This window comes from Actinoplanes sp. SE50/110, assembly GCF_900119315.1.
Classification (GTDB): Bacteria; Actinomycetota; Actinomycetes; order Mycobacteriales; family Micromonosporaceae; genus Actinoplanes.
In genome coordinates this window covers 4,183,059-4,239,338 of the sequence record NZ_LT827010.1, presented here as the reverse complement: position 1 = coordinate 4,239,338, position 56,280 = coordinate 4,183,059, and the positions used below count along the sequence as shown (strand labels likewise).

Here is a 56,280-nt window from a genome sequence, read left to right as displayed (position 1 = left end):
CAACCACCGCCCGAACACCACACAGGGCCAGACGATCGGCTATCTGAGCGGCATCTTCGGGGTGCTGATCGGCCTGATGATCGCCGGGCCGTGGCTGACCATGGCCGGCTCCCGGCTGCTGGCCCGCCGCGCCCGGCGGCCGGCCACGCTGATCGCCGGGCGGCGGCTCGCCGACGACCCGCGGGCCGGGTTCCGCGCGGTCAGCGGGCTGATGCTGGCCCTGTTCGTGACCACCACCGCCACCGGGGTGATCACCGCGATCGTCGCCGAGCGCGGCGGCGGCCCGGTCGGCGCGCGCGGCCACGACGTGGTCTGGATGGAGCTGGGGGCGGACCGGGAGGGCCTGCCGCCGACTCAGGTACACGTACGGGCTCAACGGGTCCGGGCCAACCCGGACGCGAGGCCGGACAACGATCATCTGCCCGGGCTGATCGCCTGCGCCGACCTGGCGAACATCCCGGGCAGCGGCACCTGCCCGGCCGGGGCCGAGGTGGCCGAGGTCTTCACCGACCTGAGCACCTCGACCTGGCTGCCGCACACCGCGGCCGGCTCGACCTGGCCGGCCGCCCGGCAGACCACGGCGCAGCTCGGCGCACTCAACGTGCTGTCCGCGCTCATCCCGACCGACGGCAGCCCGGCCGCCATCGAGCGCGCCCGGACGACGCTCGACAACGCGTTCCCGGACGGGCGGGGGGCCGGCACCGAGGCCGACTTCCGCGGCGACTTCACCCGCCAGCTCTCCCAGTTCGAGCGGCTGGCCGACGTCGTGATCATCGCGAGTCTGGTGATCGCCGGGTGCAGCCTCGCGGTCAGCGTCACCGGCGGCCTCACCGAACGGCAGCGTCCGTTCGCGATGCTGCGGCTGACCGGGGTGCGGCTCGCCGAACTGCGCCGCGTGATCGCGCTGGAGACGGCGGTGCCGCTGCTGGCCGTCTCGATCGTCGCGATCGGTGCCGGCTTCACGGCCGCACACCTGTTCCTGCGCTCGCAGATGCAGTACGACCTGCACGCGCCCGGCACGGCGTACTACGCCATCGTGTCTCTGGGGTTGCTCGCCTCGATCGCACTGATCTCGTCGACCATGCCGCTGCTGCGGCGGATGACCGGACCCGCCGCGGCCCGCAACGAGTGATCAGCGCCGATGAATGGCACGAAATTCGGCACCAACGGCTCTGGCGGACGGCAGCGCGGACGCCTGTGCTGAAGTCGACGAGAGGAGGTCACGACATGGCAGGCACGCTGCTCCCGTGGCCCGAGATCGAGAAGGGCGCCAAGGAACACCCGGTACCGACCCTGCAGTACCTGCTGCGGGCCCGCGGGCAGACGATCGCGGTCGACGGCATCTTCGGCCCGGAGACCGAGACCGCGGTGCTCACCTTCCAGCGGGCGAACGGACTGTCCGCCGACGGCATCGTCGGCCCGCACACCTGGAGCGCGCTGATCGTCGAGGTGCGGCGCGGCTCCGAGGGGGACGCGGTCCGCGGCGTCCAGGAGGAGTTCCAGTATCGGAACCTGTCCGGCATCCCGGGCAACGGCCTCGCGGTCGACGGCATCTTCGGCCCGCGGACAGAGGCCGCCGTCCGGGCGTTCCAGACCGCGGTCCACGCCGATGTACCGACCCTGACGGTGGACGGCATCGTCGGCCCGATGACCTGGCAGGCCCTGGTCAGCGGCATGTATTCGTTCTGAGCAGCACGGACCGGCCGGGGTCGTCGTCGCACCGCACAGCGCGCCGACCTCCCCGGCCGGCGCCCTTGTCGGACCGCCCGGTCTGACAGGCGGACCGGCCATTCTCAGATCCAGCCGTGCCCGCGGGCGATCCGGACCGCCTCGTGCCGGTTGGCGGCGCCGGTCTTGCCGACCGCGGCCGACAGGTAGTTGCGGACGGTGCCGGGTGACAGTGCCGCCCGCCGGGCGATCTCCTCGACCGCCGCCCCGTCGGCGGCCAGCTCCAGCACGTCGGCCTCGCGCGGGGTCAGCGGGTTGTCGCCCGCGCTGATCGCCTCGGCAGCCAGCTGCGGGTCGACGTAGCGGCCGCCGCCGTGCACGGTACGCACCACGCCCGCCAGGGTCTCCGCGGAGACGGTCTTGGGCAGGAACCCGCGCACCCCGGCGGCGAGGGCGCGCTTGAGATGCCCGGGCAGACCGTGGCTCGTGACGATCATCGTGTGGCACCCCGGCAGCTCGTCGTGCAGTGCCCGCGCGACCGCCACCCCGTCGAGGTCGGGCAGCTGCAGGTCGAGCACGGCCACGTCGGGGCGCAGGGCGCGGGCCATCGACAACGCCTCGGCACCGGTCGCGGCCTGGGCCACGACGGTAAGGTCGTCCTCCAGCCCGAGCAGCGCCGCGAGCGCGCCGCGGATGAGGTGCTCGTCGTCGGCGAGCAGGATCCGGATCGGCGTCACGCGGTGGCCTCCTCCGCCGCCATCGGCAGCTGCGCGGTGAGCCGGAAGCCCTCGGGTGGCTCGCGCTCGGCGGTGAGGGTACCGCCCATCCCGGCGATCCGTTCGGCGAGCCCGATCAGCCCGCTGCCGAAGCGGACCCGGGCGTCGCCCGCCGCGGCTCCGTCGTTGTCGACCGTGAGCGTCACCGTGCCGTCGGTCGACAGGCGCAGCGCGACGGTGCAGTGCCGCGCCTCGCTGTGCCGCAGCACGTTGGTCGCACCCTCGCGGACCGCCCAGCCGAGGGTGCCCTGCACCGCTGCGGACAGCCCACCACCGTCGCCGATCACCCGGCATGCGATGCCGGCCGAGGTGAGCAGCGACCGGGCGCCGGCCAGTTCGGCGTCGAGGTCCGCCGTCCGGTAGCCGCCCACCACCGCGCGCAACTCGGCGAGGGACTCCTGCGCGATGCGGCGTACCTCCAGCATCTCGTCGACCGCCTCGTCGCGTCCACGCTTGGCGAGCTGCGCGGCCAGCTCGGCCTTGACCGCGACGACCGAGAGGGTGCGCCCGACCACGTCGTGCAGGTCCCGGGCGAAGCGCAGCCGCTCCTCGGCCACGGCGAGTTTCGCCTGCACCTCGCGCGAGCGGTCGAGCTCCCAGAGCGCGCCCAGCATCCACACCGTGACGCGGAAGGAGGCGACCACGAACCCGGTGACGATCACCATGGCGAGGGCCGGGGCCCCCGGCCGGGCGGCGCCCTGGCCGGCCGCGAGGGCGTACAACGCCAGACTGCCCAGCCCGCCCACGGCGAGCGCCACGACCGGACGGACCGCCGTCGACAGCGCGGCCACGTACGACACGACGAGGATGAGCAGCACCGCGTTGGCCGGGCCGTCCGGCTGCCCCGGCGCCGCGTCCGGATACACCAGGACGGCCGCCGCCACCCCCGCCGCGGTCAGCGCGCCGCCGGCCGCGACCAGGCGGGCCGGGAAGGGCCGGTTACCGAGGTAGTGATCCACGCCGGCGCGGACCAGCAGGACGGACAGGACGGTGTGCACCGTCGCCACAGCCGCCGCCACCCACAAGGCGGCACGCCCGGGAACGCTGCCGGCCGCGAGCGGTACGGCCGCGGCGAAGGTGGCGTAGAGGGTGCCGCGCAGATACAGGTCGAGGCGGGCCGCCCTGCCGCGTGAACGCCACCATGCAGCCACCGTCATGCCCCGCCTCCCACCGTCACCGCCGGGGTTCCCAGCGGAACCGGCGCCGCACCGCGACCGCGCCCAGCGCCGCCCACGCCGCGAGGATAGCGACCGGCCCGGCGGCCGCGGCGAAGACGGCGACGAAGCCCACCGGCGCACCTGCGCCCGTCGTGCCCAGCCAGCCCAGGCGCATGAGCTCGACCGCCGGTGTCAGCGGCAGGAACCGCACGACCTCGCCGACCCAGCCGGGCAGGTCGTCCAGCGGCATCATCAGACCCGAGCCGAGCAGACAGGCGAGCACCAGCGGCATGGTGGTCACCTGGGCCAGCTCGACAGTCCGGGTGAACGCCGCCGACGCCGCCGCGAGCAGCACGAACACCCCGGCCCCGCCGAGTGCCCCGAGCACCAGCACGGGGGCGTTGACCGGCACGGGCAGTCCCAGGAACACCGCGCCCGCCACCGTGAACACGACGATCTGCGCGAGGGCCAGGACGATCGCGGGGCTCGCGGTACCGGTGAGGATCTCCACGTCGGTGATCTCGCCGACCCGCAGCCGCTTGAGCACGAGCCGCTCGCGCCGGGCCACGTACGTCCCGACCAGAGTGAAGTACACGGCGCCCACCAGGACGAGCCCGAGAAGGCCGGTGACCCGGAACGCGTTGCCCGGCAACCCGCCCGGGTCGGCCTTCGCCGCCGCGGCCAGGCCGACGATCGCCAGCGGCGGCACCACCGCGTTGCACAGGGCCATCCCGTCCCGCAGGAGCAGCGTCAGCTCGGCCCGGCCGATCGCGCGGATCCGTCTCATCGTGCCGGTCAGGTGGGTCATGGCTGCCTCCCGGCGGCGATCGACAGGAACGCCTCCTCCAGCGACGCCGATCTGGCGTCGAGCCCGGCGAGGACGACGCCGCGCTGGTCGGCCCAGCACAGCAACGCCGTCAGCGTCGCCTGGAGTGCGGCGGTGTGGACGGTGACCTGCCCGCCGGCGCCGGACTCCGGCCGGTGCGCGCCGGGCAGCTCCGGCAGCGCGTCGACGGGAATGCCGGCGGGCAGGCCGAAGCTGACCCGCGCCGGGTACGCGGCGACCACGTCCGCCACCGACCCGGTCGTCACCACCTGACCGCGGTGCATGATGGCGAGCCGGTCGGCCAGCCCCTGCGCCTCCCCCAGGTAGTGGGTGGTCAGCAGGATCGTGACGCCCTCGGCGAGGAGGCCGCGGATCAACTGCCAGGTGGCGTGGCGGCTCTCCGGGTCCAGGCCGGTGGTGGGTTCGTCGAGGACCAGCAGTTCGGGCCGGCCGAGGAGCGCCAGGGCCAGGTCGAGGCGGCGGCGTTCGCCGCCGGAGAGCTGCTTCGTGCGTACGGCCGTGCGGTGATCCAGGCCGACCAGCGCGAGCGCCTCACTCACCGGGCGTGGCACGGCGAGCGTGCCGGCCCACATCCGGGCCGTCTCGACGACCGTGAGGTCGGCCGGGAAGCCGCCCTCCTGCAGCATCACGCCCATGCGCGGGCGCACCGCGGCCCGCGCGGCGTGGGGGTCGTGGCCCAGCACGCGGACGGTGCCGGCGTTCGGCCGGGTCTGCCCCTCGACCACCTCCAGCGTCGACGTCTTGCCGGCGCCGTTCGTGCCGAGCAGGGCGAACAGCTCGCCCCGCTGGACCGAGAACGACACGTCCCGGACGGCCTCGAATCCGCCGGGCCCGCCGTAGCGGCGGCTCAACCCGCGTACCTCGATGGCGGCGGCCGTCATCGGACGAACCGCATCTCGGGGTAGGCCGGCGACGGCGCGTCGAGCAGCCCGCGGCGCTGGTGGCGCAGGTACCGGTCGAAGAAGGCCAGGAGGTAGGCGCGCTCGACGGTGACCGCTCGCTCGCCGTCGATGGTGCCGAACGCCGGTTCGAGGGTGCCGGGCGCGGCGCCCGCCTGGGGAAGCAGCACCTGCAGATCGGTGAACGACATGTGCCCCGAGTCGGCCAGCTCCAACTCGCGGCGCGGGCCGCGCAGATGCGCCCACAGCGCGTCCCACGTCTCGTCCGCGTCGCCGCCGTGGCCGTCCGAGCCGACCTGCAGGAACGGGCGGTCCAGACCGGCGGAGACGACCGGTCCGGAAACCGAGCCGTCCAGGTTGACGCCGGCCGTCACGCGCGGATCCTCGTACATGGTCTCGGCCGCGGACGCGCCGCCCAGCGAGTGGCCGAACATCCCGACCCGGGAAAGATCGAAGGCCCCGGCGAGCCCGCAGGGCAGCGTCCGGTGCTCGGCGTCCGGGTCGCCCCCGCGGGCGATCGTGGTCAGCTGGTCGAGGGTGAACCGCGTGTCGGCCACCCGGGCCGCCAGGGCCGTGGCGATGACGCGTTCATCGTCGCCGGCGGGGTCGTCGGTGGGCGCCGGAAGGGACTGGGTCTCGATCCGCCCGCCGGGGAATTCCACGAACTGGGCGTCGTGGGTGTGGTCGATCGTGACGACGACGTACCCGTGGCTCACCAGCTCCTCGACGAGGGCGGTGCTGAAGGTGCGTTCCAGGCCGAAGCCCGGCGAGTACAGCACGACGGGGTGGTGGCGGCCTTCGACCGGTGCGCCGGCGTACGCGTGGGTGACCGGCAGGAGTACCCCGGAGCCGGGCGGGTTGAGGCGCGCCCCGACGCCCGGCGAGACCCAGTCGGCGCGCGGGTACCCGTGGACGCCGGCCGCCGGGTACCAGATCTGGACCATGATTTCGCGGGCCGGCGTGGCGGGCACCCAGGGGTCGGGGCGCGACCGGTCGACCAGGTGCAGCGCGACGGTGCCGATCCGGTCGTGCCCGGTGGCGGCGGGCAGGACCAGTCGCCGGACCGGCGCGGCCTGGGCGGGTACGGCGGTGAGCATGGCGGCGGCGATGGCCAGGACCGCGGCGAGCGTTCTCCTCATGGCCATGAGTCTTTGCGCCCGGCAGGCGCCGAAGTAGTGCCGATCCTCACCGGTTCCGGTGCACGGATCACCGGCGACCGATGACAGATGTCATGGTGCGTGTCAGCTGCCGCGCCGCGCAGGGGCAGTGATGGGTGTCCAGCGCGCGTGCTCTGCGGCTATGAGCGGATGGCGTGGCGAGCGGCGTGGCGTCCGGTTCTCAGTGCTGGGTGTTTCCGATGAGCGCCTTGCTGAGTAGGCCATGGAGATTCTTGCTGAACAGGCTTTTCTCGTCGGGAGTAACGATCGTGACGAGCGACAGGCCAGCCGTGATCAAGGTTGCCGTGTGCGGTTGGAAGCCGTAGCCCCGATGCTCGTACGGGTGCTCGTTGACGCGGATTGCGATTGTAGGCTGCGGCGACGGCTGGTATAGGACTGCGAACGGGCCTTCGCCATCCGCCCTGAGTGAGTAGCCCGCCTCGTCCCAGTCTTGCTCCATCGCCGTATCGCGGGCGACGTACAGCTCTCCGGTATCGGTCGGAACTCCGGCCCCACGAGGTGCCAGGGTCAGAACGTTCCGGCTTTTCCTAGTCGGACCAGCATGTCGGGCCAGTGGGCGTGCACGTCATCGAGCATGGCGCGGACGCTGTCGCCCGCTGGTCTGCCGGCGATGATGACACTGTCGTATCCGGTGATTATCTGGTGCCTCGAACGCCGGGCTGAAGGGGCGCTGGCTCAGGTGGACGCATGACTAGGACATGATCGCAGTAACGCGACATCGAGTGCATCCGCAATTCGGCGAGAAGCGAGCGCGCCCCCACTGCAATTACTTCGCGTAACGACCGGATCGCGGCTACTTGAGTAAGTCGGTGACGGGCAACGCGATGCGTAGGGCGTCGAACGCGAAATAGCGGTGGCTCTCCCGGACGCGGTAGATCCGGACACTGACCAGAACGCACTCGAGTAAGGTGCGCGTCGTGAACTGGCAGGATCCTGAGATAGCCGCCGTTGAGAGTCGCGAGGATCTGGCTCGCTACTTGATGAGCTTGGCAGCCCGGCTTCGCGAAGGCGATCTTCCGACCGAGAATCCCACCACAGATGCCTTCATCGACGCCGCGGGCCGCTGGACGAAGTCCATGGACGGCTTCTTCTCGAACGTTCTGAAGGAGCCGGTTCCTGACAGCCCAGATTGGTCGACGGTAGCCGCTATGTTCCGGGCGGCACTGGTTTATGAGTAGGAGTCGAGTCAAGACCGGGGTGCCCGGTCGTCGGCACGACAGGACGTCGGTCCGTCGGCGTCGGCCACTGGCCGTGACGGCACGCTGGCCCGAGCGCGGACAGCGGCAAGGGGGGGACGGCCGGTGTTGGTAGCGTTCGCGCACATGGAGTCGCGGATGATTCAGGTAGGGACTACCGCGTTGCACGTTGGTGTAACGGGTCACGGGCCTGATGTTGTCGTCCTAACCGGCGGTCCAGGTTGTGTGCAGTACCTGGAGCGGGATGAAATCTCGCCGCTGGGCCATCGCGCCTGGTACCCCGAGCCGCGCGGCGTTGGCCGCTCGGGCGGCAGCCCGCACACCATGGAAGAAGCAATCGCTGATCTCGAAGGAATTCGTGAGGCGGTCGGTGTCAGCGCGTGGACTGTGGTAGGCCATTCGTGGGGTTCTGATCTGGGTATGCGCTACGCGGTCGAACATCCGGAGGCGGTTGCTGCATTGGTCGGCATCGCCGGGAGGGGTCCGCAGCGTGACCGCACATGGTCTGAGGCGTATGAGGCCAGCAAGGCCACGGAGCCCTTTGTCGACATCGACTGGGTGCCCGAAGTGCACGCAGCTCTCGGCGAGTCGTTCACCGAATGGATTCATCGACCGAGCCTATGGCGGGCACTGGCCGACTGCAGCGTGCCGATGCATTTCATCGCGGCCGGCAACGACATCCGCCCGGCGTGGTCCCTGGCGCAGCTTGCGGAGCTGGTTCCACGGGGGCAGTTCTCCACCGTGCCTGGGGTGCCGCATGACTTCTGGTTTACCCACCCTGAGGTGTGGACCCAGACAGTCACAAACGCATGCGCCGCTGTGTAACTTCCGCCCGCAGGCACACCCGCACATCGGCAAAGTCGGATGTCAGCGGCGGCGCGTGACCTGCGGTCGATGATCGGTACGCGCGGACTGCGGCAAATCAGTGCACTCGGCGAAGATACGTCACCAGGCCGGCTGTTGGGTGGTCATCGCTCGCGAGTGCCCGGCGCGTCGGTGCGGCTCCGTCCCACCCACCATGCGGTCGACATCCATACTGCGAGGCTCGCCACTCCCGCGAGCAGGTAAGTGGTTATTCCGTTCTGCAGCGTGACTACCACCGCGGCAGTCACCGCGATCGAGATCACGCTAGTCGTGAGAAGGTAAACCAAGTCGGCCTTGCCGAGCCGGTCGACCTTCGTTTTGAGATATCTCAGCGGGTAGAGCGCCATGAAAATCATCACGCCGTTGGCCATCGGGGAGATCCACCAGGGAGAAGAAGTCCAATCGCCCAGGATCATCCCTGAAGTGCCAGCCACGGTCACCGATAAGCCCATGGCGCCTATATCCCGACGACGCGCGGCACCGGCGGTGTTGTTTTGCACCATGGATCGATGCTCGTCCGTGAGGCGGACCGGCGTATCCGGCGAACGACCCTGAGTTGACCCTGAGAAATCCAACGTGGCCGTCGGCCCGTGCTTCACACCCGAGTAGGCGTAGAAACGGATCGGTCAAAGCCGGGGGCGACCGCACGCTCTGCGGCGGAAGTGCGCACGAACACCAGCTCGTGGACAAGGACAGTGACCGTCGCGCTGCCCGACGCGTGTGGTCGGCGCGTGTTGGCTCAGCTGGCCGACAAGCGCCATCTGTCGGTCATGGCGACGATGCCGGCGGCCACCGCGTCCGGATCGACGAGTTGGTGGAGATGGTGTCCCGCGACCTGGGCGACATCCCAGCCACGTTCGCGGGCGTCCTGCGCCATCTGGTCATACGGCGACCCGAAGAGCAGATACCCGCATGGCCGGCGATCCCAGCCGTCGGGTACGGGAATCTGCTGCTCGTAGTAGCTCAGTGGCAGCCGTGGCTGTTCGGCCGAGATCGTCAATCTGGTCTGCGGATCGGGAAACAGCGCCGCGACGTCCTCCTCGTCCCACCAGGCTGTCCACTGTGGCAGCCGACCCTCGGTCACCTGGGTACGCAGGTGGGTCAGCCGCTCGGGCGACGCGGTCGGCGTCGGCCCGGTTCGAGAGGGCAGTCTGGCCTCGACGAACAGGCAGCCGGCGACCGGGCGCGGAGCCGCGTGCACGATTGCCGGAACGAACAGACCGGCGTTGCTGTGTGCGACCACGAACACCGGTTGATTCGGCGGCAACCGGGCGACAGCATTGTGGACCCTGTCGACGACGCGTGGCCAGAACGGCGGATCGTCCGCATCGGTGACGTCGACCAACGACGGCACTACCGCCGATGCGCCCGAGGACGCCAGCTTGGCTGCCACCGGGGCCCATGTCAGAGGACCCAACAGCAGGCTGTGCACAAGTACGAACGCGGAACGCACCGATCCACCATTGCACCGCCCGGCTACTTCACGCCGTTCCGGCCGATCTCCGGCAACCGCGCTCCGGCTACAGCTCGTGACGGGCACAGTCCGTGCCCGGCGCGCGCGGACGGCAGCCTCCTGACGTGGCGCTCGATCTGCGCCGCGCAGGCGTGCGTGCGCGTGGGCCAGCAGGGGATCTGAAATGTACAGCTGTGCACGAACTCCTTTGCGACGGCTTCCGCAGGGGTGATCATCCCCACCGTCAGGAAGCTTCCGATCGCGTCGGGCGCTGACCCCGGCATGACGACGTCTCCTCTAGGACCTGACAGTGCGCTTCTGCAACCGGTGACAGCCGGTGCGTTGCAGGCGTCAAACCGCATTTGGATGGCCCCGCTGACCCGTAACCGGGCGAACCCGGACGGCACCCCGAACGAGCTGCAGGCCGAGTATTACGGTCAGCGTGCGGGCGCTGGCGTGATCATCACCGAGGGCACGCAGCCCGCGGCGGTTGGTCAGGGTTACCCGAACACCCCGGGCCTGCACAGCGACGCCCAGCAGGACGGCTGGCGGCGCATCGCCGAATCCGTGCACGCCGCCGGCGGCCGGGTCGTGGTGCAGCTCATGCACGTCGGTCGGATCTCGCACAGCAGCACCATCGGCGGGCAGACGCCGGTCGCGCCGTCGGCCGTCCGGGCCGCGGGCGAGATCTTCACGGCAGAGGGTCTGCAGCCGTTCTCCGAACCGCGCGCCCTGGCGACCGACGAGTTGCCCGCGGTGATCGCGGAGTTCGCCGACGCCGCTCGCCGCGCGGTGGCCGCCGGCCTGGACGGGGTGGAACTGCACGCCGCGAACGGATACCTGCTGCACCAGTTCCTCGCCGACGGCGTGAACCGGCGCTCGGACTCCTTCGGCGGCTCACCGCAGAACCGTGCCCGCTTCGTCGTCGAGGTCGCGAAGGCGGTCAGCGCCGCGATCGGCGCGGACCGGGTCGGGATACGGATCTCCCCTGCGCACCCGTTCAACGACATCCACGAGGATGACCTCACGGTCTACGAAGTGCTGACCAGCCAGCTCGCCGAGCTGGGTCTGGCCTACCTGCACGTGCTGGCCACCCCGGACGACCCGATCGTCGGCAAACTGCACGCGATCTGGCCGGCGACGTTCGTCCTGAACACAGGTTTCGGCGTGGAGTCAGACCGCGATGGCCTCGAGCGGCTGGTCGCCGACGGCGTCGCCGACGCGGTCACCGTGGGCCGGCCCTTCCTGGCCAACCCCGACCTGGTCCAGCGCTGGACGCTGGGAGCTGAGCTCAACGAGCCCGACCAGGCCACCTTCTACGCCGGCGGCGCGAAGGGCTACACGGACTACGCTCCGCTGTCCTGACGCCAGGTGCTCTCGACCCCGGTTCCCGATGGGGAGCCGGGGTCGAGCCCATGCCAGTGTTCAGCTCGAGCTTGCGGCGGTCCAAGCCCTACAGACCGCGGCAGCGCCGGGTCATGATCTACCTAGGCCGCGGCGGGTCAGCCCCGCGGGTGCAGCCGGTCCCAGGTCCTATGAACGAACAGTAGCCGGTAAGCGGATACCTCCCTCGGTTGCGCGCGACGGCCCCGCCGCCGGACTCGGAGCAACTACCGTTTTAGGGTCCATGGCATGCATTCCAACCTCACCGAACACGCTCGGTGCCGCTACGGTGATGAATACCGACCCGCCGTCATCGCGCAGTGCTCTGAGGATCGCGACGATCGATACTTCATCGAGAGGTTGACCTTCGCCGACGCGGAGGCGATCGCGGCGATGTTGCATGAGCTGTGTCCGAATATCGTTGACGGACTTCTCCCGGTATGGGTGCGCAACCTGGCCTATCGGCTCTTGCTTCTGCAACGCCCGGACGACCCCGCCTTGATGCGCGAGGCTGCACAGAGCCTCTGGGTGCATGGGCCGGACTGGGATGACATCGCCGCAGGCCTGGAATGCCGCGCCACGGCGCTGGAAGCGGGCTGAGCGGCAGCCGGCGGCCTTGACGGGTGTCCAGATCTGCCGCAGAGCACGCACGCTCGATCCGGGTCACCGCCCGCGGCCGGCACTCGCGGCAGTCATCCCGGGATGGCGCAGCAGGCTGGCTCTCGGCGACCGCGGGGGCGGGGCCGGAGGATGGACGACAAGCTCAGCGCCGAGGACCGGGCGTCGGCCGTACGCGGTGCGAAGGTCACCGTCGGCTGCACAGTGGACGGCGCGAATCATCGCCCGCAGCCGTCGATTGACCCTACGATGGGTCGAGAACGTACTTTCCAGGAGAGGCAGAGGGTCGTGGAGAGCGCCGGATCAGGCGACGCGATCGGGGATCTCCGCGCCGCGGTGGCGAAGGCGAACGCCGAGCTGGCGACGCTGGCGCCCGGCCCGGCGGCATATCGTCAGCGGCGGCGGCAGGTGGTGCGGGCCTCGGGGCGGCTGCGTGAGCGGGAGACGTTGGCTCAGCGGCGCGCCGGCCACCTCCGGGACATGCGACTGCTGGGCGTCCTCATCGGCGGCATCGTGGCGGTCGCCGGCGCCGGCTCGTGGGTGGCGATCCTGGCCGGCCTCGGCCTCGCGCTGCTCTTCGGCTGGATCGTGGGCCGGCTGCCGGACCGCATGTTCCGCTGACGGGTCAGCCCTCCGGCGGGATGTGTGCGGCGGAGACGTCCGTGGCGGCGCCCACCCATTCGACGATCTGTTCCCCGTCGAGCAGCGGGACGGCCCGGGACCGGGTCCACCCGAGGGTGCCGTCGGGACGCGAAGGTCACATTTTCGGACCCGCCAGCCGGACCAGCGCCGTGTCCAACGCCTCGCGCCGGCCCCGATCGGCCGCGATGGCGGCGAGTTCGGTCAGGGTGGCGAGCCGCCGCGAGGCCAGGGCCTGTTCGGTGCGGTCGGTGACCGCCGCGACGATGCCGATCACGACGCCGTGCCGTCGCGCAGCGGCATGAAGGTCTGCTGGAACCATCCCCGGGTCAGCGCCGCCGCCCGGCGGAAGTACCGATCACCGCGCGGCGTTGCGCATCCGGATGGCGCTGAACTCTCCCCCGGCCTGCACCACCGCGTCGACGTACGGCCACAGCGACGGGGTCAGCCGCAGCTCCACGTCGTGGGCGGCCAGCGCGGTGAAACAGTCGTCGACCCGGCGCACCGCGGTCACCCGGGCGGGCTCCGCGGACACCCAGTAGCCGGCGGTGGCGTCGAGCAGCGTGAACCCCGCCGGGTCGAGCAGGTGCACGTTCAGCCCGGCGGCGAGCAGGCGTGACGCCCACCCGTGCTCGACGGCGACCACCCGGGCGGCCGGCGAGCACAGCAGGTCCCGCCGCGGCCCGCCCACCGCCCAGCACACCCGCGGGCACTGCCGGGGCAGCAGGTAGTGCGGCAGGTGCTCCTCGTCGACCGCCCAGACCAGTTCCTGCCCCTCGTGCGGGGTGCCGGGCGGCGAGGGCCGCGGACGCATCGTGGTGAACGGGCCCCGGTCGCTGACGTGGTAGAGCTGCGGCACCCCCGCACCCTACTCAGAGTGGCACCCGGCGGCGGGCGGCCTGGCGGGCCGGGTCGGCGACCGGGACCGCCGCGAGCAGGCGTCGCGTGTACGGATCGGTGGGGTGGTGCAGGACGTCCGCGGTCGGTCCGACCTCGACCACCCGGCCGCGGTGCAGCACCGCGACCCGGCTCGCCACCGCCTCCACCACGGCCAGGTCGTGGCTGATGAACAACGCCGCGAAGCCGAGTTCCCGGTGCAGGCGCAGAATCAGCTCCAGGATGGTGGCCTGCACCGACACGTCCAGCGCGGAGGTCGGCTCGTCGGCGATCAGCAGTTTCGGCCGCAGCGCGAGGGCACGGGCGAGGCTGGCCCGCTGGCGCTGGCCGCCGCTGAGCTCGTGCGGGAAACGGCGGGCGTACGCGGCGGGCAGGGCCACCAGGTCGAGGAGCTCGGCGACCCGGGCGGCGGTCTGCTGCCGGCCCAGGTCCCGGCGGTGCACCCGCAACGGTTCGGCCAGCGAGTCGCCGATGGTGAGCAGCGGGTTGAAGCTGGTCGCCGGGTCCTGGAAGACGAAGCCGAGGTCCGGGGAGCGCCGGCGCCGGTGGACGGGGGCGCCGAGGACGGTGAGGCTGCCGCCGGTGATCGGGGTGAGGCCGGCGATGGCCCGGCCGATCGTGGTCTTGCCGGAGCCGCTCTCGCCGACCAGGCCTCCACCAGATGCCGGCGGTCACGTCGGAGACCGCCTTGTTGAGGTCGTAACCCCATTCGGCGGCCGAGTTCGGTTCGATGCCGAAGCCGAGGAAGCCGAGCGCGGCGAGGGTGAGGATGGCTTCGGCGGCGTTGATGGTGACGATCAGCGGCAGCGTGCGGGTCGCGTTGCGCAACAGGTGGACGAGCAGGATGCGGGTGTTGCCGGTGCCGATCACCCGGGCCGCCTCGACGAACGGCTCGGCTTTGAGCCGGACCACCTCGGCGCGCACGACGATCGAGTTCGGAACCGCATCATCTCCGGACAACTATCCGACCCCATCACTCCGCCGGAGGCACGCAAGGCGTCGTTACGTAGACCAACCCGGCGATCTGCACGAAGACCTCCCGACGCTCGATTGCCCTGCCGCTCGCGTCGATGGAGTACCCGATCAGCCAGACCCAGCCGGCGTACGTCTCCCGCGGATCAACGCGGATGATCCGGAAGACCATCGCGCAGGCGCCGGCGAACTGCACGCTCGCCTTCGTGGTCAGGCGGACCACGTCGCCGGCCCTCGGCTGGCGGAGCGGCGAAGGCCCATTCGAGGACTCAGGCCGGGCGTTCATGCACACCGTCCTCCGTTCGGAAGGCCTGCCCTGGTCACCGGTCGGCCTGATCGTGAAGGGCCGACGGCGGCACTGCCTGCGCGCTCTGCCAGTCACGCAATGCGGTCTTGATCCGGTAGTTCTCGGCGTACACCGCGGCCAGCTCCTCATACAGCGAAGCAATGTCCTTCGAGACCTGGTTGACGAACTGGCGGACATCGTCGGCCCGTACGCCCTGGAGCAACCCCGCAGTCCTCCGGAACCGCACCTCTCGAATGGCCTCGGGGGTAAGCCGGCCACTGCTCCGCACTCGGAACGCGGTGCCATGCTTGCCGCTCATCGAACCGCCCCGGTTCGGACACCCCGCACGACGCCAGGAGTCCACGGACGGCCAGATGCCGCGCCACGCAAGGGATGAACTCACTCGGTATGCAGGTAATGCAGAAGCCGTCCGCATCCGGCCGGTGATCGACGAGCAGTCGGAAGGACAGGTGCCACATCAGCTCGTCACCGCACTCCATCGGCGGACGCGCCGGCGGGTCGTCTATAGCAAAGGACAGGTCAGCCACTTTTCATCGCCTCCCACGAATGCGCCCGCTCGTCGACGCAGCGAGCGTGCCCGACACTGGTCACCACACCCGCGACGCGACACCCGTGGTCGCATAGTCAGGGCAGCCACGGCGCACAAGCCGAACCGTGTTCTCGTCGACCCGCACTGCCCGACGCGGCGAGGCCAACCGCCGACCACGGCCCTCGCAGCCACGACACGACCCGGCAAACTGATCGTTGATCTGATCGCTCGTCATGCGTAAAAGGGTCGGCCGCAATACCCTTTCAACCCATTCCGCGGCGGTATCCCTTGACGGGATAGGCGATCGGCAGGCCACGATGGATCACGAGACGTCGAAGCCCTGGCGGAGGGACGTGCCGTTGAAGTCCGAAATTCCCGGCTCCACCTGGAACCGGCCCGACATGCTCACCGCGTTGCAGTCGCGCGACATTGCTCACGTGTTCCGCTTGGTGCGCCAGCACGCCGGGATGTCGCAGACCGCGATCGGCAGCCTGATCGGGATGAGCCAGGGCAAGGTCAGCAGCATCATGGCGGGAAGCCAGCAGGTCACCACGCTGGAGGTCTACGAACGCATCGCCGACGGGCTCCGGCTACCGGACACCGCGCGCATGACGCTCGGCCTGGCGCCGCGCAGCATCTCGGCCCGGGATGGTTCCCACTCCGACGCAACGGGCACGGTCAACCCGACGCGTAGCGTGGAGAGAGATCCGCGACCGGAGGAGGACAACGCCGTGCGACGTCGCGAGTTCGTCGGCCTCACCGGGGCCGCCCTCTTCGGCGCCATCCTGGCGAAGACCGAGCCGACCGATCAACCCACAACCAGCGGCACCGACGACCTGGCCACAGCCCTCACCGAGTTGCCGACGCCGGCCGCCGGCCCGGTCAACCTCTCCCGCCTATCCGCGACGGTCGCCGCCGCCAAGCGCGTCTACCAGGCGTGCAAGTACGGCGAAGTGCTCACGATGCTGCCGCCGCTCCTGCGGTCCCTGCGCACCGCGTTGACCGCCACCGACGGCGCTCAGCAGCGCAAGGCTCAGGCGCTGTCGGCCGAGGCGTACCACGTCGCCGCCTCAATCCTGCTCAAGCAGGGTGATAAGGGACTTGCGTGGCTGGCGGCGGACCGCAGCGTCCAGACCGCGCAGCAAACCGCAGTCCCGCTGATGATCGGGTCCAGCGCCCGGATCATCACCCACGCTCTCATGGACGGCGGCCACCACCGCGCCGCAGCCACCAACGCCAGCAGCGCCGCCCAGCACATGGACGCGGTGCTCACCCAGCCGACCGACAATGACCTGTCCGTCTACGGATCCCTCTTGCTCCGCGGCGCGATCGCAGCAGCCCACAACGCCGACCGCCACACCACCATCGAACTCCTCGATGAGGCAGAGCAGGCCGGCGGCCGTCTCGGGCACGAGGGCAACCACATGTGGACCGCGTTCGGTCCCGACAACGTGCTCTGCCACCGGGTCAACGCAGCGCTGCGATTTGGCGACGCTGGCACTGCCATCGACTTCGCCCGGCGCATCGACTTGGACGCGTTGCCCATCAACGAACGCAAGGCCGTGCTCCTGCTCGATGTCACCCGCGCGTTTCTCATATGGGGCAAGCACGAACAGGCTCTCCACACCATGCGGGCCGCCGGCCAGATTGCCCCCGAGGAGATCACCGGCCGCCCGCGGATCCACAAACTCGTCGGCGACCTGGTCGCTACCGCGCCGATCACCGTCCGCCGCGAAGCCCGCGAGTTCGCCGACGCCTACGGAATCGCCGCATGAGCACCGACAGCAAGGTTCTCTACATCATCGTCTGCGCCGCCGGCCCGGCCGGTGAAGTGGGCAAGCTGGTCACGCTCGCCCAGGACGAGGGCTGGACCGTCCAGATCATCGCCACACCGTCGGCGCTCGATTTCATTGACGTGCCAGCACTGGAGGAACAGACCGGCCGACCGGTGCGCAGTCGATACCGCAAACCGGACGAGCCGAAGAGTCCGAGAGCAGACGCAATCATCGTTGCCCCGGCGACCTTCAACACCATCAACAAGTTCGCCCAAGGAGTCGCCGACACCTACGCTCTCGGCCTGCTGGCGGAAGCGCCTGGACTCGGCATCCCCGTCGTCGTCCTACCCTTCGTCAATACTGCCTTCGCTGCCCGCACACCATTCCGCCGAAGCGTCGAACAACTCCGACTAGAAGGCGTGGATGTCCTTTTCGGACCAGGAAAGTTCGAGCCTCACGCTCCGGGCTCCGGAGGTGATGGCTTCAACGGCTATCCTTGGCAACTAGCGCTGGAGCGAGTAAGCCGGCGAGACCCGACCGGGCCGTCATTTTGATCCATTACTCCGAGCTGCGTTGGTGGCCACCAGGGTCGAGGAGAAATGGTCATCGCAGGGCCGCGACGAAACCCGCCAGGTTGTCGGCCATCATCACGTGGCCGGCGCCCGGCACCACCAGCACCTCACAGCCCACGTCCCGCAGCGGCCCGAGATCCTCCCCGGACAGCTCACCGCCGATGAAGCGGCGCGGGCCGTCGAACGCGGCCAGCTGCTCGCGGAACGTCGCCGGCCGCCCGGCCAGCAGCGACACCGCCGTCCGGTGCAGTCCCCGCGGCGACCAGCGGGCCACCGTGCGGGCGAACTCCTGGTCGACGGCGCCCGGCTCGGCCCGCAACGCGGCCACGATCCGGCCGTGCCCGGTGGCGGCGAAGGTGTCCTCGTCGAAGGCGGCGATCGTGGCCGAGAACGTGCCGACCCCCGGATCCAGATTCGGCTCGGCGACGATCAGATGCTTCACCAGATCAGGGCGCTGCGCGGCCAGACTGATCGCGATCGACCCGCCCAGCGAATGCCCGACCAGCGTCACCCCGGCCACCCCGACGGCGTCGAGCACCGTGGCGACGGTCGCCGCGTGCTCGTCGACGGTGTGGCCGAACGTGTCGTCGTGATCGCTCCACCCGCTGCCGATCAGGTCGACAAGCAGGTGACGACCCGCGACGGCCAGATCCGGATGGCCGGTCACCGGGGCGAACACCACCGTGGAGGCGGACCCGAGCCCGCCGATCCAGACGCGCACCGGATCACCGGCACCGAGCTCGAGAACGGCGGCGCGGGCACCGGACGGTGTGACGGGAACATATCGCACCCGACCGATGGTGCCAGAAAGCTCTAACCGAGCAGTGAACGCACCCGGGCATCGTTGAGCACCAGCGTCACCGCGGCGATCCGCGCGGCGAACGTCTCCGCCAGGTGGGCGGCGACCCCGTCCAGCAACTCCGCCCGCTCGTCACCGCCGTCGAAGAGGTCACCGGCGGGGATCAACCGAGCCGGCCGGGTCAACGCTGCGAGTACTGCGGTCACTGAGTTGTCTCCAGTCCCCCGCCGGACGGTTCCCGGCAACGATGACCCCGTTCCGGTGTCACCGGGTTGCCGCGGACGGTCCGCCGGGTTGTTCCCTCCCCGGGCATGGAGTCCGCATGGTGGTTAAGGTCGACGACACATCGATCGGCACAACAGCGGGGGCTGGGCATGGACAGTCGCATCGAGCGGTCACGGCAGCTCTACGAACGCATGGCTTTCGACGGCGACGGCAGTGGACTGCCGATCGCGGAGCGCGAACTCGACGGTGTCGAAGCTGACCTTGCGCTGGCGCGTGGACGACTCGCGCACGGCCGCTTCCTCCGGGACGGTCAGGAAGATCCGCAGGAACTGGCGTTTTTCGCCCGCGCCGCAGAACTCTACGAGGCCTTGGACGACAGCCGCGGTGCCGCTGAGGCACTGCTCTGGATCGGGATCTTCCATCAGTTCATCCGGGACGACGATGATGCCGCGATGCCGGCACTTCATCGATCGCGCGAGCTCGCCGAGCAGGCCGGCGACCGGCTGGGCCTGTCTTACGCACTTCGGCATCTCGGCATCGCCGAGCATCGGGCCGGCCGGTTGGATACCGCGCGAGAGCACCTGGAGGAGTCGACGCGGCTGCGACGAGAGGTGGACTTTCTGCCCGGCGTGGCGGCCAACCTGGTCGGACTGAGCTACATCGCCGCTGCCCAGGGGCGCCGGGACGATGCCATGACCGCGGCGGCGGAAGCGGGCAGGATCGCCGGGTCGACCGGCGCGCTCGCCATCGCCCGTCAGGCCGAGGAGGCACTGATCCGCATATGACCACGGGACGATCATCAAGCATGCACTCAGCCGGGTGGCACCTCACCGAAGACGTCGACCACTTCCTCGTCCACGCCGGAGACTTCCTGCGTTCGCGCCCCGCGCTGCACACCATGCCGCTGACGCGGATCGAAACCTTCCGGACGCGTACGGCCGACCGGGCCGGCGCGGTGTTCGGCTGGCTGGAATCGGGAGGCGGGGTCCGCGCCTTCTTCTACCGGCTGCGCCCCTTCGGCCTTCTGACCCTCACCGGCGTCTCCCGCGAGCAGTCCGACACCCTTGCCGCCGAGTTGGCCGCCCGCGGCGATTCCCTGAACGCCGTCCACGCCGAGCATGACACCGCCACCGCCTTCGCCGAAGCCTGGAACCGGCACACCGGCGCTGACCCGCTCCTGGTGGCACGGACGCCGCTCTACCGTCTCGACAGGTTGACCCCGCCACGGCGGCCGGCCGAGGGTCATGGGCGCACCGCCGACGCGCGCGACCATGAGCACGTCGTGCGCTGGTGCCGTGAGTTCTGCGCCGCCGTCGGCGAAGACCGGTCCATCCAGATGATCGATGTCGGAGACTGGGCCGCCAGCCGCTTCGGCGACAAGCATTACACCTTCTGGGAGACCCCGGACGGCACTGCCGTCTCCATGGCGGGTTGGACCTCGATGGTCTGCGGCATGGTCCGGGTCGACCCCGTCTGGACGCCGGCCCACTACCGGGGCCGCGGCTACGCCGGCGCGGTGACCGTCGAGGTCAGCAGAGCCGCGCTCACCGCGGGCGCGACCGACGTCGTCCTGTTCGCCGATGCCACCAACCCCACCAGCAACGCTCTCTACCAGCGCATCGGATATGTCCCGGTCGCCGACTTCGCCCTCTACCGACTCCCCCGGACCGCGGCATGAGCCAGCACGTCAACCGCTCCTGGTGGTCTGTCCGAACCGCGTCACGCTCGGCCTCAGCGCTGTGGCCGCGGCACTCCGCCGCGACGGTCCTGACCACGTAGCCGTTCGGACGGTGAGGATCAGCAGTCTCGCTCGCATACCGCCAGGCTGCGCAACGATCGGCCGGGCGGATCCACCGGAGGAGAATCCATTGGTGGATCCCCGTTCCACCGACCCGTGGATTGACACAGAGTTTTGGGCCGCACGGCTACGATCCGGGCGGTGCCGATCACCTTTCCCACCCATCCCGCCGCTGTCCTTCCGCTGAAGTTGTGGCGGCCCGGATGGTTCGACGGGGTCGCGTTGGCCCTGGGCTCGGCGGCACCCGATGTGGCCTATGCGCTGGACGGCAGCGGCCTGCCGGTCTGGCCGCTGTCGCACCAGGTGCGCGGCCTGGTGCTGTGGTGTCTGCCGGTCACGCTGCTCGGCTGTCTCCTGGTGCGCCGCGCCGTCCCGGTGGTCGCCGCCCATCTGCCCGGCGGCGACCGGCTCGCGTTGCGCGACTACGGCGCCTTGCGCAGCTCGGCGCATCCCTGGTGGATCACGGTGCTTTCGGCCCTGATCGGCGCGGCCAGCCACCTGGCCCTCGACGGGTTGGAGAAACTGATGCCGGCGGTGGAACTCCCCGGCCACGCGGTCGGCGCGGTCACCATGACGGTGCTGTTGCTGGTGATCGGCCGGCGGCGCCTGATCCGCCGCTGGCACGGCGCGCCGCCGGTGCGGGAGCGGCGTCCACTGCTGTTCTGGTCCGTGGCGGCCGCGGTGGCACTTCCGGTGCTCACGGTCACCCCGCTGCTGCCGGGCGCCGGCCTGCTGCACACCACGGGCGTACGCATCCTGTCCGCGACCGCCCTGGGCCTGCTCCTGGGCGCCGCGGCCGTCGGAGCTCTCCATCCCGAGCCGGCCCGAACCTCCTGAACCGCTGACGCCATGCGATGCGATGCGGGACTGTCGCCCGGCGGCGACCGGACGCCATTCCGCCACTCGGACGATCGACGGTGGTCCACGCGACAAGGCATTTTCCGGCCGGCGACGTATCGATGGATCACCCATCCCTGAACACGATGCTTCGGTGGAGGGGGACTCTCCTGGCTGACAGAGCGAGTGCCTTGATCATTGTGGTCACCGCAGGTTTGACCGCGTGGGTCGTCTGGGCATGCTGCGGTGCGAACGACCCCCGCTTACCAAGGAGCTCGACGTGCACGTTTCCGGGATCATCACCGCCATCATCATCGGCTTGATCATCGGCGCACTCGGCCGACTGGTCGTGCCCGGCAAGCAGAACATCCCGATCTGGCTGACCATCGTCATCGGTATCGTCGCCGCCATCGTCGGAACCTTCATCGCCTCCGCCCTCGGTGTCAACGACACCAAGGGCATCGACTGGATCGAGCTGCTCATCCAGGTCGTTCTCGCCGCGCTCGGCGTCGGCGCCGTCGCCGGCCTCTACGGCCGCCGCGCCTGAGCGCCGCAACCAGCATCACCTTCGACGAGCCGTTGCCCGAGGGCAGCGGCTCGTCGCGTCGAGAGCCGGCTAACTGCCCGCCCTACGTTGCAGAGGCGGGTCGCACCGATCGTTCGTTGGACCGGTTGACCCCAGCGTCTCGGTATGGCTCAGTGCCTGTTGCCGCGGATGGATTGCGAGACTTGGCCGCCGAGACGCCGTGACGACCCGACCGCCAGCTGCTGGAAATCTTTCCCACGGTGGAGCGGACAATGACGCTGACCAACCAGGGACGGTCATTCTGCTCAACGGTTTATCAAACGCCGGCGGTCCCGAGTCTGAAGCGCGGGTGCTCGGTAAGGTCTCGAGCGTGGACGTTGTCGTGGTCGGTGCCGGGATCGCCGGGCTGTCGTGTGCGCGAGCATTGGCGGACGCTGGGGCCAGTGTGCGCGTCGTCGAACGCGGCCGGGTCGTCGGCGGACGGTTGGCCAGCAAGCGCTACGGCGGCCGGTATGCCGACATCGGAGCCGCGTACCTCGTCGCCGACGACCCGGACTTCGCCGCCCAGGTCGCCGGTTGGCAGGCCGCTGGACTCGCCCGGCCGTGGACCGAGTCCTTCCGGGTCTACCCGGGCGGCCGGGATGCCACCGGCCCGGTCCGCTGGGCTGCTCCCGACGGCCTGCGATCGCTGGCCACCGACCTCGCCGCCGGGCTGGACATACGTCTATCAACCCCGCTCGACGCAGTGCCGGCCGACGCCGACACGGTGGTGCTCGCCATGCCCGGCCCGCAGGCTCTGCGGCTGGCCCCACCGCCGGGGATCGCGGCGGCCGCGGCCGCGCAGACCTGGCATCCGGCGATCGTGGCCGTTCTGCGCTACCCGCTGCGTGAGTGGGACGACCTGCGAGGCGCCTTCGTCAACGACCATCCCATACTCGCCACCATTTGCGACGACGGCGACCGGCGCGGCGACGGCGCGCCGGTCCTGGTCGCCCACTCAACCGCAGAACTGGCCGCCAGGCACCTGAATGCGCCCGAGGCGGCCGGGCCGATCCTCGCCGAGGCCGTCGGCGAGTTGCTCGGTCTCTCGGCCAAGCCGGAGGTGAGCGTGCACCGCTGGACCTTTGCCCAGCCCGAGCCCGGCAAGGCCCTGTATGCCGTGGACGGCCGGGTCTGGCTCTGTGGCGATGCGTTCGGCCGCCCGCGGGTCCAGACCGCCTGGCTGTCCGGCCGCTCCGTGGCAAAAGCCCTACTCGGCTGACCCAGGCTTGCGCCTGCCTCGACGCCGTACGTGCCGGTGCCCGACCCTGGCGGGCCTAGCCCAGGTGCGGTGTTCCGCCGATGGTCTCCGTCCGCCGGTACAGTTGCGCAGGTGACGGACGAGCTGTGGGACAGCTACGACCGGGACAAGCTGCAGGCTGGCTGGTCGTATCCGGTCGGGCGAACCACCGTCGAAGCAACGCTGCGAGCCGCTGGCGTCCATCTGCTTTCGCTGGACTTCATCATGCACGGCGGCGCCACGACGGACCCCCTCCTGCTCCGGGCGACCCGTTATCGGGACATGGGCAACACGTACTTCCTGCAGCGTGGGACCTCCGAGCGGTCGCGCTGCGTGCTCGCGCTCTATGCCGTTCCTAGCGGCGTTCGCGCCCAGGCCCGTGCTGTTCTCACGACGGGAGGCGGGCTTGATCGCGCTTGCGCATGGCTCGCGGCCGCGGAGGCCGCAGACCCGACCTGGCACTACAAGTCACACGGCTGGACGGCTTCCCTGATCAACGGCGCTCTGCAGATAGCAGAGACAACTGAATGACCGCGGTGCCGGCCGCGTCTCGAGGCGGCTGCGCGTAGCCGGCAATTCGGCTACGGCGGCGTGATGGCGCTGATCCTGCTCGGCGCCACCGTCCTGGATCGGCTGCCGCGCCGGGCCGGCCGGCTCTGACACGACCGACCTTCCCGCCGACCGGACCGGATCCTCCGGGTGATCCCCGATGTGGCGAAGCGACCGCGCTGAACACCCGGTGCGGGCGGCCCGAGCTCGCGGCTCAGGCGGCCACCCGGTCACGGCCGGAACGTTTCGCCTCGTACAACCGGCTGTCGGCCTCGTGCAGCAGCTCGGCGGACCCGGCGCGGCCCAGCGGCGCGACGGCGATCCCGATGCTGGCCGTCACCGGCAGGTCGCCGGTGATCGGCCGCCAGTCGAAGCGGCGGACGGTTTCGCACAGCAACGTCATCCGCTCGGCGGCCTCGGCGGCGCCGGCCCCGGGCAGCACCAGGAGGAACTCCTCCCCGCCGAGCCGCGCGGTGAACGAGCCCCCGGCTCCGGCGGCGGCGGTCAGCAGGGTCGCCATCTCGCGCAGAACCCGGTCGCCGGCCTCGTGGGAGCCTTGGTCGTTGATCTGTTTGAAGTGGTCCAGGTCGACGACCGCGACGGCGAGCGGCTCGCCGTTCTCGGCGGCCCGGTGCAGTAGCAGCGGTAGCTCCGCATCCACGTAGCGCCGGTTGTACAGCCCGGTCAGCGGATCACGCAGCGCCATCTCCCGCAGACCGGTCGCCTCGTCCAACTGGTGCAGCGCGTGCAGGGTCCGGGCGCGGGCGTCACGTTCCGCCGACTGGGCCGCCATCGCCGCGGCGTGGAACCGCTTGTGCACCTCGAACGCCTCGACGTGCCGGCCGGACGCGGCGAGCACCTCGGACCGTTCGCGCAGCAGCTCGATCCCGACCGAGCGCAGGCCGCGCTGGTCGACCAGGGTCTGGCAGCGATCCAGCGCCGCGCCGGCCGCCGGATAGTCGCCGCAGCGCCGGTACGTCTCGGCCAGCGTGAGCAGCAGGCTCGCCGTCGTGTTCAGCTCGCTGAAGGCGTCGTCGGTCTCCACCGCGACGAGCGGTTCGAGCAGCGCGATCGCCTCGGCGTGCCGGCCGGCGTTCATCCGGATCCGGGCCACCGTGTCCACGCCGCTGTGGTCCAGGTCCAGCCCGTGGAAGGCGGCGGCGGCCAGCAGCCGGTCGGCGGCCGCCTCCGCGGCGTCGATGTCGCCCACCTCGTACTCGGTGTAGGCCAGGTTGTTGAGCACGGTGATCCGGACCCGGGCGTCGACCCGGCCGGCCGCGATCTGCCCCGCGGACATCCGTTCGGCCTCGGCGTACCGGGCCCGGGCCGACGCGTGGTCGCCGTTGTCGCCGTGCACGTTGGCCAGCTGCACGGTGCCGCGCAGCCGCAGCATCGGCGAGGCCTCGGCGCCCATCGCGGCCAGGGCCTGCTGCGCCTGGATCGCGTGGTCCAGGGCGACGACCGTGTCCCCCAGGTGGCTGTAGAACAGCGACAGCCGGATGTGACTCAGCGCCAGCAGCCGCGGGTGCCGGTGTTCCACGGCCCACCGGTTCACCTCCTGGAAGATCCGCGCGCCGGTGGCCACGTCGCCGGTCCGGCTCACCGCGTCGGCCTCCAGCAACCGCGCCCGCATTCCCAGGTCGCAGCGCCCGCCACGCAGCGCGGCCCGGCCCAGGCGGCCGGCCTCGGCCAGGGTCGGCCGCGGGTCGAGATCCTGGCGCGGCGTCTCCTCCAGCACGACCAGGGCGGCCTCGATGGCGGCGTCCGCGATCCCGGCGGTATCGATCGACATGGTCCTGCCATCGGCCGCCCGGGGCCACACCTGACGAGAACCGCCACAAGTGAACGTTCATCGTTCCGCCGGCCCGGCGGTATTCTCACCGGGAACGTGGCGCAACGGGGAGGACCGAGACGATGAGCAGCGCCGGTTCCGGCCGTCCCCGCGACCCCGAGGTGGACCGGCGGATCACCCGGGCCGTCCTGGACGTGTTCGGCGAGGCCGGCTGGGCCGGTTTCGCGATGGAGACCGTCGCCCGCCGCGCCGGCATCGGCAAAGCCACCCTGTACCTGCGGTGGAGCAGCAAGGAGGAACTGCTGACCGACGCGCTGACCACCGGGCTGGTCCGGGTCGGCGATGTCGACACCGGCACCCTGCACGGCGACCTGGTCGAGCTGGCCACCCAGGTGCTCGGCCTCTACACCGGCCCGGCCGGGCGGGCCGCGATGCGGCTCAACCTGGAGACCGCCATCCCGGAGGTCGCCGAGCACTACCGGACGATGCGCGCCTCCCAGATCCAGGCCGCCCGCGACATCGTGCGCCGCGGCGTCGCCCGGGGCGAGCTGCCCGGCACGGTCTCGGTCAGTCTGCTGTTGGAGACACTGATCGGCGGCGCGATGATGCACGCCATGACCACCCCGGCCGACCGGCGGGCCGCGCTGGCCGAGGAGGCCGGCAGCCACGCCCGCCAGCTGGTCGACTTCCTGCTGCACGCGGTGGCCAGCCCGGTCGCGGATCGGCGGGCCCGGACGGGGCCGTTGTTCCGCGCGCCGGCCTGACCGTCGTCCCTCAGGGGACCACCGTCACCGGCCAGCGGCCGCAGCGGACCAGGCGCTGCGCGACCGAGCCGGCGATCCGGTGCAGCAGGCGCTCCGAACGGCCCACGATCACCGCGTCCGCCCAGAACTCCCTGGCGGCGTGGCACAGCTCGGTGAACGGGTCGCCGTCGCGCACCACGATCTGCATGTCGACGCCCAGCCGGGTCCGCTCCTGCTGCAGCGTGTCGCGGAACTCGGAGACCACCGCGTCCTGCGAGGCGACCATCGTGGCGGCGACCGTGCCGGACGAGTCGGCCATCGACACCATGGCGCCGGCCGGCGGCCGGACGTAGACGCCGACCAGCCGGGCGCCCTCCCGGCGCGCCAGGCCGACCGCATAGGCGGCGGCCCGGCGGGACGACTCGGAACCGTCGATCCCGACCATGATCACACCCGGTCCCACGGCAGCCTCCTTCGACCACCCCGTTACTGAACGATCATCGTTCACTTAAAGGCCACTGTAGTCCCCTCCCCCTGCTCCGGCAACGAAGGGCCTCAGCCCTTGACGACGGCACAGGCGTACGGGCTGGTGCCGGATCCGCTGTAGGCCTCGACGTCGAGGTAGTACGAGCCGGCGCCGGTGGCGGTACGCGTATAGGTGAGTCGTTCGTCGGCGCCCTTGCCGTCGTTCACCGAGCGCGCCAGGCCGGCCCCGGAGCCGTCCAGCAGGTACAGGTCGGCGTCGTACTGGTCGGGAATCGAGCAGGAGACGGTGACCTTCTGATTCTGGGTGAGCGAGAGCTTGAAGTAGTCGCGGTCCGAGGCGGACTTCGCCGAGCCGCTGACGGTCAGCGGGTAGGTCCCGGTGCTGAGGTCGTTGGCGGTGCCCCGCGAGTCGTTCGGCTCGGTCTCGGTCACCGCGCCGGCGCCGCCCGAGCAGTCCGCGATCGGCGTTCCGCTGTAGAGGCCCGGGTCGGCCACCCCGGCGGTGACGCTGCGCAGGTAATAGCCACAGGTCGGCCGGTTGGCGAAGTCGAAGGTGCCGCCCCCGGTCAGATGCCAGATCTTGAAGCCGGTGTAGGTCAGCGGCCGCCCGGCGACGGCCTGCTCGGGAGCGTGGTCGCCGAGAACGATGTAGGCGTCCGCACCGGCGAGCGTGGCCAGGCCCGCCCGATCCACGAACAGCGAGCCACCCTGCTCGATGCCGACACCCCAGGCCTTACCACCGGTGACCAGGCCGTCCTTGAGGGAGCGGGCGACGAAGGCCATGGTGCGTCCCATCCGGTCGCGGGTCACGAAATGCGAGTCGTTGATGGTGCCGGCGTAGTGCGGCCAGCTGAACATGCCGGTCGTGAAGGTCACGGCGCCGGTGTACGGGTCGGCCAGCGCCTCGGCCGAGGTGACGCTCCCACCGCAGGCGTCGTAGACGATGTCACTGTTGATGTGGGTGCCGGCGCTGCCACCGCCGACGCCGCCCCCCTTGGCCACGACCGATTGCACCGACGCCCGCAGTGCGGTGCTCTTCCAGGCGGCGTACGCGCACTGGTCCCCGCCGGCGAAGTAGACGAACTCGGCGTTGCGGATCTCGGTGTTGACCGCGGCGTCGTCGCCGTCGCGCGCCGAGGTCAGCACGAGGGTCGTGCACGCGTTGACACCGGCGAGCGCCAGGACGGCATCACACTCCGGGGTGGCGCTGCCGGAACCGGGCGGGGCGTCGGCCAGGACCACGACGTCCATGGTGCCGGCGCCTCCGGTGATCGCGGTGACGGCTCGGGTGAACGTGGCCGGCACGATCGCGCCGGCTCCGGAGAAGACGAACGCCGGACCGTTCCATCCGGTCCGGGAGACGTCCGCTTGGTTGCCGGCCCGGGTCCGGGTGACGGCCGCCTGGGCAGCGGTGGCATGCACGCCGCCGAAGAACAGCAGGGCGCCGAGGGCGGCGGCCGCCGTGAGGCGACGCCGCAGGGGCGTGGTGAGGGTCATCGAGGGCCTCCTGTCAGGCCGGTACGGCGGAGATCGCCACGGTGAGGTCGAGGAAGGAGTCGGCGGTGCGTCCGTCCCGCGTGTAGCCGCGGAAGTCGTGTCCCTTGGTCAGCGTGACCGCGAACCGGGGGTCGCTCTGTGCCGTGTAGCCGACGGCGCGGCGGGTGTCCGCCGCGGTCAGGGCGAGCGCGAGGTTGAGCTGCTGATGGTCGCCGAAGATGTCGTTGTTGTCGGGGACGCCGCGGTGCGCGGGATCCGCCCGCAGCGGGCGCACCGCCGGCGGCGGGGTGATCCGGCCGGTGCCGGGCTGATAGTGGTAACCGGCGGTCAGGAAGCTCCACCGGACGTCGCGGTACAGGTCGATCACGTTGACCCCGCCGGTCCCGATGACCTGGCCGCACTCGTGGGCGGTTCCGGGATGCTCGACGAGGTAGGCGGTGTCCGGATCCACGCCGACCAGGTGGTGCCGGCCGACCGTGCGGGCGAGCACGATGCCCCGGCCCAGCCGGCCGTAGGCGTTGAAGTGGGTGTCCAGCAGTGCCGAGGTGAAGAAGCCGAAGCCGCCCGCGGGCCAGTACCCGGACACGCTGGAGTCGTCGAAGTAGCCGGCGGTGGATCCGTCGCGCAGCGCCGGGTAGCTGTCTCCACCGGTGACCATGTCGTGTCCCTGCTGGATGTCGGCGCCCGCGCTGGAGCCGGCGATCACCGCCCCGGCGCGATGCCGGCGGCGGATGGCGGCCAGCACGGCGGAGTCGGTGTGCGCGGCGCCGTGCATCATGCAGGTGACGTAGCGGAACTGGTCGCCACCGCCGAAGAAGAAGCCGGTCATGGTGGCGACCCGGGCCGCGAGCTGCGGATCGTCGGCGGCGCCGACATGGTCGAGGTCGACGGGGATCCACTCGACCCGCCCGGCGCCGTACGACAGCAGCAACCGCCGGTAGAACTCGCCGTTGGCGGCGCTGTTGGACGCGTCGGGCGTGCCGGCGTCCGGATCCTGACTGGGCGGCACCGACGCGGCGGTGAGCACCCCGATGTAGGCCCCGGCGCCGCCGGCCCGCCGGACGATCTCCCCGTAGACAGCGGCGTTGTCGTCGGCCAGGCCGCCACCGGCCAGGATCAGCGGGCCGGTGGCGGGACGCGCGGCAGCGGCCGCGGGGGTGCCGGTGAGTGCTGCGGTGGCGGCGGCGGCCGAGCCGGCGAGCAGGGTGCGACGAGTGACCATGCAAACCTCCAGAGGGCGGCGGCCGGCCGCTGCGCGGTGGCCGACATCGATGCGATGTGGATAGGCACGTTACGGCCACGCGAATCATTCGTCTATATGTAACATCGATTACGGCTGAGCCGAGGATCGCCGCCGATGTAACGCCGCGTGCCGGCCCGTTTAGGCTGATCCCATGTCGACCCCGAACGAAGACCTCGGCCCCGCGGTGGGCGTCGCCGGCCTCATCCGGGCACGCTGGGCCGAGTGCAGCCCGGCGGAGCGGAAGGTGGCCCGCGTGCTGCTGGCGGCCTATCCGCAGGCCGGCCTGGAGACGGTTGCCGCCCTGGCCGGGCGGGCCGGCGTCAGCGCGCCGACGGTGCTGCGGCTGGCCGGCCGCCTCGGCTTCACCGGGTTCCCCGAGCTGCAGAAGGCGCTGCGCCAGGAGCTGACGGAACGCGACGTGTCGCCCCTGACGACCTACAGCGCCGGGCGCTCCACCGCGGCCGCGGACGGTGGCGCCCTGGAGCGCGCGGCCGCCATCCTGCCCGGCGTGCTCGCCACCGCGCTGGCCGAGACGCCGCCGGCGGAGTTCGACGCCGCGGTCCGGCTGCTGGCCGACCGGCAACTGACGGTGACCCTGGCCGGTGGCCGGTTCTCCCGGCTGCTCGCCGAATACCTGCTGCTGCACCTGATGCAGGTGCGCGGTGGGGCACGGCTGTTGCCGGCGGGGGCGGTCGAACGCGCCAACACGCTGGTCGACGTGGGCCGCCGCGACCTGCTCGTGATCTTCGATTTCCGCCGGTACGAGGATTGGTCGCTGGCGCTGGCCCGCGCGGCGACCGAGGCCGGCGCCCGGGTCGTCCTGGTGACCGACCGCTGGCTGTCCCCCATCGCCGCGGTGGCCGAGGCGGTCCTGGCCTGCCCGGTCGACTCACCGTCGGCATACGACAGTTTCGTGCCGGCTCTGGCCGTGCTGGAGACCGTGATCGCCGGTGTCATCGACCGGCTGGGCGCCCCGGCCGGGGAGCGCCTGGCCCGCATCGAGGAGGCCAGCCGGCGGTTCACTCTGCTCTGACGCTCATTACATCGATCTGTAACTTCACATCATCTGTATCCTCCGTTACAGTGCCGCTTACCCAGCAAGGCATGCGGAGGACACATGAGAATCCGATACCCACGACAGACCGCCGTCCTGGCGGCGGTCGGCACCGCCCTTCTGTTGACCGCCTGTGGCTCCACCCCGTCCACGGCCACCACCGGTGGGTCGGCCGCCGCCACCCCGGTCACGGTCACCATCGCCGGCGCCGGGACGGTCACCACCGACCCGGCGCTGGCCGCCCGGGTTCCGGCCGACGCCCGGGCCAAGGGCTCGATCACGGTGGCGACCAACGCCCCCTACGCACCCTTCATCGACTTCAAGACCAAGGGCGACCAGAGCCATTTCGTCGGCCTCGACTACGACCTGTTCACCGCGGCCGCGGCCCGGCTGGGGCTGCGGGCGACGTTCCAGCAGCAGCCGTTCGACGGTCTGGTACCCGGCCTGCAGGCCGGCAAGTACGACGCCATCGCCGGCGGCGTCACCGACAAGCGGGAACGCGAACAGGTCGCCACCTTCGTCGACTACACGGCTTCCGGCACCGGGTTCCTGGTCACCGCCGGCAACCCGAAGCAGGTGTCCACCGTGGCGAACCTGTGCGGCCTGCGGGTCGGCGCGCAGAAGGCCAGCAACCAGGTCGACAATCTGACGGCGTACAGCAAGGCCTCCTGCCCGGGACAGCCGATCGTGATCAGTCAGTACCCGGCCAACACCGACGCCGTGCAGGCGCTGCTGGCCGGTCAGGTCGACGTGGTCGCGGCCACCCGGGTCAACCTGACCGACGTGGTGACCCAGCTGTCCGGCAAGGTCGCCCTCGCCGACGACCCGGCGGCGCCCAACGGATGGCTGGCCAGCCCGAACGGTTTCGGCTTCCTCAAGTCCCGGGGCGAGCTGGCCACCGCCTTCCAGGCCGCGCTGCAGTCGTTGATCAGCGACGGCACGTACCGCAAGATCCTCGATCAGTGGAAGCAGGCCCCGATCGGGCTCGCCACGATCACCGTCAACCAGCCGATCAACTGACCGTCGACCCGCGGGGGCGTCGCTGGCGCGGCGCCCGCCGCAGTGAAGGAGGCTCGCCATGAGTGTCGATGCCGATGCCGCCACGGCGGCCAGCGTCGCCGGAACACCGCTGCGCGTGGTCCCGCTCCGCCGCCCGGGACGGTGGGTCGCCGCCGTGCTGGCCGTCGCCGGTCTGGCCGCGTTTCTGCAAGCCCTGCTGCGCAGCCCGAACCTGCGCCTGGACGTGATCGGCGAGTACCTGTTCAAGCCGTACATCCTGCACGGTGTGCTGACCACCGTGTGGCTGACCGTCGTCGCGCAGCTGCTCGGCACCGCCGGCGGCACCGCGATCGCCATCATGCGGCTGTCCGCGAACCCGGTCCTGCGCGCGGTGTCGTGGCTGTTCGTCTGGGTGTTCCGCGGCACACCGCTGCTGGTACAGATCATCTTCTTCGGCTTCCTCGGGGCCCTGTTCCCCACCCTCACCCTGACGGTGCCGTTCTCCGGGGACATCCTGTGGAGTCGCCCCACCAGCGTCGTCATCACCGGCACCGTGGCCGCCGTGCTGGCCCTCTCGCTCAACGAGATGGCCTACGCCGCGGAGGTCATCCGCGCCGGGATCCTCTCGGTCGACCGCGGACAACTCGAAGCGGCGTACGCGCTGGGCATGCGGCCCCGGCTGACCATGCGCCGGATCGTGCTCCCGCAGGCGATGCGCGTGATCATCCCGCCGATGGGCAACGACACCATCACCATGCTGAAGTCCACCGCGCTGGTGTCGGTCATCGCCGGAAGCGACCTGCTCACCGTGGTGCAGGGCATCTACACCGCCAACTACCAGGTCATCCCGATGCTCATCGTGGCGGCCCTGTGGTACCTCGCGATCGTGTCGGTGCTCTCCACCGCCCAGTTCCTTGTCGAACGCCGCTTCGGGCGCGGCGTCACCACCACCAACCGGGGGATCACGCGATGACCACTGTCACCGAGGCACCGCCCGCCGTGCGGGCCGAGGGCATCGTCAAGCGGTACGGCGCCGTCGACGTGCTCAAGGGCGTCGATCTCACGGTCGCCCCGGGCGAGGTGTGCTGTCTGCTCGGCCCGTCCGGCTCCGGCAAGTCGACCCTGCTGCGCTGCATCAATCACCTGGAGACCATCGACGGCGGCCGGATGTGGGTCGGCGGTCACCTGGTCGGCTACCGCCAGCAGGGTGACCGGCTGCACGAACTGCGGCCGGCGGAGATCGCGGACCGGCGCCGTGGCATCGGCATGGTCTTCCAGCGCTTCAACCTGTTCCCGCACCTGACCGCGCTCGGCAACATCGTCGAGGCGCCGATCCACGTGCGCGGGCACCGCCGCGCCGAGGCCCGGACCCGCGCGCTGGAGCTACTCGACCGTGTGGGCCTGGCCGACCGGGCACAGGCCTACCCCGCGGAGCTCTCCGGCGGCCAGCAGCAGCGCGTCGCGATCGCCCGCGCCCTGGCGATGGACCCGCAGCTGATGCTCTTCGACGAGCCCACCTCCGCGCTCGACCCGGAACTCGTCGGCGAGGTGCTGGCCGTGATGCGCGGCCTGGCCGCGGACGGCATGACGATGATCGTGGTGACCCACGAGATCGGTTTCGCCCGTGAGGTCGCCGACCGCATCGTGCTGCTCGACGGCGGCACCGTCGTCGAGTCCGGCACCCCCGCCGACCTGCTGGGCAGCCCCCGCCACGAACGCACCCGCGCCTTCCTGTCGAGAATCCGGTGACCGTGACCCCTCCCGACCCCGGTTATCTGCAGCGCCTGGAGACCCTGGTCAACATCGACTCCGGCTCCCGTCACCTCGCCGGGCTGTCCGCGGTCACCGGCCTGCTCGCCGGCTGGTGCGAGCAGGCCGGGATGACGACCACCCGGCATCCGGTCGACGTCGCCGGCGACCCGCACGGTGACGTGCTCGTCGCCCGGATCCGCGGCACCGGCACGGGGCGGATCCTGCTCGCCGGGCACCTGGACACCGTCTTCCCGCCCGGCGAGGCGGCCCGGCGCCCGTTCGCGATCCGCGGTGACCGCGCCTACGGGCCCGGCGTCGCCGACGACCGGGGCGGCCTGCTCGCCGGCCTGGCCGCGGTGCAGGCCCTGCAGCGGGACCGGCGGCACACCTTCGCCGAGATCGTCTACGTCGCCACCCCGGACGAGGAGATCGGCTCACCCGCCAGCCGGGCCCTGCTCGCCGAGCTCGCCGGCGCCTGCGATGTCGCGCTCTGCCTGGAATGCGCCCGGGAGAACGGCGATCTGGTCAACGCGCGCAAGGGCATGACCGACATTCAGATCACCCTGTACGGGCGGGCGGCCCACGCCGGCATCGAACCGCACCGGGGTGCCAACGCCGCGCTCGCCGCCGCCCGGCTCACCGTCGCCCTGCAGCGCCTGAACAACACCGGGCGGGACGTGACGGTCAACGTCGGTGTGCTGCGGGCCGGCGAACGGCCCAATGTGATCGCCGACCGCGCCGACATGCTCGTCGACGTCCGCGCCTCGGACGACGACACCTTCCGCCGGACGCTGCGCCAGATCGAGGATCTGGCCCGGGCCCGGTACGTCGAGGGGGTCAGCGCGTCGGTCGCCTTCATCGCGCCCACCCCGCCCTGGCACGGCACCGACGCGGCGCTGCTCGACGCGGCCCGCGCCGCGGGTGCCGCGACCGGGGTGCCGGTGTCCTTCACCGGCACCGGCGGATGCGCCGACGCCAACCTCATCGCGGGCGCGGGCATCCCGGTGCTCGACGGGCTCGGGCCGGTCGGCGGCGACGACCACAGCACCGACGAATGGATCGATCTCGACTCGGTGCGGCCACGGATCGCCCTGTTGGCCGAACTCATCGCCACCGTTCCCACCGGGCGGTCCGCGGACTCCCCGTCCCGGGCCGGGCTCCATGGGCATCCGGTGCGCTGACGCCGGCCACCACCACCCGGAACCCGGCGGGCTCCGGCCACCCGGGCCGTCGGTGGTGATCGGCCGGAGCCGGGGACGGTACGATGCCGTCGTCATCTCGACGCCGGGCGGAGGTCGCACGTTGAGCGACGCCGACCCGGCGATGCGTGACCGGCCCGCCGCGCGGGAGCCGGCGGCGGCAGCGCGCGCCGCGCAGATCCGGGCCGAGCGCCGGTTCCGGTCGCTGGTCGAGGCCACCGACACGGTCGTCTGGGCACACGATGCGTCCGGGGCGATCACCGAGGAGCAGCCGGCCCTGGCCGGCTACACCGGGCAGCCGTGGCCGGAGCACCGCGAGACCGGCTGGCTGGCGATGATCCATCCCGAGGACCGGGACCGGGTCGCCGGGGACCTTCGCGGGCTGCCCGGCCGGACCGCCCCGCTCGAACAGCGGTATCGGCTGTGGCGTGCCGGCGACCAGGCCTACCGGCATGTGGTGGGCCGGGCGGCCGCGATCCAGGACGAGCACGGCGTGGTGGTGGAGTGGCTCGGCGCCATCACGGACGTCCACAGTCAGGTGGAGGCCGGCGTCGCGGTCCGCCGCACCACCGCGATCATCGACGCCATCCTGCAGGAGGCGCCGGTCGGGATCGGCTGGGCCGACCTGGACCTGCGGCTGCGGCACATCAATCCGGCCCTGGCCCGGATCAACGGCCTGCCGGCCGGGGACCACCTCGGACGGCGTCCCTCGCAGCTCTGGGGCGAGACCGGCCGGCGGATCGAGGAGCTGATGCGCAGGGTGATGGTGGACGGGCCGGTCACCGGGGTCGAGTTCACCGCGCCGGAGCCGGAGTCGGCACTCGTGCGGCACCGGGTGGCCAGCTACTTCCCGATCCGCATCCCGGGCTCCGACCAGGACGTCGGCGTGGGTTTCACCATCGTCGACGTCACCGAACGGACCCGCCTGCTGCAGGCTCTCGGCGAGCAGCGGACCCGGTTCGAGCGGCTGCTGACCACCGACGTGCTGGCCGTCTTCGGCGGGGTCGACGAGGCGATCCTCGAGGCCAACGACGCGTTCCTGAGCATGCTCGGGTACACCCGCGACGACCTGGAGCAGGGGCGGCTGCGCTGGCCCGACCTCACCCCGCCCGAGTGGGCGGAGGCCGACCGCCGGTCCCTGGCCGAGCTGGCCGCCACCGGGCGCAGCAGCGCGTTCCCGAAGGAGTACCGGCACGCCGACGGCCACCGGGTGCCGGTGCTGATCGGGGTGGTCGCGCTGGACCGGGCGCCGCTGCGCTGGCTGGCCTACGCCGCCGACCTGACCGCCGAGCGCTCCGCCCAGGCCGAGTCGCGGCTGTTCCGGGCCCTGGTGGAACGCTCCGGTGACCTGATCGCGGTGGCCCGCATCGACGGCTCGGTGCGCTACGTCAACCCGGCCGGCCTGCGGATGACCGATCGCACCGCGGCGCCCGAGCGGCTCACCGACCTCATCGGTGAGCCGCTGCAGCCGCGGGAGACCGCCCGGGAACCACGCCGGCACACCGCCCGGGCGCTGCCCACCGGCCGGGGCGGTGCTCCGCTCGAGGTGGATCTGCAGGCGTTCACGGTCGCCGGGGACACCGAGACCACGCCGTACCTGGCCGTCGTGGCCCGGGACATGACCGACCGGCAGCGCACCCTCCGGCAGGCCGAGGGGCTGGCCCGGTTCGCCGGGGCGCTGAGCACGGCGACGGACCGGGCGGCGGTCACCGCGACGGTGGAGGGGCTGCTGCCCGCCGTCGTCGAGGCGGCCTCGGCCACCTGGATCCCGGCCAGCGACCCGGCCGGTGCGCCGGACGACGCCGCGGCGTTCGTCATGCCGGTGCCGCTGGAGGCGGGCACCGTCGCCGGCTCCGTGCTGATCCGCTGGGACCGGCCGGTCGAGATCGACGAGCTGCGCAACGTGCTGCAGACCGTCGCCGGTCTCAGCGGTCAGGCGCTGCAGCGGGCCGAGCTGATCACGGCCGCCTCCGGGATGGCCACGCTCGCCGCCCGGCTCAGCGTCACCCGCACCCCGGACGAGGCGATCGCGGTGATGCTGGAGACGATTCCCGCCGCCCTCGACACCACGCTGTGCGGTCTGCTGGTCCGGGAGCAGGGTGACCGGTTGCGGATGTGTCACCGCGACCTGCCGGCGGCGCTGGCCGCCGCGTACACCGGCCTGCGCCTCGACGATCCGCAGCCGATCGTGGAGGCGATCCGGACCGGCCGCCGCATCGTGCTACCCGGCCGGGAGGCGTACCGCGACCGGTTTCCGGCCGTGGCCGACATCGTCGCCGGTCACGGCATCGTCAGCACGGTCGCCCTGCCGCTGCACGACTCGCAGGGCCGCACGGTCGCCGCGCTGGGACTGGGCTGGCCGTATCGGCGGCCGTTCGGCACCGACGGCCTGGCCCGGCTCGACACGGTCGCCGACCTGTGTGAGCAGACCCTGGAACGAACCCGCCTGGTCGCCACCGAACACCAGCTCATCACGCGGCTCGCCACGCGCCTGCACCCCGCTTCGGCGGTGGTGCCGGCGGAGCTCGACATCGCCGTACGCTATCGGCCGGCGCTCTCCGGCCTGGAACTCGGCGGCGACTGGTACGACCTGATCAACCTGCCCGAGGGACGCTTCGCCGTGGTGGTCGGCGACGTGGTCGGCCACCACATCGACGCGGCGGCCGACATGGCGCAGCTCCGCACCGTGATCAACACGCTGATCCGGCTGGAGGTGCCGCTGGAGGAGTTGTTCGCCCGGTTCACCACGCTGGTCGGACGCGACTTCTGGGGCACCGCCGTGGTTCTCGTCCTGGACCCGGCACGCCAGCGGGCCGACATCGTCCGGGCCGGCCATCCGCACCCCGTCCTGCTCGGCCCGGAGCACCCGCCGACGGCGGTGGCGACCGATCGCACACCGCCCCTGGGACTGGTCAACCGCGGTATTCCGGTCACCTCGGTGCCGTTCGTGCCCGGGGCCGCCCTGCTGGCCTACACCGACGGGCTCGTCGAGCGGCGGCACAGCGACTACGACCGTGGTGTCGACGACCTGCACGCCGTGCTCGCCGGCACGGCTGCCGACGCGTGCGCCGACGACGTCGCCGACGCCGTACTGGCCGCGGCCCGCGCCAGCGAGGACGACCAGGCCCTGGTCGTCGTTCGGCACCGTCCGCCGCACCGCACCGACGGGGTCGACGTCCGGGTGCCGTTCACCGGGGAGACGATCGGCGGCCTGCGGCACACCGTCCAGGCGGCGGCGCGGGCCGCCGGGCTCTCCCCCGAGCGTGTCGAGGACTTCACCATCGCGGTGTACGAGCTGCTCACCAACGCCGTGCGGCACGGCGGGGGCGGCGGCGAGCTGACCCTGCGCACCACCGCGACGGCGTTGGTGTGCGAGGTCCACAACGACGCGACGACCGGCGGCGACGTCCGGGTCGGGCCGGTGGCGCCCGCGCCGGACTCCCAGGGCGGCCGTGGTCTCTGGCTGGCCAGCCGGCTCGCCGACGAGCTCGACCTGCGGCTGACCCGGTCCGGCGCGCTGGCCGCCGCCCTGGTGATGCGTCTGGGCACCTGACCTGCCGGGGCGAAGTGGCGGCTCCGGACGCGGGAACGTGCTGTTCTTATCGGGTGACGAATCATGACAAGCCGGGAGACCCGAGCGCTGCCGTGCTGCGCTGGTATCTCGGTCTTGGCGTCATCGTCGTCGCCGCGATCCTGCTGGCGCCGGTGCACCTGCTGATGTGGCTGTACATGGCGGTGGCCGTCGGGGTCCTGTCCGCGCTGGTCACCGGCATCCACCGCTACCGGCCGGTCTGGTCGCGGCCCTGGTGGCTGCTGGTCGGCACGGTGGGCGTCTCGGTGCTGGCCAACACTGTCTGGGCGCTGATGATGACCCCGGCCGGCATACCCCGGTTTCCGTCTCTCGGTGACCTCTGCTACCTGGTGGCGATGGGGCTCCTGGTCAGCAGCGTGTACTGCTGGGTACCGGGGCGCTCCCGGGACGGGCTGATCGACACCGCGATCGCGCTGACCGGCGGCGGCGCGGTGGTCTGGGCGCTCGTCGTGACACCGCTGCTGTCCAGCGGGCGCTTCGGCGGACTGCGGCTGGCCAGCTACCTCCTCTACCTCGGGATCGACCTGCTGATCCTGGCACTGACCGTGCGGGTGGTCGTGGTGTCGCGGGTGCGCACCGCGGCGTACCGGCTGATGGTCGGCGCGGCGACGCTGTGGGCCACCACCGACATCACCTACTACGCCGTCCTGTTCCACCGGCCGTCGGCGCCGCCGGGCTGGATCCAGGTCGGCTGGGTCTCGACGTATCTGCTGATCGGCGCGGCGGCGCTGCATCCGTCGATGGCGCGCAGCACCGGCAGCATGCCGCGCAACGCCACGCCGTTGTCCTGGCTCAGGCTGTCGACCTACGTCGTGCTGACCGTGCTCGTGGCCGGGCTCGGCATCCTCGGCACGGCGAGCGCGGCACCGGCCGGCACGGCGTGGCGGCTGGTCGTGCCGCTGTTCCTCGGCTGCGCTACGTCCGTGCTGCTGATCGGCCGGCTGGCGCAGCTGGGCGCCGCCCTGAACCAGCGGGCCTACCTGGATCCGCTGACCGGGCTCGGCAACCGGGCGGCTCTGCAGGGTGCGCTCGAGCGCCGCGGCACCGACGACCGGGTGCTGCTCGTGCTGGACCTCGACGGGTTCCGCGACATCAACGCCGCCTTCGGGCACAAGGCCGGCGACGCCGTGCTGGTGGAGGCCGGCCACCGGCTGCGGGCCGCGGCACCGAGCGACGCCCTGGTGGCCCGGCTCGACGCCGATTCCTTCGCGGTGCTCGCCGACGGCGCCGACGGGGTGCTGCACCGGCTGGCCGAACGCCTCCGGGCGGCGGTCGCCGCGCCGTATCCGGTGCCGGGGCTGCACCATCGCCGGGTCCGGGCCAGCGTCGGCGCCGTCGTGGTCGGCGCCGGTCAGGACGGCACGACCGCGCTGCGCGACGCCGACCTGGCCCTGCAGAACGCCCGGGCGCAGGGCGACGGCCTGGCGCTGTTCAACCCCGCGGAGTACGCCCAGTGGCGCGCCAACCGCGACCTGATCGCCGATCTGCAGCACGCCCTCGGCGCGGACGAGTTCGCCATGCACTACCAGCCGATCGTCGAACTCGCCACGGGCCGGATCATCGCCGCCGAGGCCCTGCTGCGCTGGACCCGGGCCGACGGAACGCCGGTCTCCCCCGGCCGGTTCATCCCGCTGGCCGAGCAGAGCGGCGACATCATCGTCCTGGGCGAGTGGGTGCTCGCCCGGGTCTGCGCCGACCTGGCGGGCCTCTGGACCGACTTCCAGCTGCCGGTGACGGTGAACGTGTCGGCACATCAGCTGCGCGACACCGGGTTCGCCGCCCGCCTGCTGACCCTGCTGGCCGACACCGCCCTGCCCGGCGCGGCACTGATCGTCGAGATCACCGAGACCGTGCTGGTGACCACCGTCACCGACGCCGCCACCACCATCACGCAGCTGCAGCAGTTGCGCGACCGCGGGGTCCGGATCGCCATCGACGACTTCGGCACCGGTTACTCGTCGCTGGCGTACCTGCGGGAGCTGCCGGTGGACATCCTGAAGATGGACGGCTCCTTCACCTCGCAGCAGATCGCGGACGGCGGCCCGCGGGAGATCGCATTCGTGCGCACCATCGTGGATCTGGGCCGCAGCCTGGACCTGAGCACGCTGGCCGAGGCGGTCGAGACGCAGGCCCAGGCGGACCGCCTGCGTGAGCTGGGCTGCGACCTCGCCCAGGGCTACCACTTCGCCCGCCCGGCACCCGTCGGCCGGCTGCACGAGCTGCTCGCCGCGCAGCGCTGCGGGATCTCCGACACGGCGGCCTGAGGCGGCAGCCCTGGAGTTCGGCCGGCTCGAGGCCGGGCTCTTCCAGATGATGGTCGGCCCGTACAACGACGTACTTGGTCGTGCAGCGGAGCTGGTTCCGGCCGCGCTGGAGAACCGCGCGGAAGCAGCGTCGGCGGCCCGCGAGGCACATACGCTGAGGCACGAGAGGAGACAACCATGCGCACACGCGTCGACCAGATCAGCGACCGGATCTACCGAATCTCCACGTGCATCCCGGATATCGCCCCAGGAGGATTCACCTTCAACCAATTCCTGGTCGATGCCGAGGAGCCGCTGCTGTATCACACCGGCATGCGTCAACTTTTCCCGCTGGTGAAGGAGGCGATTGAACGGATCATGCCGGTGGAGCGCCTGCGCTGGATCTCCTTCGCGCACGTCGAGGCCGATGAGTGTGGCGCGGTCAACAACTTCCTCGCCGTCGCTCCGCATGCACAGGTCGTCCACGGCGATCTCGGCTGCCAGGTTTCGCTCAACGACCTCTGCGACCGAGATCCCCGGCCGCTGGCGGATGGAGAGACCCTCGACATCGGCGGCGCCACACTGCAACGGCGCCTGATCGCGCTACCCACGCCGCACGTACCGCACAACTGGGAGTCGCACATGCTGTTCGAGCAGGAGACTCGCACACTGTTCCTCGGCGACCTATGCACCCAGTTCGGCGACGGGCCGCCCGTGACGGACCAGGCTCCGTTCGAAGCGATCATCGCCGCCGAGGACCTCTTCCACCAGACATCGCTAGGCCCGGCGGTGCTGACAACCTACCGGCGCCTTGCCGACCTTGAGCCCGTCACTCTCGCAGTGATGCACGGTTCGTCCTACACCGGGGACTGCCCAACCCTGCTCAGGATGATCGCGGACATCTACCAGGAGCGCTACGGATGCGGGACACCGCTGCTGGGTCAGCCGCTACCGGCGCACAAGCTTGTCGGTTCAGATTGAGTCGGTGTTTCAGTTGACTGTGGCCGGTAGCATCGCCTTCGGTCACATCATTCCGCGGTACCTCTGAAGCGTAGCCGCGGAGCGCGCGCGCTCTGTCGTATTGCCCTCGCGCAGCGGTAGACGCCGCAGTACGGTCCGCACGTGGACAGCACCCAGCTGCGTGTCGACCGGATCGACGTTTGGCAGACCGATAGAGAGCACACGCTGAGCCTTGCTGCTGCGGGCGTCCACGTGATGCTGGTCCGGCTGCGCTATGACGGCTGGGTGGACGAGGTGATCAACGGCGCTGGGACGGTTGCGCCAGGGCCAGGCGCGTGGACTCTCATCGGCCGACGGTTGACCCTGGAGTTCGACCCACGGGCCGCATCGGCCCTCGGCTTCCACCGCGACTGCCAGCTGTATCTGGATGTGGACGCGGACGGAATCCGGCGTGTCAGGGCCGCGCTGTTGGAAATTCTCGACTGCGCGTGTTTCGTGGTCGACACCGACGAAGGCCGCTTGACCAGCTGATACTCGGTCACTAGTCAAATCCGTGGTGAGACGCCATCACCCTCAGCTCTTATCCGTTAACCCTGGCCGTGGTGAACTGGCCGGATCACAAGCGGGTTGCCGCCGCGCGGCTCACCATCGACAGGAAGCCGGTTCGGTCTTGGGAGATGGCGCTCCGACCGGGCCAGGATTCGGCAGCGCTCAAGCCGGGCGGGGCGTGCTAGCGGGCGACGGCCAGGCTTCGTGCGACGGCGCGCACGGTGGGTGCCAGCGCGTCGGCGATCACCGCGTAGCCGGCGCTCGACGGGTGGAACCGGTCGGCGCTGAACAGGCCGGGGTCGGCGGCGAACCCGGCGGCCGAGCTGATCCCGATGCCGGTCACGTGCGCCCCCGCCGCCCGCGCGGCGCCGGCCTGCGCGTCGTGCAGCAGGGTGCTGGCGGCCCGGACCGCGGGGCGCATCTCGGCCGGCAGCCGCGGGACCACGCTCAGGTCGGGCGCGGGCGCCACGACCACCTCGGCGCCGACCGCCCGCAGCCCGCGCACCGCGGCCTCCAGCTGCGCGGCCGCCTCCGGCGCGGGGACCAGATGGGTCAGGTCGTTGGCTCCCACGATGATCAGCGCCAGGTCGGGCGGCCAGGCAACCGCCGCGGTGAGCTGCGCGGTCAGGCCGGCGCTGCGCGCCCCCGGCACGGCGAAGTTCCGGGTCTGGTGCGCCAGCCCGGCCGCGGTCAGGTCGGCGGACAGGCGGGCGGCGACGGTGTCGGCCGCCCGCGACGCCCCCTGACCGTAGGCGATCGAATCCCCGAGAACCGCGAAGTTGATAACCACGTGATGTGCAACAGCGGTCCCCCCGAACATGTTTCCGGGTCGCTCAGGCGATGTCGATCGCGTCCAGCTCGGCATAGTTGGTGCCCTTGCCGTACGCCACGGTGTTGGTCCCGGCCCGGAGCGTCACCTCCCGCTCGCTGGTCTGCCAGTTGTCCCAGCCGGTGACCGGATAGTCCACGGTCCCGGCCGCGGCCCCGTTGACGGTCAGGGTGTGGCTGGCGGCGCCGGCGTCCGAGCCGTTGGCGTACCGGGTGTACAGGCGGTAGGTGCCGGCCCGGGGCACGCGGACGGTGAAGGTGACCCGGCTGTCGGCGAAGTCGATGCCACCGACCACGACCCCGTTGCTGGCGCCCCCGACGGCGTACCGGGCGTTCGCCCGGGTGAAGTCGGCGTCCTCGGCCTCATAGCGGATCTTGGCACCGGCCACGACCGGGCGGTCGCCCAGCCAGTCGAGCCGTTGGGAATACACCGCGCGGTAGGTGAACGTCGCGTCCCAGCCGTGGAAGAGGATCCGGTCGTGACCGTCGGGGCCGGTCGCGACGACCTGGCCGCCGGGGCCGCGCACCGAGCCGGCGAACGCGTCGGTGGTCATCAGCGGCGCCTCGGCCTTGGTGTACGGCCCGCCCAGGCTGGTCGAGGTGGCGTAGCTGCTCACGTAGCTGCCGTTGCCGAAGAAGTTGGCCGAGTAGAACAGTACGTACGTCTTGCCGTGCTTCCACAGTGTCGGAGCCTCCACCAGGGTGCCCTCGAACGGCTTGTTCTGCTTGATCAGCCGGGTTTCGGTGCCGATCCGGCGCAGCCCGTCCGCGCTGACCTGCTGGAGATGCAGCCAGGTGTCCTGCGCGCAGCAGTTGCCGTCGTTCTTCCACAGGATGTACCGGCGACCGTTCTCGCTGTACGAGGAGGCGTCGATCGCGCCGCCGATCTCCGGGGTGCAGACCAGCGCGGCGTCGCGGGGCACGAAGGGTCCGCCCGGCGACGTCGCGGTCGCGGCCCCGATGCACTGCTTTCCGGACGTACGGTCATGAGCGGTGTACCACATGACGAAGCTCTTCGGTCCGGCGGCGAAGACCTCCGGCGCCCACACGCCGTGATCACCCGCGCCGCCGGGCGGGAACGTCCAGGTCGGGTCCGCCCAGGCGCCCAGCGCGGGCAGGGCGTCGCCGGCCTGCACGGTCCAGCCGACCAGGTCGGTGGAGGTGGCCCACCTGATGTTCCGGCCGTCGCTGTTGGTGGCGTAGGCGTAGTAGGTGTGGCCGGCCTTCATCACGTCCGGATCGGCGAAGTTCTCGTCGATGACCGGCCCGGCCACGTCGGCGCTCGGCGCGGCCGCCGTCGGGGACGATGTCGCGGCCAGGGTCGGGGCGGGTGCCGCGGTGGCGGCGGTGAGCAGGCCGGCGGCCAGGAGCAGGGCGCCGCGTGGGATGCGGGACACGATCACAGGTCCTCCAGTGAGGTCGGTGGATCACTGCCGGAGATGCTCGTAAATTAACGTCTCCGCGCCCTGCTCGCCCGCCGGGCGGTTATCCGCGGTCGGCCACGATCGCGTCCACGGCGGGCATCGACGACCAGTCGGAGGAGGCGACACTGGCATGCGCGGCGGCGACCTGCGCCACCCGGGCCTTCGCCGCGGCGGTGTCGCCGGCGGTGACCACCGGGGCGATGTTTTGCACGTCGGTCATCACCAGCAGATAGTGGTTGGTGTCGTACCAGGCGGTGTCGATGCCGCCGGTCACGTAGGTGTTCGCGTCACCGTCGAAGGTGACGAACCACGGGCGCAGCGAGGTGTCCGGGTAGCGGGTGCGCGGGTCGCCCTTGGCCGCGTTGTGCACCGCCGGGAAGATCTGCGCCCGGCTCAGCGTGCCGGCCGCCTTCAGCGAGGCCAGATACCTCGCGTACTCGGTGTCGGTCCACAGCGTGTCGGTCGGGTTGCCCTCCTCGACGGTGCCCGGGATCACCTCGATGATCACCTTACCGGCCAGCTGGGCCCGGGTCGGCCAGGCGTTCGCCTTCGCGGCGGCGTCCAGCGACGCGTACGAGCCGAGCAGGTCGGCGGGCTTGAACACGGCCGCGCCCAGGTGCGCCGCGATCGCCGCGTCCAGCTGCGCCGGCCCCTGGCCGGTGCGACCGCTGAAGCCGGTCTTCAACTCCAGTTTCAGCACGAGCGGGCCGGCGTCCGGGTGCGCGGCGAGCCACAGCCGGATGTCGTCGAGGCAGTACTCCAGGTTCTTGTTGGCGCGGCCGGAGTACAGCCCGGACGCGCTGGTCGCCGCCACGCAGTTGTTGGCGTTGCCGAGCGGGTTGCTGTGGCTGACCTTCCACTCCCGGGTGATCACGTCGGGCCAGACGTCCAGCTCGATCAGGCCGGGCCGCTGGTCCAGCGCCTGCGCGAGGTAGGCGAAGGTGGCCGGGTCGTACGTATTGTGGATGCCGACCGTGGTGGTCTGCGAAACCTTGCTGCCCGATCCGGCGGCCTGCGCCGGGGTGCCGGTCACCGCGACGGCGGCGACCAGCCCGGTGACCGCCGCGACCCCGCGCTTGAGGTGAGTGCGCACGTGTGATCCTCCGTTTTGCCGGCCGGCGCCACGCCGACCGCTCGGAGTCATATCAATCGAAAATCATGAACATGTCCATGCCTGCCGCCGACCCTCGGGCGAACAGAGCACGACCTCGGGCCTTTCGGCCGACCGCGGTGCGGCCGCGGACGCCGGGGCGCAGATGTCGGGTGACCGCCTGGAAGCCGTCCAGGTCGATCACCGGGATCCCGGTGAGTCGCCTGCGCCGGCCCGCGAAAGATCAGACCTCGGGGTGAGCGTCGTGCTGATAGACGTCCGGAACGCCGTCGGCGTCGGTGTCCACCGCCTCGGCCGCGCAGAGCCGGCGGTAGTGTCGATTGCGGAGCCGCAGGACCACGGACGCCAGCAGCGCCGCGGTCACCGAGCCGGCCAGGATGCCGATCCGGGCGTGCTCGCCGGTCACGCTGCCGGCGCCGAAGGCCAACTCGCCGATCAGCAGCGACACCGTGAAACCGATGCCGGCCAGCAGCGCCAGACCGAACACGTCCCACCAGCTCACCCCGTCGTCGAGACTGGCGCGGGTGGTCCGCTGCACCAGCCAGGTGGCGCCGAACACCCCGGCGCACTTGCCGGCGATCAGGCCGGCGGCGATCCCCAGAGTCACCGGGTCGCGCAGGGTGGCGCCGAGCCCGCCGGCGCCGGCCAGCGGGACCCCGGCCGCGAAGAACGCGAACAGCGGCACCGCCACCCCGGCCGACAGCGGCCGCCACCGGTGCTCGAAATGCTCGGCCAGGCCCGGGCCGGGCCCCTGCGCGCGGCGCACGACCGGAACCGCGAAGCCGAGCAGCACCCCGGCGACGGTGGCGTGCACCCCGGAGGCGTGCACCAGCACCCAGGTGGCCGCGGCCAGCGGCAGCAGCAGCCACCACGCCCGCACCCGGCGCTGCACCAGCACCGCGAAACCGGCCAGCGGCAGCAGCGCGGCCAGCAGCGGCAGCGGATGCAGGGCGTCGGTGTAGAAGACCGCGATGATGACGATCGCCAGCAGGTCGTCCACCACGGCGAGGGTCAGCAGGAAGGTGCGCAGCGCCGCCGGCAGGTGGGTGGCGATCACCCCGAGGACGGCCAGCGCGAACGCGATGTCGGTGGCGGTCGGCACCGCCCACCCGGACGGCACCCCGCCGGCGGCGGTGACGTTGACCGCCGTGTAGATCAGCGCCGGCGCCGCCATCCCGCCCAGCGCGGCCGCCACCGGCAGCGCCGCCCGGCGCGGGTCCCGCAGGTCACCGGCGACGAATTCGCGTTTCAGCTCCAGGCCGGCGACGAAGAAGAAGATCGCCAGCAGACCGTCGGACGCCCACTGTGCGAGGGTCAGATCCAGGTGCAGCGCCGGCACCGCGGCCCGGGCCGCGACCAGCGCCTGATAGGCGGCCGACCACGGCGAGTTCGCCCAGATCAGGGCGATGACCGCGGCGCACAGCAGCAGTGCCCCGCCGACGGTCTCGGCGCGCAGGATGTCTCCGATCCGGCTGACCTCGGGCCAGCTGCCGCGGCCGAACAGGGGACGACGCGGGCGGGACGGCGGTGCGGACACGGAGCTCCTCGGGAAGCGGGCACGGCGGACAGTCGCCGACCAGACTTCCCGGCACACCTGAACTGAACCTTACCCCGCGACGACGGCCGGCACGGCGGGCGCCGTGCCGGCCGGGTGCGGCGGGGCTCAGCGCCGGCGGCGGCGCAGGAGCAGCACGATCACGCCGAGCAGGGCGGCCGCGGCGATGACGGCCGGCGGGACCGCACGGCGGGTCGCCGGGCTGGTCTGCTCGACCACGGTGCTCTTCGCCTCGGCGATCCGGTCCTTCGCCGTACCGGCGATCTCGGTGCTCTTGGCCTTGACGGTCTCGACCGTGTCGGCGGCCTTGACCTTGGCGGTCCCGACCGTCTCGGCGGCCTTGACCTTGGCGGTCTCGACCGTGTCGGCGGCCTTGACCTTGGCGGTCTCGACCGTCTCCGCGGCCTTGGCCTTGGCGGTCTCGACCTTCTCCCTGGCGGCCTGCTTGGCGCGGCCCTTCACGTCGGTCTTCGCGACCAGCGCCTCGACCGTGGCGCCCAGGTCGGCGCGGGTCTGCTGGATCTCCTCCCGCAGGTCGTCGGGATCGGCGGGAACGTCAGGCCTGGTCATAGTGGTTCCGTCCTCGCTGGGCTGCGGTCTTCACGGTCTTGACGTCGGCCTCGACACTGTCGATCGCGGCCTTGGGGGCCAGCGGCGTCGCCTCGGCCAGCTTCTTCTTGCCGAGCAGCGCGGCGACGCCGGCCGCGGCGAAGACGACGACCGCGACGATCAGCACCGACAGCCACAGCGGCAGGACCAGGTCGAGCAGGACGACGGCGAGGGTCAGCAGCAGGCCGAGCCCGTACAGGGCCAGCACGCCGGCGCCGCCGAAGAGCCCGCCGCCGACACCGGCGCGCTTACCCTTCTCGGTCAGTTCCGCCCTGGCCAGGGCCAGCTCGTCGCGAACCAGCGTGGAGATCTGCGCGGCCGCCTGGCTGACCAGGTCGGCTGTGGACGCCGTGCCCGGCGTCCCGGTACGCAATGAGTCGCTCATCGCGGTGTTCACCTCCTTGGTGCGTCACCGAGAGGTGTGCCCGCGGACCCGCCGGACGAAACGGCGATCACCCTCCTACCCTTCGTAGGTGAATGGGAGAGATCGACCGCTGTGCCGGTTTGTTCGATGCGCTCATGCACTGATCGGAATCGTTGCGGATCTCCCCCGACTCCTGAAGATTTCCCAGGTGAATGTGTCCTATGGGGAGGTTCAGGCAGTGTCGCCTCGACAACGCAAGCTTTTGATCTCCAGCGTGGCGCTGGTCACCGTGGTCGGGTTGATCCCGTCCGGTGCCGCGGCCGCGCCCGGTGGCCAACCACGGCCCGAGCCGTACCAGCGTCACGTGCAGGCCGCCCAGCAGCGGGCCGCGCTGCACGCCGGGTTCAGCTCCCGATCCGCCAAGGCCGACGAGGACGAGGGCGAGGACCCGGAGGAGATCGCCGAACAGGCCGAGCAGTACGCCGAGGCGCGATCCGCTCCGGGCATCGTCGCCCCGGGCGCCTACACCGCCGCCTGGCAGCAGCTGCGGTCGCTGAAGTCGACCGGGGGCACCTGGCAGCAGGTCACCGACCGGCCGTACAACTCCGACGACCCCCGCTACCGCGACGTCAACAGCAACTCCTCCGGCGGCGCCGGCTTCGTCACCGGCCGGGTCACCGGCCTGGCCGCCGACGACCACGGCTTCGTGTACGCCGGCGCGGCCAACGGCGGCGTCTGGCGGTCCCGCACCGGCGGCGGCCACTGGCAGCCGATCGCCGAGCGGGTCCCGTCCCCGTCGACCGGCGATCTGCGGCTGGACCGCTCCGGCCGGCTGTGGTGGGCCACCGGCGAGGGCAACACCAGCGCCACCTCGTTCGTCGGCAGCGGTGTCTACGTGCTGAGCCACCCCCGGACCGGCCGCTTCACCACCCGGGACCGGGTGGGTGGCACCGAGCTGGAGAGCACGATCATCCGCAAGCTGCGGATCTTCGGCGACACCGCGTGGGTGGCGACGAACCGCGGGGCGTTCAGCCACTCGATCAAGAAGCTGTCCGGGCCGTGGAAGCAGGAGTTCGTGCCGAACCCGGACTTCCTGCCCGGCGGCGCGCAGGCGGGCGACGCCAACGCCCCGTACAAGAACATTGTCAACGACTTCGCCGCCGACCCGAAAGACCCGTCGAAGGTGGTCATCGCGGCCGGGTGGCGCAGCGGCGACACGTACAACGGCTTCTACACCCGCGTCGGCGGCGTCTGGCAGCGGACCACGCTGGCCGGCGACATCGCCTCGGACGCGGCGAACGTGGGCACGGTGACCTTCGCGGCGGCCGCGGACGGCTCCCGGTACTACGCCATCGAGGAGTCGCCGACCCAGCTGACCACCAACCCGGACAGCGCGCTGCAGGGCATCTACGTGTCCGCGTCCGGCTCGCCGTTCGGGCCGTGGACGCTGTCGGCGGACTACCACAAGCTGGCCGCGTCCGGCTCGGCGCTGACCGATCCCGGCTACATGCCCGGCATCCAGGCCTGGTACAACCAGTTCCTGCAGGTCGACCCGACCGACGCCAACCACGTGTACCTGGGCCTCGAAGAGGTCTTCGAGACCACCGACGGCGGGGCGAACTGGACCGTGCCCGGCCCGTACTGGAACTTCGGCTTCCCCTGCTGGTCGATCGACCCGGGCAAGCAGACCGGTGACTGCCACCAGACGGTGCACGCCGACCAGCACTCGGTGACGATCGGATCGAACCACGGCAGGACGTACGTGGTGGTCGGCGACGACGGCGGCACCTTCCGCCGGCCCGTCCGCGGCGCCGCCGACGCCGCCGGGCACGCCACCGACTGGACCCCGCTCAACGACGGCTCGATGGACGTGCTGCAGTACTACTCGGTGGGCGTCGGGCGCGACGGCAAGGGCCTCGCGGTCTCCGGCGGCCTGCAGGACAACGGCCAGTCCATCCTGCGCCCCGGCGACCGGGCGATGGGCTCCAACTTCGGCGGCGACGGCGGGGACACCATCGTCGACCCGGGCAACGGCTGCAACATCGCCGAGGAGTACGTCTACCTCGACGTGTGGGTGACCAACAACTGCGCGGTCAACGACGGCGCCTGGACCACCGACCGCAGCAAGGCCACCAGCTACGAGGTCGCACCGCCGGACAACAAGACCGGTGAGGCGCGCTTCATCGCCCCGCTCAACCAGGACCCGCGCGACGCCACGGTCTGGGTCGCCGGCGGCCGGCACGTCTGGCTCAACACCAAGGGCTACGCGATCCGTTCCGGTGCCGAGTGGACCAACCTGTTCGACCTGGGCGCCGGGCACACCGCCACGGCCGTGTCCACCTCGGGCGGCCTGGTCTACGCCGGTTGGTGCGGTCCGTGCAACAACCAGGGCTTCACCCGCGGCATCGCGGTCGGGCACACCGACGGCACCGGCTGGCACCAGCTCGCCCTGCCCGACCTGCCCAACCGATACGTCTCCGGTTTCGACGTCGACCCGGCGAACCCGAACCACGTGGTCGTCGCGATCAACGGCTTCTCCCGGCGCTGGACCGAGGGCCCCGGCGCGGGCATCGGCCACGTCTTCGAGTCGACCGACGCCGGCGAACACTGGACCGACATCTCCGGCAACCTGCCGGACATCCCGGCCGACGCGGTCAAACTGGTCCGCGGCGGCGGGCTCGTCGCGGCCACCGACAACGCCGTCTTCTACCGGCCCGCGCACGCGCGGTCCTGGCTGGTGCTCGGCCGCAACCTGCCGACCACGGCGACGCTCGAACTGCGCACCGACCCGACCGGGCGCACGCTGTACGCGGCCACGCACGGCCGCGGCATCTGGTCGTACGACGTGAGCAAGCTTCCGCGCTCGCGCTGACGGCACGGCCGCGCGGTGGGACCCGTCTCCTATCGGGTCCCACCGCGCCGCCCTGTCATGCGAGGACACCGGCCCGCGAGAGCCGCCGCGCCTGATTCCGGCACCCGACAGTCGCGGCGGATCCTCAAGACGCCGGCGCCGGGCCCGATGGTGGGGCCATGAGCAACGATCCGCCGCAGCTGCTGGACGCCTCCCTGACCCATGGCGACGCCGGGGCAGCTACCGGCGGGTCGTCGCCGGCGGGCTGGTACGCCGACCCCGGCGGCACGTCCACGTTCCGGTGGTGGGACGGGCAGCAGTGGACCGGCTTCGTCCAGCCGGCGCCGCCCGCGCCGCCGGTCGTGGAACCGGCGATCGGCGAGCCGGTGGTCGCGGCCGGGACGGCATCCCCCGCCAGCCGCGGACGAAGCCCCCGCCGAGCCACCGTGGTCGTCGCGGCGATCGGTGCGGCGGTTCTGGTGGCCGGTGGCGCCATCGCGGCCGTAGTCAACTCGTCGGCCGAGTCCGAGCTCTGCGGCCTGATCGGTGACCGGCAGTCGTTCGCCCGCGCCGCCGGGGATGACGCTGACGACGTGGGCAGGGTCGCGGCGGTGGCCGAGCGGATCCACACGCTCGCCGGGCGACTCGTCTTCTCCCGCGACCTCAAGGATGCGGGCGCGGGCTTCGCCGATGCCGTGCAGACCATGGTCGCCCTGCGCCGCGCCGGCTTCGATGACACCGCGACAGCCGGTTCCGCCACCACCGCGCGGATGGCGGAGACAGCGGTGTCCGCCGTCGAGAATCTGAGCCGGATGCAGCGATCCTGCGGGCTCCCGGTCACCGGGCAGCTCGCCGCTGACACGGGCGCCTCAGCCGAGACCGCCGACCGGGCGGCCCAGTCGGACGTGCGCGGCGCCATCGCCGCCGTCGAGGAGGCCTACACCGAGATGGGCAACACCTACCCGGACACCGCGATCGCCGGCGACAACAGCTCTGGCGGCACGCCCCAGGTGGCGGTCGGCTCGTCGACGGAGAAGATCACGCTGTCCGACAAGACGAAGCTGTACTACGTCCCCACCTCTGCCGACACCTACAGGATCTGCGCGACGAACGTCGGCGGCAGCGGCAAGTGGTACCGCTACGACTCGTCACAGGGCGGGTCTGTCGGCGCCGTCAGCCCGCCCGCCGACCCGGCGAGCTGCGCCTGAGGGATCGCTCCGGTTCAGTCGCCACGCCCGGTGTCGGTGGTGCTGAAGCCGCCGGTCCAGGCGGCCTTCGCGCCCGAGTCGCCGATCCGGTACATGCCGTAGACGCCGGCTGCCGCCGCGGCCACCGCCAGCACGGTCACGATCCCGGTGACGGCCGCCGAGCGCGGCGCAAGGAACGCCCGGCCGCCCGGCGTGGCGGTGGCCTCCCGGTGCCGCCACCAGACGAGCACGGCGAGGACCGCGATCGGCAGCGCGTAGAAGATCGCCGAGTCGCCGAGTTCGGCGTGCCGGTGGACCAGGTCGCTGCGCGGCACCCGCTGTTCCAGCCACTCCCCCGCGCTGGTGGTCAGCGGAGTGAGCAGCACGACCACCCACGCCAGGACGACGTTGAACAGGGCCAGCCGGGCGCGGGCGGCCGGCCACAGCGCGGTCAGGGCGAGCAGCAGGGCGCTCAGCGGGAGCAGGGCGACGACCGCGTGCACGAGCAGGATGTGCGCGGGTAGTCCGTTGACGGAGCGCGGGGCGCGGCCGGTGACGTTGGCGGTGCGGGACGACGGCACCGGCTTCGCCCCGGCGGACGCCGGACGGCTGTTCGACCGGTTCGCCCGCGGTCACGGCGACCAGCGCCGGTTCGGGCTCGGGCTGGCGCTGGCCCGGGAGGTGGTCACCGGGCACGGCGGCGTCATCGAGGCGGTCGGCGAGCCGGGCCGCGGGGCGGTCTTCACGGTCCGGCTGCCCGCCGCGCGGACCCGATCGGATTAGCCCGGCCGGTCGGCCGCCTGCGGGCGACTGACCTGCGCCTTCCCGGTCGGCATCATCGGCGGCATGAGCGTGTGCGCAGGGCCCGCCGACACCGGAGCCGGCCGGCCGTGACGGCGGTGGCGATGCTGGCCGCACTGGTCGCGGCCGGCGGTTGGGGCTTCTCCGATTTCCTGGCCGGGGTGCTGGCCCGCCGGATCCCGGTGTTGACCGTCCTGATCGGTTCGCAGATCGCCGCCATGCTGGTGGTGCTGCCCGCCGCGGCCGTGCACGAGCGTCCGGCGGCCTGGGACGGCCGGCTCTGGCTGGGGGTGGCGGCCGGCCTGGTCGGGTTGCCGGCGATGGGCCTGCTGTACCGGGCGATGCGGGACGGTTCACCGGCCGTGGTGGCGCCGGTCGCCACGGTCGCCGCGATGGTCCCGGTCGGCTGGGGGCTGCGGCACGGCCCCGGGGTCGGCACGGTGACCTGGCTGGGTGTGGTGGCCGGGCTGGCCGGCGCGACGCTGGCGAGCTGGCCGGCGCCGGGCGGGGATCCGGCGCTCGGGCGGCGGCCCGCGATGCTGTGCGCGCTGGGGGCGGCGGCCGCGTTCGGCGTCTATTTCGTCCTGTTGCACGAGGCCGGTGCGGCGGACCCGTTCTGGGCGCTCGCGGGTGCCCGGGTGAGCGGCGGCGCGGGGGCGCTGCTGCTGGCGCTCGGCCTGCGGGAGCGACACACTGTCCGATTCCGGTCACCCATCCTGCTGGTCGGTCTCGCCGACGTCGTCGCGGACGGGGCGTTCCTCGTGGCCGCGGCCGCGGCGCTGGCCCCGGCAGCGGTGGTGACCTCGCTCTACCCGGCGGTCACCCTGCTGCTGAACCGGTGGTTCCTGCGGGAACGTCTGCACGCGGTGCAGCTGTACGGCGTCGTCGCCGCGCTGTTCTCGGTGGCGTGCCTGGCTCGGTGACGGGGACGAGAACGATCAATGAATCGTGTTACCTTCCAGCTCTTTACGGGGGGATACGATGCAACCGTCCAATACCGCACCACCGGCCCGCCGCGGCGGGCTGGCCGCCGCGCTGCGCACCTGGGTGCCCACGATGGTGTTCAACCTGGTGCTGCCGCTGATCACCTATCAGGTGCTGACCGGCCACGGCGCCGGTGAGGTGACCGCGCTGCTGGCCAGCGGCGTGTGGCCGGTGCTGGAGACGGTGGTGCTGCTCGCGATCCGCCGCACCTGGGACGAGTTCAGCATCTTCACGCTGATCCTTCTGCTGCTCGGAGTGGTGTCGGCGCTCGGTTTCAACAGTCCGCGGCTGATCCTGGTCAAGGAGTCGGCGATCACCGGCCTGTTCGGCGTGGCCCTGCTGGTCTCGCTGCTGGCGCCGCGGCCGCTGATGTTCTACTTCGGGCGCAAGTTCGCCACCGACGGCACCCCGGAGTCGATCGCCTGGTGGAACGGGATGTGGCAGTTCCCCGGGTTCCGGCACAGCCAGCGCCTGATCACCATCGTCTGGGGCATCACCATGCTGTCCGAGGCGCTGATCCGGATCGCCCTGGCCTACGTGCTGTCCACCGGCACGATGCTGGTGGTGTCCAGCATCCTGCCGTACGTGGTGTTCGGCGGCCTGGTCTTCTGGACCGTCACCTACGGCCGGCGTCAGGGGCGTCGCGCCGCCGCCCGCCAGGCCGAAGAGGCCGCCCGCCAGGCCGAGGCGAACCCCGCGTGAGGCCGGCCCGGCTCAGTACGCATAGGTATTGAGCTGTGCCACCGCGCCGGCCGCCGCACCCAGGTCGTACCGGTCGACGGCCAGGAAGTTGGGCTTCTTGCGGGCGGCCGGTGCGCAGAACCGCTCGGCCCGGTTGAGCGCCTTGGCGTTGTCACCGGCCGCGGTGGCCGCCATGGGCACGTCCCGGAAGTGGTTCATGACGAACAGCGGGCGGAACCCGGGCGCGGTCGCGGTGAGCGGGATGCCGGCCGGGCCGGCACCGGGCCAGCGGCTGTAACAGGACCAGTCCGAGGCGCCCGCTCCGGAGCCCATCGACCAGTAGTTCTCGACGGTCCACTCCCGCTGGTACTGCACTCCGAAGCTGTCCCGGGTCAGGCCGGCCGCCTGGTCCGCAGCCCGGTCGTGGTCGGTGAAGATCAGCAGGCGGTGGTTGGTCCGGCGCAGCTCGGCCAGGGTCGGCCAGCCCCGCTCCCGGACACCGTCGAGGTCGGGGCGCAGGAGCATGGCGGGCAGCGCGGGCACCCGGGCCAGCTCGGCGCGCAGCACGCCGGGGTCCACATAGTCCTCCAGGAAGACGGTGGCCACCTCGTCCGGATGCGCGGTGAGGAAGTCGGTGATCCGTTTGAGGTCGACCCACAGCGCGACCGGACGGGACACCAGCGTGCAGCTGTCGTGGCAGAGGATCGCACCGTCCGGCGTCTGGTGCACGTCGAGCATGAAACCGCGTACGCCGTCGGCGAGCTGCCGGTCGATACCGCGTACCTGATTGGGGAAGAGGTTGATGATCGGCGGCGCGAAACCACCGTCGGCGCCGTTGGCGTACGCGTTGTGCGCGGTGAGGAAGGTGACCTGGTCCAGCGTCCGATCCGGCTCGGCCGGCAGCGCGGCGCGCACCGGGGTCAACGGCGTCAGATACCAGTGGGCCTGCGGCCCGGCGGCGTCCAGCCCGAGCTGGTCGGCCCAGCCGGCACCGCCGGGCACCAGGCTCAGGTAGCGCTCCGCGCCGGGGTCCCTGACCAGATACTGATCGTCGCCGGCGCCGGTGATCTGCCACCGGGTGTTCGCATCCGCGCACGGCAGCATGGCCGGAGCCGTCGCCGTGCGGCCCAGGCAGCGCCCCGGCCCGTCGATGCTCTCCAGCCGCCAGGCGTCGCCGTCGGCCCGCAGGGTCCACTGCTGGTGGTCCTCGTCGCCCTTGGGCCGATGCTGCGCGAGCGTGTCACCGGTCGCCGCGGCGGCAAAGCCGGTGATGACGCTCTGCAGGTAGTAGCCGCCCGGTGCCGGTGCCGGTGCCGCGGCGACGGGCACGGCCGAGGCGGGGCCGGCGGCCAGGATCGGCACCGTCCAGACGATCGCGGATAGTGGGCGCATGCCGGGTCCCCTTTGACACGAGCATCTAAAATATTGATGTACGTCTATACCCTACGACCCCTGCATGGCAAGACCCCGGCGCAGGATCGTCTCGGCCACGCCGGCCGCCCGGGTCCGGTCGGCCGGCACCAGCCCGATCCTGGTCCGCCGATCCAGCAGGTCCGCGGCGTCCAGGGCACCCTCGGCGCGCACCCCCCACAGCAGCTCGGCCCCGGTCACCGCGATCCCCTCGGCGACCGGCTCGGCCAGACCCGGATCCTCGATGGCCAGGGCGGCGACCGCGGTGGCCTCGGCGCCGTATCGCGCGACCAGCCGGCGCGGCGCGCCGCTCCCGGCCAGCCGCTCCGGCGACGCGGCACCGACCAGGGGCAGTCCCGCCGTGCGGCAGCGCCCGGCGGGCAGACCCGCGGACCGCAGGGCGGCATCGACGGCGTCCCGGGCCATCCGCCGGTAGGTCGTCAGCTTGCCGCCCACGATCGTGGTCACCCCGGCGGGCGAGGTGACCACCGCGTGCCGCCGCGACAGATCGGCGGTGCTGCCGGCACCACCGGCGAGCAGCGGGCGGAGGCCGGCGAAGGCACCCACCACATCGGCCTCGGTCAACGGCACGTCCAGCACCGTCGACACCACGTCGAGCAGGA

General features: G+C 71.6%; 60 protein-coding genes and 1 pseudogene (2 of these 61 running past the window's edge). 31 read left to right on the top strand and 30 right to left on the bottom strand.

All coding sequences use genetic code 11. The features are described from left to right. Positions 1-1,132, top strand: partial view of an FtsX-like permease family protein gene (locus tag ACSP50_RS18575; protein WP_014690787.1) — the 3' portion only. It extends 1,055 nt beyond the left edge of the window; only the last 1,132 of its 2,187 coding nucleotides appear in the window; its start codon lies beyond the left edge, outside the window; its stop codon occupies positions 1,130-1,132. A 95-nt stretch (positions 1,133-1,227) separates the two neighbouring features. Next, positions 1,228-1,689, top strand: a complete 462-nt coding sequence (locus ACSP50_RS18570) for a peptidoglycan-binding protein (RefSeq protein WP_014690786.1) — start codon at positions 1,228-1,230, stop codon at positions 1,687-1,689. 104 nt (positions 1,690-1,793) lie between these two features. Here ACSP50_RS18570 and ACSP50_RS18565 read toward each other — a convergent pair whose 3' ends face one another. The 6 genes from ACSP50_RS18565 to ACSP50_RS18540 form a co-directional block, all read right to left on the bottom strand. After that, the gene (locus tag ACSP50_RS18565) at positions 1,794-2,405 is read right to left on the bottom strand and encodes a response regulator transcription factor (protein ID WP_014690785.1); all 612 of its coding nucleotides are present in this window, start codon (positions 2,403-2,405) and stop codon (positions 1,794-1,796) included. Continuing rightward, positions 2,402-3,601, bottom strand: a complete 1,200-nt coding sequence (locus ACSP50_RS18560) for a sensor histidine kinase (protein ID WP_014690784.1) — start codon at positions 3,599-3,601, stop codon at positions 2,402-2,404. The genes ACSP50_RS18565 and ACSP50_RS18560 overlap by 4 nt, the downstream gene beginning before the upstream one ends. 16 nt (positions 3,602-3,617) lie before the next feature. Further along, the gene (locus ACSP50_RS18555) at positions 3,618-4,409 is read right to left on the bottom strand and encodes an ABC transporter permease (RefSeq protein WP_014690783.1); all 792 of its coding nucleotides are present in this window, start codon (positions 4,407-4,409) and stop codon (positions 3,618-3,620) included. Beyond that, on the bottom strand, positions 4,406-5,329 hold the full coding sequence (locus ACSP50_RS18550; RefSeq protein WP_014690782.1) for an ABC transporter ATP-binding protein: 924 nt from the start codon (positions 5,327-5,329) through the stop codon (positions 4,406-4,408). The genes ACSP50_RS18555 and ACSP50_RS18550 overlap by 4 nt, the downstream gene beginning before the upstream one ends. Further along, positions 5,326-6,486, bottom strand: a complete 1,161-nt coding sequence (locus ACSP50_RS18545; RefSeq protein WP_231956968.1) for a hydrolase — start codon at positions 6,484-6,486, stop codon at positions 5,326-5,328. Before ACSP50_RS18545 ends, ACSP50_RS18550 begins: the two co-directional genes overlap by 4 nt. A 199-nt stretch (positions 6,487-6,685) precedes the next feature. Next, positions 6,686-6,964, bottom strand: a complete 279-nt coding sequence (locus tag ACSP50_RS18540) for a hypothetical protein (RefSeq protein ID WP_014690780.1) — start codon at positions 6,962-6,964, stop codon at positions 6,686-6,688. A gap of 478 nt (positions 6,965-7,442) precedes the next feature. On the opposite strand from ACSP50_RS18540, the gene ACSP50_RS18535 reads away from it, so the two are divergent. Continuing rightward, on the top strand, positions 7,443-7,703 hold the full coding sequence (locus ACSP50_RS18535) for a hypothetical protein (RefSeq protein WP_043514634.1): 261 nt from the start codon (positions 7,443-7,445) through the stop codon (positions 7,701-7,703). A gap of 243 nt (positions 7,704-7,946) precedes the next feature. Then, positions 7,947-8,546: an alpha/beta fold hydrolase gene (locus tag ACSP50_RS18530; protein WP_197688157.1), complete on the top strand. Its 600-nt coding sequence runs from the start codon at positions 7,947-7,949 to the stop codon at positions 8,544-8,546. A 143-nt stretch (positions 8,547-8,689) separates the two neighbouring features. Here the strand turns inward: ACSP50_RS18530 and ACSP50_RS18525 are convergent, their stop codons facing one another. Further along, positions 8,690-9,088: a hypothetical protein gene (locus ACSP50_RS18525; protein ID WP_155123543.1), complete on the bottom strand. Its 399-nt coding sequence runs from the start codon at positions 9,086-9,088 to the stop codon at positions 8,690-8,692. A gap of 236 nt (positions 9,089-9,324) precedes the next feature. Then, complete coding sequence (locus ACSP50_RS18520; protein WP_014690777.1) at positions 9,325-10,038, bottom strand: alpha/beta hydrolase; 714 nt, start codon at positions 10,036-10,038, stop codon at positions 9,325-9,327. A gap of 366 nt (positions 10,039-10,404) precedes the next feature. Between ACSP50_RS18520 and ACSP50_RS18515 the strand changes: the two genes are divergently transcribed. The 3 genes from ACSP50_RS18515 to ACSP50_RS18505 all read left to right on the top strand — a co-directional run bounded on the left by ACSP50_RS18515 (position 10,405) and on the right by ACSP50_RS18505 (position 12,660). Next, a complete protein-coding gene (locus ACSP50_RS18515) occupies positions 10,405-11,403 on the top strand; it encodes an alkene reductase (RefSeq protein WP_014690775.1) in 999 nt (332 codons plus the stop codon). A gap of 267 nt (positions 11,404-11,670) precedes the next feature. Continuing rightward, positions 11,671-12,021 (top strand): hypothetical protein, encoded by a 351-nt coding sequence (locus ACSP50_RS44025; protein ID WP_014690774.1) that lies wholly within the window; start codon positions 11,671-11,673, stop codon positions 12,019-12,021. Positions 12,022-12,327: 306 nt separating this feature from the next. Next, entirely contained in the window at positions 12,328-12,660 is a 333-nt protein-coding gene (locus ACSP50_RS18505) for a hypothetical protein (protein ID WP_043511666.1), read from the top strand. Positions 12,661-12,796: 136 nt separating this feature from the next. Here ACSP50_RS18505 and ACSP50_RS42000 read toward each other — a convergent pair whose 3' ends face one another. From ACSP50_RS42000 to ACSP50_RS18480, 6 genes and pseudogenes are all read right to left on the bottom strand, one after another. Continuing rightward, positions 12,797-12,955, bottom strand: a complete 159-nt coding sequence (locus tag ACSP50_RS42000) for a hypothetical protein (RefSeq protein WP_014690772.1) — start codon at positions 12,953-12,955, stop codon at positions 12,797-12,799. An 81-nt stretch (positions 12,956-13,036) separates the two neighbouring features. After that, positions 13,037-13,537: a DUF6886 family protein gene (locus ACSP50_RS18500; RefSeq protein ID WP_014690771.1), complete on the bottom strand. Its 501-nt coding sequence runs from the start codon at positions 13,535-13,537 to the stop codon at positions 13,037-13,039. 13 nt (positions 13,538-13,550) lie between these two features. Continuing rightward, on the bottom strand, positions 13,551-14,180 hold the full coding sequence (locus ACSP50_RS18495) for an ABC transporter ATP-binding protein (protein ID WP_231957041.1): 630 nt from the start codon (positions 14,178-14,180) through the stop codon (positions 13,551-13,553). Positions 14,181-14,325: 145 nt separating this feature from the next. Next, positions 14,326-14,487: pseudogene (locus ACSP50_RS45075) on the bottom strand (ABC transporter permease); the annotation flags it as partial. Positions 14,488-14,548: 61 nt separating this feature from the next. Then, complete coding sequence (locus ACSP50_RS18485) at positions 14,549-14,833, bottom strand: hypothetical protein (RefSeq protein WP_014690769.1); 285 nt, start codon at positions 14,831-14,833, stop codon at positions 14,549-14,551. A 34-nt stretch (positions 14,834-14,867) separates the two neighbouring features. Next, positions 14,868-15,056 carry a hypothetical protein gene (locus tag ACSP50_RS18480; protein ID WP_155123542.1) on the bottom strand — a complete coding sequence of 63 codons (189 nt, stop codon included), beginning with the start codon at positions 15,054-15,056 and terminating at the stop codon, positions 14,868-14,870. A gap of 560 nt (positions 15,057-15,616) precedes the next feature. Between ACSP50_RS18480 and ACSP50_RS18475 the strand changes: the two genes are divergently transcribed. After that, positions 15,617-17,158, top strand: a complete 1,542-nt coding sequence (locus tag ACSP50_RS18475) for a helix-turn-helix transcriptional regulator (RefSeq protein WP_197688156.1) — start codon at positions 15,617-15,619, stop codon at positions 17,156-17,158. Further along, the gene (locus ACSP50_RS18470) at positions 17,155-17,712 is read left to right on the top strand and encodes a flavoprotein (protein WP_014690766.1); all 558 of its coding nucleotides are present in this window, start codon (positions 17,155-17,157) and stop codon (positions 17,710-17,712) included. The genes ACSP50_RS18475 and ACSP50_RS18470 overlap by 4 nt, the downstream gene beginning before the upstream one ends. 49 nt (positions 17,713-17,761) lie before the next feature. On the opposite strand, the gene ACSP50_RS18465 is transcribed toward ACSP50_RS18470, so the two are convergent. Beyond that, a complete protein-coding gene (locus ACSP50_RS18465; protein WP_014690765.1) occupies positions 17,762-18,520 on the bottom strand; it encodes an alpha/beta fold hydrolase in 759 nt (252 codons plus the stop codon). 23 nt (positions 18,521-18,543) lie between these two features. Further along, positions 18,544-18,735, bottom strand: coding sequence for a hypothetical protein (locus tag ACSP50_RS41995; RefSeq protein WP_014690764.1), 192 nt, complete (start codon positions 18,733-18,735; stop codon positions 18,544-18,546). Between the two features lie 168 nt (positions 18,736-18,903). Between ACSP50_RS41995 and ACSP50_RS18460 the strand changes: the two genes are divergently transcribed. The 6 genes from ACSP50_RS18460 to ACSP50_RS18435 all read left to right on the top strand — a co-directional run bounded on the left by ACSP50_RS18460 (position 18,904) and on the right by ACSP50_RS18435 (position 23,725). Next, positions 18,904-19,539, top strand: coding sequence for a tetratricopeptide repeat protein (locus ACSP50_RS18460; protein WP_014690763.1), 636 nt, complete (start codon positions 18,904-18,906; stop codon positions 19,537-19,539). A gap of 20 nt (positions 19,540-19,559) precedes the next feature. Then, a complete protein-coding gene (locus tag ACSP50_RS18455; RefSeq protein ID WP_014690762.1) occupies positions 19,560-20,432 on the top strand; it encodes a GNAT family N-acetyltransferase in 873 nt (290 codons plus the stop codon). Between the two features lie 261 nt (positions 20,433-20,693). Further along, entirely contained in the window at positions 20,694-21,389 is a 696-nt protein-coding gene (locus ACSP50_RS18450; RefSeq protein WP_014690761.1) for a DUF4184 family protein, read from the top strand. 280 nt (positions 21,390-21,669) lie between these two features. Beyond that, entirely contained in the window at positions 21,670-21,936 is a 267-nt protein-coding gene (locus ACSP50_RS18445) for a GlsB/YeaQ/YmgE family stress response membrane protein (RefSeq protein WP_014690760.1), read from the top strand. A 349-nt stretch (positions 21,937-22,285) separates the two neighbouring features. After that, a complete protein-coding gene (locus tag ACSP50_RS18440) occupies positions 22,286-23,176 on the top strand; it encodes an NAD(P)/FAD-dependent oxidoreductase (protein WP_043514613.1) in 891 nt (296 codons plus the stop codon). A gap of 111 nt (positions 23,177-23,287) precedes the next feature. Continuing rightward, positions 23,288-23,725 carry a hypothetical protein gene (locus ACSP50_RS18435; protein WP_014690758.1) on the top strand — a complete coding sequence of 146 codons (438 nt, stop codon included), beginning with the start codon at positions 23,288-23,290 and terminating at the stop codon, positions 23,723-23,725. A gap of 232 nt (positions 23,726-23,957) precedes the next feature. Here ACSP50_RS18435 and ACSP50_RS18430 read toward each other — a convergent pair whose 3' ends face one another. Then, positions 23,958-25,535 carry a diguanylate cyclase gene (locus tag ACSP50_RS18430; RefSeq protein WP_014690757.1) on the bottom strand — a complete coding sequence of 526 codons (1,578 nt, stop codon included), beginning with the start codon at positions 25,533-25,535 and terminating at the stop codon, positions 23,958-23,960. Positions 25,536-25,657: 122 nt separating this feature from the next. Here ACSP50_RS18430 and ACSP50_RS18425 point away from each other — a divergent pair, with 122 nt between their 5' ends. Further along, on the top strand, positions 25,658-26,299 hold the full coding sequence (locus tag ACSP50_RS18425; protein WP_014690756.1) for a TetR/AcrR family transcriptional regulator: 642 nt from the start codon (positions 25,658-25,660) through the stop codon (positions 26,297-26,299). Between the two features lie 10 nt (positions 26,300-26,309). Here ACSP50_RS18425 and ACSP50_RS18420 read toward each other — a convergent pair whose 3' ends face one another. The 3 genes from ACSP50_RS18420 to ACSP50_RS18410 form a co-directional block, all read right to left on the bottom strand. Next, positions 26,310-26,741: a universal stress protein gene (locus ACSP50_RS18420; RefSeq protein ID WP_014690755.1), complete on the bottom strand. Its 432-nt coding sequence runs from the start codon at positions 26,739-26,741 to the stop codon at positions 26,310-26,312. A 92-nt stretch (positions 26,742-26,833) separates the two neighbouring features. Continuing rightward, on the bottom strand, positions 26,834-28,261 hold the full coding sequence (locus tag ACSP50_RS18415) for a pre-peptidase C-terminal domain-containing protein (protein WP_014690754.1): 1,428 nt from the start codon (positions 28,259-28,261) through the stop codon (positions 26,834-26,836). A 13-nt stretch (positions 28,262-28,274) separates the two neighbouring features. Then, on the bottom strand, positions 28,275-29,483 hold the full coding sequence (locus ACSP50_RS18410) for a cyanophycinase (RefSeq protein ID WP_014690753.1): 1,209 nt from the start codon (positions 29,481-29,483) through the stop codon (positions 28,275-28,277). Between the two features lie 172 nt (positions 29,484-29,655). Between ACSP50_RS18410 and ACSP50_RS18405 the strand changes: the two genes are divergently transcribed. The 10 genes from ACSP50_RS18405 (at position 29,656) to ACSP50_RS45070 (ending at position 42,037) form a co-directional block, all read left to right on the top strand. After that, positions 29,656-30,537 (top strand): MurR/RpiR family transcriptional regulator, encoded by an 882-nt coding sequence (locus ACSP50_RS18405; RefSeq protein WP_014690752.1) that lies wholly within the window; start codon positions 29,656-29,658, stop codon positions 30,535-30,537. 84 nt (positions 30,538-30,621) lie between these two features. After that, positions 30,622-31,578 (top strand): transporter substrate-binding domain-containing protein, encoded by a 957-nt coding sequence (locus ACSP50_RS18400; protein WP_014690751.1) that lies wholly within the window; start codon positions 30,622-30,624, stop codon positions 31,576-31,578. Positions 31,579-31,636: 58 nt separating this feature from the next. Further along, positions 31,637-32,530: an amino acid ABC transporter permease gene (locus tag ACSP50_RS18395; RefSeq protein WP_014690750.1), complete on the top strand. Its 894-nt coding sequence runs from the start codon at positions 31,637-31,639 to the stop codon at positions 32,528-32,530. After that, positions 32,527-33,306: an amino acid ABC transporter ATP-binding protein gene (locus tag ACSP50_RS18390; RefSeq protein ID WP_014690749.1), complete on the top strand. Its 780-nt coding sequence runs from the start codon at positions 32,527-32,529 to the stop codon at positions 33,304-33,306. The genes ACSP50_RS18395 and ACSP50_RS18390 overlap by 4 nt, the downstream gene beginning before the upstream one ends. 2 nt (positions 33,307-33,308) lie before the next feature. Next, positions 33,309-34,490: a M20/M25/M40 family metallo-hydrolase gene (locus ACSP50_RS18385; protein WP_231956967.1), complete on the top strand. Its 1,182-nt coding sequence runs from the start codon at positions 33,309-33,311 to the stop codon at positions 34,488-34,490. 121 nt (positions 34,491-34,611) lie between these two features. Continuing rightward, positions 34,612-38,061: a SpoIIE family protein phosphatase gene (locus ACSP50_RS18380; protein ID WP_014690747.1), complete on the top strand. Its 3,450-nt coding sequence runs from the start codon at positions 34,612-34,614 to the stop codon at positions 38,059-38,061. A 53-nt stretch (positions 38,062-38,114) separates the two neighbouring features. Beyond that, entirely contained in the window at positions 38,115-40,364 is a 2,250-nt protein-coding gene (locus tag ACSP50_RS18375; RefSeq protein WP_155123541.1) for a bifunctional diguanylate cyclase/phosphodiesterase, read from the top strand. A gap of 177 nt (positions 40,365-40,541) precedes the next feature. Beyond that, complete coding sequence (locus tag ACSP50_RS18370) at positions 40,542-41,324, top strand: hypothetical protein (protein WP_014690745.1); 783 nt, start codon at positions 40,542-40,544, stop codon at positions 41,322-41,324. Between the two features lie 141 nt (positions 41,325-41,465). Further along, positions 41,466-41,834, top strand: a complete 369-nt coding sequence (locus tag ACSP50_RS18365; RefSeq protein ID WP_014690744.1) for a hypothetical protein — start codon at positions 41,466-41,468, stop codon at positions 41,832-41,834. Between the two features lie 68 nt (positions 41,835-41,902). Then, positions 41,903-42,037, top strand: coding sequence for a DUF4241 domain-containing protein (locus ACSP50_RS45070; RefSeq protein ID WP_369793924.1), 135 nt, complete (start codon positions 41,903-41,905; stop codon positions 42,035-42,037). On the opposite strand, the gene ACSP50_RS18355 is transcribed toward ACSP50_RS45070, so the two are convergent. From ACSP50_RS18355 to ACSP50_RS18330, 7 genes are all read right to left on the bottom strand, one after another. Beyond that, a complete protein-coding gene (locus ACSP50_RS18355; protein WP_197688154.1) occupies positions 42,034-42,642 on the bottom strand; it encodes a GDSL-type esterase/lipase family protein in 609 nt (202 codons plus the stop codon). The two genes, ACSP50_RS45070 and ACSP50_RS18355, sit on opposite strands and share 4 nt — an antisense overlap. 43 nt (positions 42,643-42,685) lie before the next feature. Then, entirely contained in the window at positions 42,686-44,077 is a 1,392-nt protein-coding gene (locus ACSP50_RS18350; RefSeq protein ID WP_231956966.1) for a family 43 glycosylhydrolase, read from the bottom strand. An 88-nt stretch (positions 44,078-44,165) separates the two neighbouring features. Beyond that, positions 44,166-45,197, bottom strand: a complete 1,032-nt coding sequence (locus ACSP50_RS18345) for a phosphatidylinositol-specific phospholipase C domain-containing protein (RefSeq protein WP_014690741.1) — start codon at positions 45,195-45,197, stop codon at positions 44,166-44,168. A gap of 52 nt (positions 45,198-45,249) precedes the next feature. Further along, positions 45,250-45,399 (bottom strand): hypothetical protein, encoded by a 150-nt coding sequence (locus tag ACSP50_RS41990; RefSeq protein WP_155123539.1) that lies wholly within the window; start codon positions 45,397-45,399, stop codon positions 45,250-45,252. 39 nt (positions 45,400-45,438) lie between these two features. Continuing rightward, complete coding sequence (gene nhaA, locus ACSP50_RS18340) at positions 45,439-46,752, bottom strand: Na+/H+ antiporter NhaA (protein WP_014690740.1); 1,314 nt, start codon at positions 46,750-46,752, stop codon at positions 45,439-45,441. A 126-nt stretch (positions 46,753-46,878) separates the two neighbouring features. Then, on the bottom strand, positions 46,879-47,340 hold the full coding sequence (locus ACSP50_RS18335) for a DUF3618 domain-containing protein (protein ID WP_014690739.1): 462 nt from the start codon (positions 47,338-47,340) through the stop codon (positions 46,879-46,881). After that, complete coding sequence (locus ACSP50_RS18330; RefSeq protein ID WP_014690738.1) at positions 47,327-47,764, bottom strand: phage holin family protein; 438 nt, start codon at positions 47,762-47,764, stop codon at positions 47,327-47,329. Before ACSP50_RS18330 ends, ACSP50_RS18335 begins: the two co-directional genes overlap by 14 nt. 217 nt (positions 47,765-47,981) lie before the next feature. Between ACSP50_RS18330 and ACSP50_RS18325 the strand changes: the two genes are divergently transcribed. Further along, positions 47,982-50,615 (top strand): hypothetical protein, encoded by a 2,634-nt coding sequence (locus tag ACSP50_RS18325; RefSeq protein WP_014690737.1) that lies wholly within the window; start codon positions 47,982-47,984, stop codon positions 50,613-50,615. Positions 50,616-50,773: 158 nt separating this feature from the next. Further along, positions 50,774-51,802: a DUF2510 domain-containing protein gene (locus ACSP50_RS44020; protein WP_014690736.1), complete on the top strand. Its 1,029-nt coding sequence runs from the start codon at positions 50,774-50,776 to the stop codon at positions 51,800-51,802. 14 nt (positions 51,803-51,816) lie between these two features. On the opposite strand, the gene ACSP50_RS18315 is transcribed toward ACSP50_RS44020, so the two are convergent. Continuing rightward, positions 51,817-52,362: a DUF2231 domain-containing protein gene (locus ACSP50_RS18315; RefSeq protein ID WP_052311625.1), complete on the bottom strand. Its 546-nt coding sequence runs from the start codon at positions 52,360-52,362 to the stop codon at positions 51,817-51,819. On the opposite strand from ACSP50_RS18315, the gene ACSP50_RS18310 reads away from it, so the two are divergent. From ACSP50_RS18310 to ACSP50_RS18300, 3 genes are all read left to right on the top strand, one after another. Then, complete coding sequence (locus ACSP50_RS18310; protein ID WP_231956965.1) at positions 52,334-52,564, top strand: sensor histidine kinase KdpD; 231 nt, start codon at positions 52,334-52,336, stop codon at positions 52,562-52,564. The two genes, ACSP50_RS18315 and ACSP50_RS18310, sit on opposite strands and share 29 nt — an antisense overlap. A 107-nt stretch (positions 52,565-52,671) precedes the next feature. Continuing rightward, positions 52,672-53,505, top strand: coding sequence for an EamA family transporter (locus ACSP50_RS18305; protein WP_231956964.1), 834 nt, complete (start codon positions 52,672-52,674; stop codon positions 53,503-53,505). A gap of 58 nt (positions 53,506-53,563) precedes the next feature. Further along, positions 53,564-54,268 (top strand): VC0807 family protein, encoded by a 705-nt coding sequence (locus tag ACSP50_RS18300; protein WP_014690732.1) that lies wholly within the window; start codon positions 53,564-53,566, stop codon positions 54,266-54,268. Positions 54,269-54,280: 12 nt separating this feature from the next. Here the strand turns inward: ACSP50_RS18300 and ACSP50_RS18295 are convergent, their stop codons facing one another. After that, positions 54,281-55,639 carry a PI-PLC domain-containing protein gene (locus tag ACSP50_RS18295; protein WP_014690731.1) on the bottom strand — a complete coding sequence of 453 codons (1,359 nt, stop codon included), beginning with the start codon at positions 55,637-55,639 and terminating at the stop codon, positions 54,281-54,283. A gap of 51 nt (positions 55,640-55,690) precedes the next feature. Beyond that, positions 55,691-56,280 carry the 3' end of a glycerol-3-phosphate dehydrogenase/oxidase gene (locus ACSP50_RS18290; protein WP_014690730.1) on the bottom strand. 958 nt of this gene lie beyond the right edge of the window, so only the last 590 of its 1,548 coding nucleotides appear in the window; the start codon falls outside the window, past its right edge; its stop codon occupies positions 55,691-55,693.

Excerpts from the sequence above, each read along its gene's own strand:
- ACSP50_RS18570 (WP_014690786.1), top strand. The coding sequence starts at position 1,228 with ATGGCAGGCACGCTGCTCCCGTGGCCCGAGATCGAGAAGGGCGCCAAG.
- ACSP50_RS18560 (WP_014690784.1), bottom strand. The coding sequence starts at position 3,601 with ATGACGGTGGCTGCATGGTGGCGTTCACGCGGCAGGGCGGCCCGCCTC.
- ACSP50_RS18555 (WP_014690783.1), bottom strand. The coding sequence starts at position 4,409 with ATGACCCACCTGACCGGCACGATGAGACGGATCCGCGCGATCGGCCGG.
- ACSP50_RS18550 (WP_014690782.1), bottom strand. The coding sequence starts at position 5,329 with ATGACGGCCGCCGCCATCGAGGTACGCGGGTTGAGCCGCCGCTACGGC.
- ACSP50_RS18545 (WP_231956968.1), bottom strand. The coding sequence starts at position 6,486 with ATGAGGAGAACGCTCGCCGCGGTCCTGGCCATCGCCGCCGCCATGCTC.
- ACSP50_RS18540 (WP_014690780.1), bottom strand. The coding sequence starts at position 6,964 with ATGGAGCAAGACTGGGACGAGGCGGGCTACTCACTCAGGGCGGATGGC.
- ACSP50_RS18525 (WP_155123543.1), bottom strand. The coding sequence starts at position 9,088 with ATGGTGCAAAACAACACCGCCGGTGCCGCGCGTCGTCGGGATATAGGC.
- ACSP50_RS18515 (WP_014690775.1), top strand. The coding sequence starts at position 10,405 with ATGGCCCCGCTGACCCGTAACCGGGCGAACCCGGACGGCACCCCGAAC.
- ACSP50_RS44025 (WP_014690774.1), top strand. The coding sequence starts at position 11,671 with ATGCATTCCAACCTCACCGAACACGCTCGGTGCCGCTACGGTGATGAA.
- ACSP50_RS18485 (WP_014690769.1), bottom strand. The coding sequence starts at position 14,833 with ATGAACGCCCGGCCTGAGTCCTCGAATGGGCCTTCGCCGCTCCGCCAG.
- ACSP50_RS18475 (WP_197688156.1), top strand. The coding sequence starts at position 15,617 with ATGCGTAAAAGGGTCGGCCGCAATACCCTTTCAACCCATTCCGCGGCG.
- ACSP50_RS18470 (WP_014690766.1), top strand. The coding sequence starts at position 17,155 with ATGAGCACCGACAGCAAGGTTCTCTACATCATCGTCTGCGCCGCCGGC.
- ACSP50_RS18460 (WP_014690763.1), top strand. The coding sequence starts at position 18,904 with ATGGACAGTCGCATCGAGCGGTCACGGCAGCTCTACGAACGCATGGCT.
- ACSP50_RS18455 (WP_014690762.1), top strand. The coding sequence starts at position 19,560 with ATGCACTCAGCCGGGTGGCACCTCACCGAAGACGTCGACCACTTCCTC.
- ACSP50_RS18430 (WP_014690757.1), bottom strand. The coding sequence starts at position 25,535 with ATGTCGATCGATACCGCCGGGATCGCGGACGCCGCCATCGAGGCCGCC.
- ACSP50_RS18425 (WP_014690756.1), top strand. The coding sequence starts at position 25,658 with ATGAGCAGCGCCGGTTCCGGCCGTCCCCGCGACCCCGAGGTGGACCGG.
- ACSP50_RS18415 (WP_014690754.1), bottom strand. The coding sequence starts at position 28,261 with ATGACCCTCACCACGCCCCTGCGGCGTCGCCTCACGGCGGCCGCCGCC.
- ACSP50_RS18410 (WP_014690753.1), bottom strand. The coding sequence starts at position 29,483 with ATGGTCACTCGTCGCACCCTGCTCGCCGGCTCGGCCGCCGCCGCCACC.
- ACSP50_RS18405 (WP_014690752.1), top strand. The coding sequence starts at position 29,656 with ATGTCGACCCCGAACGAAGACCTCGGCCCCGCGGTGGGCGTCGCCGGC.
- ACSP50_RS18400 (WP_014690751.1), top strand. The coding sequence starts at position 30,622 with ATGAGAATCCGATACCCACGACAGACCGCCGTCCTGGCGGCGGTCGGC.
- ACSP50_RS18395 (WP_014690750.1), top strand. The coding sequence starts at position 31,637 with ATGAGTGTCGATGCCGATGCCGCCACGGCGGCCAGCGTCGCCGGAACA.
- ACSP50_RS18390 (WP_014690749.1), top strand. The coding sequence starts at position 32,527 with ATGACCACTGTCACCGAGGCACCGCCCGCCGTGCGGGCCGAGGGCATC.
- ACSP50_RS18370 (WP_014690745.1), top strand. The coding sequence starts at position 40,542 with ATGCGCACACGCGTCGACCAGATCAGCGACCGGATCTACCGAATCTCC.
- ACSP50_RS18335 (WP_014690739.1), bottom strand. The coding sequence starts at position 47,340 with ATGACCAGGCCTGACGTTCCCGCCGATCCCGACGACCTGCGGGAGGAG.
- ACSP50_RS18330 (WP_014690738.1), bottom strand. The coding sequence starts at position 47,764 with ATGAGCGACTCATTGCGTACCGGGACGCCGGGCACGGCGTCCACAGCC.
- ACSP50_RS44020 (WP_014690736.1), top strand. The coding sequence starts at position 50,774 with ATGAGCAACGATCCGCCGCAGCTGCTGGACGCCTCCCTGACCCATGGC.
- ACSP50_RS18300 (WP_014690732.1), top strand. The coding sequence starts at position 53,564 with ATGCAACCGTCCAATACCGCACCACCGGCCCGCCGCGGCGGGCTGGCC.
- ACSP50_RS18295 (WP_014690731.1), bottom strand. The coding sequence starts at position 55,639 with ATGCGCCCACTATCCGCGATCGTCTGGACGGTGCCGATCCTGGCCGCC.